65 protein-coding genes (1 of these 65 running past the window's edge) are annotated in these 57,671 nt (G+C 25.2%); 61 read left to right on the plus strand and 4 right to left on the minus strand.

Features of this window, described 5'->3' with window-relative positions; all coding sequences use genetic code 11:
• The first annotated feature begins 48 nt into the window (after positions 1-48).
• The 21 genes from ACTG46_RS19445 to ACTG46_RS19545 all read left to right on the plus strand — a co-directional run bounded on the left by ACTG46_RS19445 (position 49) and on the right by ACTG46_RS19545 (position 19,405).
• Positions 49-1,407, plus strand: a complete 1,359-nt coding sequence (locus tag ACTG46_RS19445) for a replication initiation protein (RefSeq protein ID WP_479924083.1) — start codon at positions 49-51, stop codon at positions 1,405-1,407.
• Between the two features lie 427 nt (positions 1,408-1,834).
• Positions 1,835-2,038 carry a hypothetical protein gene (locus tag ACTG46_RS19450; RefSeq protein ID WP_479924084.1) on the plus strand — a complete coding sequence of 68 codons (204 nt, stop codon included), beginning with the start codon at positions 1,835-1,837 and terminating at the stop codon, positions 2,036-2,038.
• Positions 2,039-2,622: 584 nt separating this feature from the next.
• Positions 2,623-3,549 carry a hypothetical protein gene (locus ACTG46_RS19455; protein ID WP_479924085.1) on the plus strand — a complete coding sequence of 309 codons (927 nt, stop codon included), beginning with the start codon at positions 2,623-2,625 and terminating at the stop codon, positions 3,547-3,549.
• Positions 3,550-3,567: 18 nt separating this feature from the next.
• Positions 3,568-3,972: a hypothetical protein gene (locus tag ACTG46_RS19460; RefSeq protein WP_479924086.1), complete on the plus strand. Its 405-nt coding sequence runs from the start codon at positions 3,568-3,570 to the stop codon at positions 3,970-3,972.
• Positions 3,973-3,987: 15 nt separating this feature from the next.
• On the plus strand, positions 3,988-4,962 hold the full coding sequence (locus tag ACTG46_RS19465) for an AAA family ATPase (RefSeq protein WP_479924087.1): 975 nt from the start codon (positions 3,988-3,990) through the stop codon (positions 4,960-4,962).
• Positions 4,963-5,077: 115 nt separating this feature from the next.
• A complete protein-coding gene (locus ACTG46_RS19470) occupies positions 5,078-5,668 on the plus strand; it encodes a hypothetical protein (protein WP_479924088.1) in 591 nt (196 codons plus the stop codon).
• A gap of 73 nt (positions 5,669-5,741) precedes the next feature.
• Positions 5,742-7,235 (plus strand): ATPase, T2SS/T4P/T4SS family, encoded by a 1,494-nt coding sequence (locus tag ACTG46_RS19475; RefSeq protein WP_479924089.1) that lies wholly within the window; start codon positions 5,742-5,744, stop codon positions 7,233-7,235.
• Between the two features lie 101 nt (positions 7,236-7,336).
• Positions 7,337-8,302 carry a hypothetical protein gene (locus ACTG46_RS19480; protein ID WP_479924090.1) on the plus strand — a complete coding sequence of 322 codons (966 nt, stop codon included), beginning with the start codon at positions 7,337-7,339 and terminating at the stop codon, positions 8,300-8,302.
• 15 nt (positions 8,303-8,317) lie between these two features.
• A complete protein-coding gene (locus ACTG46_RS19485) occupies positions 8,318-9,256 on the plus strand; it encodes a hypothetical protein (protein ID WP_479924091.1) in 939 nt (312 codons plus the stop codon).
• A 29-nt stretch (positions 9,257-9,285) separates the two neighbouring features.
• Positions 9,286-9,519, plus strand: coding sequence for a hypothetical protein (locus ACTG46_RS19490; RefSeq protein ID WP_479924092.1), 234 nt, complete (start codon positions 9,286-9,288; stop codon positions 9,517-9,519).
• A gap of 60 nt (positions 9,520-9,579) precedes the next feature.
• Positions 9,580-9,801, plus strand: coding sequence for a hypothetical protein (locus tag ACTG46_RS19495; protein WP_479924093.1), 222 nt, complete (start codon positions 9,580-9,582; stop codon positions 9,799-9,801).
• A gap of 58 nt (positions 9,802-9,859) precedes the next feature.
• Positions 9,860-10,354, plus strand: a complete 495-nt coding sequence (locus ACTG46_RS19500; RefSeq protein WP_479924094.1) for a hypothetical protein — start codon at positions 9,860-9,862, stop codon at positions 10,352-10,354.
• Between the two features lie 15 nt (positions 10,355-10,369).
• Positions 10,370-11,632 carry a hypothetical protein gene (locus tag ACTG46_RS19505; protein WP_479924095.1) on the plus strand — a complete coding sequence of 421 codons (1,263 nt, stop codon included), beginning with the start codon at positions 10,370-10,372 and terminating at the stop codon, positions 11,630-11,632.
• Positions 11,633-11,825: 193 nt separating this feature from the next.
• Positions 11,826-12,446 (plus strand): hypothetical protein, encoded by a 621-nt coding sequence (locus ACTG46_RS19510; protein ID WP_479924096.1) that lies wholly within the window; start codon positions 11,826-11,828, stop codon positions 12,444-12,446.
• Positions 12,447-12,512: 66 nt separating this feature from the next.
• The gene (locus ACTG46_RS19515) at positions 12,513-13,682 is read left to right on the plus strand and encodes an Alp7A family actin-like protein (RefSeq protein WP_479924097.1); all 1,170 of its coding nucleotides are present in this window, start codon (positions 12,513-12,515) and stop codon (positions 13,680-13,682) included.
• A 127-nt stretch (positions 13,683-13,809) separates the two neighbouring features.
• Positions 13,810-15,378, plus strand: a complete 1,569-nt coding sequence (locus ACTG46_RS19520) for a zinc ribbon domain-containing protein (RefSeq protein WP_479924098.1) — start codon at positions 13,810-13,812, stop codon at positions 15,376-15,378.
• 212 nt (positions 15,379-15,590) lie between these two features.
• Positions 15,591-16,160, plus strand: a complete 570-nt coding sequence (locus ACTG46_RS19525) for a hypothetical protein (protein WP_479924099.1) — start codon at positions 15,591-15,593, stop codon at positions 16,158-16,160.
• A gap of 18 nt (positions 16,161-16,178) precedes the next feature.
• Positions 16,179-16,727, plus strand: coding sequence for a hypothetical protein (locus ACTG46_RS19530; RefSeq protein WP_479924100.1), 549 nt, complete (start codon positions 16,179-16,181; stop codon positions 16,725-16,727).
• Positions 16,728-16,797: 70 nt separating this feature from the next.
• Positions 16,798-17,412 (plus strand): hypothetical protein, encoded by a 615-nt coding sequence (locus ACTG46_RS19535; RefSeq protein WP_479924101.1) that lies wholly within the window; start codon positions 16,798-16,800, stop codon positions 17,410-17,412.
• Between the two features lie 26 nt (positions 17,413-17,438).
• On the plus strand, positions 17,439-18,020 hold the full coding sequence (locus ACTG46_RS19540) for a hypothetical protein (RefSeq protein ID WP_479924102.1): 582 nt from the start codon (positions 17,439-17,441) through the stop codon (positions 18,018-18,020).
• 218 nt (positions 18,021-18,238) lie between these two features.
• The gene (locus tag ACTG46_RS19545) at positions 18,239-19,405 is read left to right on the plus strand and encodes a tyrosine-type recombinase/integrase (RefSeq protein ID WP_479924103.1); all 1,167 of its coding nucleotides are present in this window, start codon (positions 18,239-18,241) and stop codon (positions 19,403-19,405) included.
• A 125-nt stretch (positions 19,406-19,530) separates the two neighbouring features.
• On the opposite strand, the gene ACTG46_RS19550 is transcribed toward ACTG46_RS19545, so the two are convergent.
• Positions 19,531-19,929 (minus strand): transposase family protein, encoded by a 399-nt coding sequence (locus ACTG46_RS19550; RefSeq protein WP_479924104.1) that lies wholly within the window; start codon positions 19,927-19,929, stop codon positions 19,531-19,533.
• Positions 19,930-20,153: 224 nt separating this feature from the next.
• Between ACTG46_RS19550 and ACTG46_RS19555 the strand changes: the two genes are divergently transcribed.
• The 33 genes from ACTG46_RS19555 (at position 20,154) to iscB (ending at position 46,060) form a co-directional block, all read left to right on the plus strand.
• Positions 20,154-20,522 carry a hypothetical protein gene (locus ACTG46_RS19555; RefSeq protein ID WP_479924105.1) on the plus strand — a complete coding sequence of 123 codons (369 nt, stop codon included), beginning with the start codon at positions 20,154-20,156 and terminating at the stop codon, positions 20,520-20,522.
• 54 nt (positions 20,523-20,576) lie between these two features.
• The gene (locus ACTG46_RS19560; RefSeq protein WP_479924106.1) at positions 20,577-20,885 is read left to right on the plus strand and encodes a hypothetical protein; all 309 of its coding nucleotides are present in this window, start codon (positions 20,577-20,579) and stop codon (positions 20,883-20,885) included.
• A 23-nt stretch (positions 20,886-20,908) separates the two neighbouring features.
• Positions 20,909-21,121 (plus strand): hypothetical protein, encoded by a 213-nt coding sequence (locus tag ACTG46_RS19565; RefSeq protein WP_479924107.1) that lies wholly within the window; start codon positions 20,909-20,911, stop codon positions 21,119-21,121.
• Positions 21,122-21,339: 218 nt separating this feature from the next.
• Positions 21,340-22,290 carry a hypothetical protein gene (locus ACTG46_RS19570; protein ID WP_479924108.1) on the plus strand — a complete coding sequence of 317 codons (951 nt, stop codon included), beginning with the start codon at positions 21,340-21,342 and terminating at the stop codon, positions 22,288-22,290.
• A gap of 100 nt (positions 22,291-22,390) precedes the next feature.
• Complete coding sequence (locus ACTG46_RS19575) at positions 22,391-22,978, plus strand: hypothetical protein (protein ID WP_479924109.1); 588 nt, start codon at positions 22,391-22,393, stop codon at positions 22,976-22,978.
• Positions 22,979-23,090: 112 nt separating this feature from the next.
• The gene (locus ACTG46_RS19580; protein ID WP_479924110.1) at positions 23,091-23,438 is read left to right on the plus strand and encodes a hypothetical protein; all 348 of its coding nucleotides are present in this window, start codon (positions 23,091-23,093) and stop codon (positions 23,436-23,438) included.
• A 10-nt stretch (positions 23,439-23,448) separates the two neighbouring features.
• Positions 23,449-23,679 (plus strand): hypothetical protein, encoded by a 231-nt coding sequence (locus tag ACTG46_RS19585; protein WP_479924111.1) that lies wholly within the window; start codon positions 23,449-23,451, stop codon positions 23,677-23,679.
• Positions 23,680-23,724: 45 nt separating this feature from the next.
• Positions 23,725-23,937 carry a hypothetical protein gene (locus ACTG46_RS19590; RefSeq protein ID WP_479924112.1) on the plus strand — a complete coding sequence of 71 codons (213 nt, stop codon included), beginning with the start codon at positions 23,725-23,727 and terminating at the stop codon, positions 23,935-23,937.
• Positions 23,938-23,969: 32 nt separating this feature from the next.
• Complete coding sequence (locus ACTG46_RS19595) at positions 23,970-24,875, plus strand: hypothetical protein (RefSeq protein WP_479924113.1); 906 nt, start codon at positions 23,970-23,972, stop codon at positions 24,873-24,875.
• Between the two features lie 176 nt (positions 24,876-25,051).
• Positions 25,052-26,050: a nucleoid-associated protein gene (locus ACTG46_RS19600; protein ID WP_479924114.1), complete on the plus strand. Its 999-nt coding sequence runs from the start codon at positions 25,052-25,054 to the stop codon at positions 26,048-26,050.
• 88 nt (positions 26,051-26,138) lie between these two features.
• Positions 26,139-26,552, plus strand: a complete 414-nt coding sequence (locus ACTG46_RS19605) for a hypothetical protein (protein WP_479924115.1) — start codon at positions 26,139-26,141, stop codon at positions 26,550-26,552.
• A gap of 10 nt (positions 26,553-26,562) precedes the next feature.
• Positions 26,563-27,003: a hypothetical protein gene (locus ACTG46_RS19610; protein WP_479924116.1), complete on the plus strand. Its 441-nt coding sequence runs from the start codon at positions 26,563-26,565 to the stop codon at positions 27,001-27,003.
• Between the two features lie 9 nt (positions 27,004-27,012).
• Entirely contained in the window at positions 27,013-27,462 is a 450-nt protein-coding gene (locus ACTG46_RS19615; RefSeq protein ID WP_479924117.1) for a hypothetical protein, read from the plus strand.
• 50 nt (positions 27,463-27,512) lie between these two features.
• Entirely contained in the window at positions 27,513-27,872 is a 360-nt protein-coding gene (locus ACTG46_RS19620) for a hypothetical protein (protein ID WP_479924118.1), read from the plus strand.
• Positions 27,873-27,893: 21 nt separating this feature from the next.
• Positions 27,894-28,337: a hypothetical protein gene (locus tag ACTG46_RS19625; protein ID WP_479924119.1), complete on the plus strand. Its 444-nt coding sequence runs from the start codon at positions 27,894-27,896 to the stop codon at positions 28,335-28,337.
• A gap of 5 nt (positions 28,338-28,342) precedes the next feature.
• The gene (locus tag ACTG46_RS19630) at positions 28,343-29,233 is read left to right on the plus strand and encodes a radical SAM protein (RefSeq protein ID WP_479924120.1); all 891 of its coding nucleotides are present in this window, start codon (positions 28,343-28,345) and stop codon (positions 29,231-29,233) included.
• A 4-nt stretch (positions 29,234-29,237) separates the two neighbouring features.
• Positions 29,238-29,468, plus strand: coding sequence for a hypothetical protein (locus ACTG46_RS19635; RefSeq protein ID WP_479924121.1), 231 nt, complete (start codon positions 29,238-29,240; stop codon positions 29,466-29,468).
• Between the two features lie 16 nt (positions 29,469-29,484).
• A complete protein-coding gene (locus ACTG46_RS19640; protein WP_479924122.1) occupies positions 29,485-30,249 on the plus strand; it encodes a VWA domain-containing protein in 765 nt (254 codons plus the stop codon).
• A 92-nt stretch (positions 30,250-30,341) separates the two neighbouring features.
• A complete protein-coding gene (locus ACTG46_RS19645; protein WP_479924123.1) occupies positions 30,342-30,518 on the plus strand; it encodes a hypothetical protein in 177 nt (58 codons plus the stop codon).
• A 36-nt stretch (positions 30,519-30,554) separates the two neighbouring features.
• Positions 30,555-30,815: a hypothetical protein gene (locus ACTG46_RS19650; protein WP_479924124.1), complete on the plus strand. Its 261-nt coding sequence runs from the start codon at positions 30,555-30,557 to the stop codon at positions 30,813-30,815.
• Positions 30,816-30,863: 48 nt separating this feature from the next.
• Positions 30,864-31,016, plus strand: a complete 153-nt coding sequence (locus tag ACTG46_RS19655) for a hypothetical protein (RefSeq protein WP_479924125.1) — start codon at positions 30,864-30,866, stop codon at positions 31,014-31,016.
• Positions 31,017-31,162: 146 nt separating this feature from the next.
• On the plus strand, positions 31,163-31,369 hold the full coding sequence (locus ACTG46_RS19660; protein WP_479924126.1) for a hypothetical protein: 207 nt from the start codon (positions 31,163-31,165) through the stop codon (positions 31,367-31,369).
• Between the two features lie 73 nt (positions 31,370-31,442).
• The gene (locus ACTG46_RS19665) at positions 31,443-31,694 is read left to right on the plus strand and encodes a hypothetical protein (protein ID WP_479924127.1); all 252 of its coding nucleotides are present in this window, start codon (positions 31,443-31,445) and stop codon (positions 31,692-31,694) included.
• Positions 31,687-31,827 (plus strand): hypothetical protein, encoded by a 141-nt coding sequence (locus ACTG46_RS19670; protein ID WP_479924128.1) that lies wholly within the window; start codon positions 31,687-31,689, stop codon positions 31,825-31,827. Before ACTG46_RS19665 ends, ACTG46_RS19670 begins: the two co-directional genes overlap by 8 nt.
• A 48-nt stretch (positions 31,828-31,875) precedes the next feature.
• Complete coding sequence (locus ACTG46_RS19675) at positions 31,876-32,118, plus strand: hypothetical protein (RefSeq protein WP_479924129.1); 243 nt, start codon at positions 31,876-31,878, stop codon at positions 32,116-32,118.
• A gap of 233 nt (positions 32,119-32,351) precedes the next feature.
• Positions 32,352-32,798 carry a hypothetical protein gene (locus tag ACTG46_RS19680; protein WP_479924130.1) on the plus strand — a complete coding sequence of 149 codons (447 nt, stop codon included), beginning with the start codon at positions 32,352-32,354 and terminating at the stop codon, positions 32,796-32,798.
• Between the two features lie 174 nt (positions 32,799-32,972).
• On the plus strand, positions 32,973-33,515 hold the full coding sequence (locus ACTG46_RS19685; RefSeq protein ID WP_479924131.1) for a DUF1653 domain-containing protein: 543 nt from the start codon (positions 32,973-32,975) through the stop codon (positions 33,513-33,515).
• A gap of 10 nt (positions 33,516-33,525) precedes the next feature.
• Positions 33,526-33,744, plus strand: a complete 219-nt coding sequence (locus ACTG46_RS19690) for a DUF6877 family protein (RefSeq protein ID WP_479924132.1) — start codon at positions 33,526-33,528, stop codon at positions 33,742-33,744.
• Positions 33,745-33,758: 14 nt separating this feature from the next.
• Positions 33,759-34,565 (plus strand): DNA adenine methylase, encoded by an 807-nt coding sequence (locus ACTG46_RS19695; RefSeq protein WP_479924133.1) that lies wholly within the window; start codon positions 33,759-33,761, stop codon positions 34,563-34,565.
• Positions 34,566-34,666: 101 nt separating this feature from the next.
• A complete protein-coding gene (locus ACTG46_RS19700; protein ID WP_479924134.1) occupies positions 34,667-36,223 on the plus strand; it encodes a flotillin family protein in 1,557 nt (518 codons plus the stop codon).
• A 377-nt stretch (positions 36,224-36,600) separates the two neighbouring features.
• Positions 36,601-37,155: a hypothetical protein gene (locus tag ACTG46_RS19705; RefSeq protein ID WP_479924135.1), complete on the plus strand. Its 555-nt coding sequence runs from the start codon at positions 36,601-36,603 to the stop codon at positions 37,153-37,155.
• Positions 37,156-39,221: 2,066 nt separating this feature from the next.
• Positions 39,222-44,354: a hypothetical protein gene (locus tag ACTG46_RS19710; RefSeq protein WP_479924136.1), complete on the plus strand. Its 5,133-nt coding sequence runs from the start codon at positions 39,222-39,224 to the stop codon at positions 44,352-44,354.
• 353 nt (positions 44,355-44,707) lie between these two features.
• The gene (gene iscB, locus ACTG46_RS19715; protein ID WP_479924137.1) at positions 44,708-46,060 is read left to right on the plus strand and encodes an RNA-guided endonuclease IscB; all 1,353 of its coding nucleotides are present in this window, start codon (positions 44,708-44,710) and stop codon (positions 46,058-46,060) included.
• Positions 46,061-46,748: 688 nt separating this feature from the next.
• Here the strand turns inward: iscB and ACTG46_RS19720 are convergent.
• Entirely contained in the window at positions 46,749-48,668 is a 1,920-nt protein-coding gene (locus tag ACTG46_RS19720; RefSeq protein WP_479924138.1) for a cell wall-binding repeat-containing protein, read from the minus strand.
• Between the two features lie 172 nt (positions 48,669-48,840).
• Complete coding sequence (locus ACTG46_RS19725; protein ID WP_479924139.1) at positions 48,841-49,485, minus strand: helix-turn-helix domain-containing protein; 645 nt, start codon at positions 49,483-49,485, stop codon at positions 48,841-48,843.
• A 991-nt stretch (positions 49,486-50,476) separates the two neighbouring features.
• On the opposite strand from ACTG46_RS19725, the gene ACTG46_RS19730 reads away from it, so the two are divergent.
• The 7 genes from ACTG46_RS19730 (at position 50,477) to dcm (ending at position 56,886) form a co-directional block, all read left to right on the plus strand.
• A complete protein-coding gene (locus ACTG46_RS19730) occupies positions 50,477-51,124 on the plus strand; it encodes a hypothetical protein (RefSeq protein ID WP_479924140.1) in 648 nt (215 codons plus the stop codon).
• A 689-nt stretch (positions 51,125-51,813) separates the two neighbouring features.
• Positions 51,814-53,337, plus strand: a complete 1,524-nt coding sequence (locus tag ACTG46_RS19735) for a hypothetical protein (protein ID WP_479924141.1) — start codon at positions 51,814-51,816, stop codon at positions 53,335-53,337.
• Between the two features lie 13 nt (positions 53,338-53,350).
• A complete protein-coding gene (locus tag ACTG46_RS19740) occupies positions 53,351-53,761 on the plus strand; it encodes a hypothetical protein (RefSeq protein ID WP_479924142.1) in 411 nt (136 codons plus the stop codon).
• Positions 53,762-53,957: 196 nt separating this feature from the next.
• A complete protein-coding gene (locus ACTG46_RS19745) occupies positions 53,958-54,719 on the plus strand; it encodes a DNA-methyltransferase (protein WP_479924143.1) in 762 nt (253 codons plus the stop codon).
• Positions 54,720-54,901: 182 nt separating this feature from the next.
• Positions 54,902-55,204: a hypothetical protein gene (locus ACTG46_RS19750; RefSeq protein WP_479924144.1), complete on the plus strand. Its 303-nt coding sequence runs from the start codon at positions 54,902-54,904 to the stop codon at positions 55,202-55,204.
• A gap of 49 nt (positions 55,205-55,253) precedes the next feature.
• Positions 55,254-55,379, plus strand: coding sequence for a hypothetical protein (locus ACTG46_RS19755; RefSeq protein WP_479924145.1), 126 nt, complete (start codon positions 55,254-55,256; stop codon positions 55,377-55,379).
• A 523-nt stretch (positions 55,380-55,902) separates the two neighbouring features.
• On the plus strand, positions 55,903-56,886 hold the full coding sequence (gene dcm, locus ACTG46_RS19760; RefSeq protein WP_479924281.1) for a DNA (cytosine-5-)-methyltransferase: 984 nt from the start codon (positions 55,903-55,905) through the stop codon (positions 56,884-56,886).
• Positions 56,887-57,041: 155 nt separating this feature from the next.
• Here dcm and ACTG46_RS19765 read toward each other — a convergent pair whose 3' ends face one another.
• On the minus strand, positions 57,042-57,671 hold the 3' portion of the coding sequence (locus tag ACTG46_RS19765) for a hypothetical protein (protein WP_479924146.1). 93 nt of this gene lie beyond the right edge of the window; 630 of the gene's 723 nt are visible here — the last part of the coding sequence; its start codon lies off the right edge, out of view — the gene reads right to left on this strand; the stop codon is at positions 57,042-57,044.

Below are 57,671 nucleotides of genomic sequence, written 5' to 3' on the forward strand. Positions count from 1 at the left end.
ATGAATAACACATCTAATTTACTTAGTAAAACGAGCCCAAGAGTTTTAATGAAAAATAATGCACTAATACGAGCTAAATATAGTTTAACATTAAATGAAAATAGGATATATTTACTGATACTTTATAAACTTCAAAAATCATGTGATGGAACAATGAGATGTTATATTACTAAAAGTGAAATTAAACAAATTATAAAAAAAACTAATGACCGAACAACTAAGAATATAACAGAACTATTATCAAGTCTTAGGGTTAAGCCAATTCATTATATTCAAAGAAAAAAATCTAATAAATTGGCATGGGGAGAATGTTCTATAATATCTGATTTCAAATATGATGAAGATATTCAAGCTTTTATTATAGAGAGCTCAAGCACAATTTATGATTTACTAAACAAGTACTTAGAAACTGGATATACACCAGCTAATCTAGCTGTTTTATTTAGTCTTAGTAATTACTATGCACAGAGACTCTATGATTTAATAAGATTATGGAGTAATAAAAAAAATGTAATTACTTATAAAATAGAAGAGTTGAAAGAATATTTAATGCTAGAAGATAGCTATCCTCAGTATGGTAATTTTAAAAGGAGAATAATTGTACCAGCAATAGATGCATTAAATAAAACAGGTCTTTTTGAAATAGATTTTAAAGAAAGAAAAGAAGGAAAAAAAGTAGTATCAATAGATTTTATTGTAAAAGATTTGGACAAAAGAACATATGAATTCAATAAAGATATAATAGAGAACATGAATTTAATAGAACTTGAAAGGGCTATAGAAGAAAAAGAGTCTATTGAAACAATACCTGAAGAAGAATTTATTAAATTAAATAAAGAACTTTTAGATAAAGATTCTGAAAGAAAAAATGTATACTTAGATAAATTTAAAGAAGATGAATATATAATAAAAGATGTTGAGTTCACTGAAATTAAAGAAGAAGATAATGAAAAAGTAGTTAAAAAGCATAAAACAAAAAATAAAAAAGCTAATTCTAAAGTGAAAGAAGAATTCTTTGTTCCAGAACCTGATATATTTACAAAAGGGACAATAAGATTATTTAAAAAGGATTTTGCAGATTTTGATTTTAAAGAAAAAAAATATGCAGATATTTTAGATAAAGCAATAGCTATAGTATTGGAAAAAGATGATACAGATATTATAGCTACACAATCATACGAATATTTCAAATCAACACTTTATAACTTGCTCAGTGATTATATAGTTAAAGAAGAAGAAGAACTAAAGCATAAAAAAGAAATGGAAAAGTATTGGAATACTGATATTGATATTAAGACAAATAATAGAGAGATTGATTTAACTAGGGAACCAGTTATAAATGAAAATCTAAAAAAGCGTTTATTTGATAGTGGCTTTGTAGATGAAAATGGATACTACTATAAGTAAAAATACAATGTATAAAATAATATATTTTAAAGATATATAAAATTAAATAATAATAAGAGAGAGAATCTGAAATAGATTCTCTTTTTTATTGTTATTTAATAAATGATATATATAGATAATATACAAATATATAAATATATATTGTATCTATAAATATAAAATATATTATATATTTATAAGAAAGGAGAATATGAAATTTTGATTAAAATAAATAAATTAGATAATAAATATGAATTATATATAAAAGTTATTAATATCATAGAAATTTTATATTTAATTTTGATATTTATATACTCAATATATATAGGTATTATGGGTAAAAGTTCAATTTTGAGTTTGTATTTATTTATAATAACTATATATATAATTTCTATAATATATATTTGTAAACATAGTTTGAAAAATAAAATAAATAAGAGGGATAAAAATGAGATATAGGGAAAGAAAAATAGAATGTGCCAATAAAGAACTTAAAAATTCGGTATTATTAATTATTATCAATATACTATCATTGATATTATTACATAATGTAATAGATAATTATAATCTAATTGATTTTGAAAAAGAAATAATGAGCTTATTTGAATTAATTTATTTTTTATGTATGACTATTTTAATTTTAAAAGAATAAAAATAGCTATTTGTAGAATGGAGGATATTTATGTATTATAGAAAACTTATGATTTTAATAACATTTGCATTAATAGTTCAAGTACTGTTATATCTATATGTAATTGCAATTATGGTACTTTGAATCTTTAGGTATAAGCAAAAGATGTCCCAGTAGATATAATTTGATTTAAAAATAATTAAAAAAAGATACTAAATTCGACATTATAAACTAAAAAGTACATAGAATGAATACAATGAAAAAGATAGTAAATATTTATAAGTTTACTATTTTTTTCATTGTATAAAAATATAATTTTGAAATAAATTATGATTTCATATAAAAATATTATATGAATATATAATATATATTTCCATATGACTAATATAAATAAATATATATATTAAATATAAATATATATATTATAAATAAAATATACTAATGAAATATATAAATTAAACAATAAACTATTAAGGGAGAATATATATTTCATTATAAAATATACTTATTTTATAAATGGTTATTTTTTATAATATAAAAATAAATAGAGAGGAGAAAGTGAGAATTATAAAAAATATTATGTAAATAACATAGGAGGGAAAGAAGTGAAATTAAAAGTAAGTATAGATAAGGTTAAGGAACTAAATAGTAATAGTAGTAAAAATGCGAAGAAAATATTTTTCTTAATAGCTTTATGTATATTAATAATAGGCTCAAATATAATTTCTAATGCATTACTTAATAAAACAGTTGATATTGTGACCTTTAAAACAGCTTTACCTCAAGATGCAAGAGTTACTGAAAGTAACATGGTTAAAACAAAAATGGTAAAAGCTGAGTATGAAAAGCAAGGAATAATGAAGTTTAGCGATGGAAGTAAAAAAAGAACTATTGTTTTATGGGAAGACAGAAATAAAATTAAAAATGCATATGCATCTTATTATATTAGACAAAACACACCAGTTCATTGGGATTCTTTAAGTAAAGACACTCCAAAGCAATTAGCTTATTTATACAAAATGGATGGAGAATTATTAAAACTAGATATAAAAGCAGACCAATTTGGAGAAATGTTAGTCCCTGGTGACAAAATAAATGTTCGAGCTGCATATACAGACCAAGTATATACTTTACCAAGTGAAGAAGCTTATAAAATGCAACAAGAAGCTGGTATTCAACCAAATACTGCTATCCAAAGAAAAGTAAAATTATTTAATAATGCAGTTGTCATAGATATCTTAAATAGCGATGGTGCAAGTATATTTGATATTTACTACAAATTATTAGCTTTACCAAAAACAAAACAACAGGAAATAATAGCCACTGAAGATTTCAAAACTAGTGTTAAACCAGTCCAGATTTTATTAAATGTAACAGAAGAAGAAGCAGATAATTACATGGATATAGAAGCAAAAGGAGCAAATTATATGATGACTCTTCTTCCTCGAACAAATGGAAATATTATAACAGATGCTCTTAATAATTTACAAACAGGTTTTACAAGAGAAAGTAGTTCAAGTGATAAAAAATAAAAAGTATAGGTGAATGTAATGTTAATAAAGTTAGATATTACAGAAAAACAATTAAAAGAAGTATTGCTTCCTGGAGATAAAATAAAAGTTAGTATATTAAGTAAAAATAAGGTAACAAAAACATGTGATAGTGCAATAGTTATAGATATTTTAAATGACAATGGGACAAGTATATTTGATGTTTATTATGAACTATTTACACTTTCAAGAAAAAAACAGGAAGAGCTATTTTTAAATAATGATTTTCAAAAAAATATTGTACCATCAAATATATTATTGAAAGTAAACAAATTAGGTTATCTTGACTACAATAACATAAAAAAAGAGGAATTAAGTTATGAAATAACATTGTTAAATGAGATAGAAGAAAATATTGTATTAAAAGCTCTTAATGATTTGAAAAAAAGATTTTCTGATAAGTAATGAAGGAGAGATATAATGAGTAATTTAAGCAAATTGATAGGTATAATGTCAGGTGGAGGAAATAATAATATTTCAGAAAAATTACTATTCAATAAAGTGATTGGTTTTAAAGGTATGGTTCCAGGGACAGGTACATCTACTATAGTACAAAATGTAGCTATAGCTCTATCAAAAAAAACAACATTGAATATTTGTGTATTAGATATGAATATGCAGTATCCAACTCAATATTCATACTTGATGAAAGATGGTAATAAAACAACATCACAAAAAGATATACTTGATTATTCAGGTGATATAGCAGAAGTTACTTCACAAACAAAATATAAAAATATATATTTAATAGATTTTAGAGAACGAACAATAGCTGATATGTTTTCATCTAGAGATAGTGATGTTATTTTAGCAGAAATGATTGATACATGTAAGACATCTTTTGATGTAATTTTGATTGATTTATCATCTTATGAATTAACTAATATGAATACTAGAGCTGCTATAAAATGCAATAAAATAATTAGTGTAGCAGACCAAAGTATAAAATGTTTATCTAATTTAAAAAAATCATTAAATATACAAGCTACTTTAGCAATACCTTTTTTAAAAGCTAATAAGGTTGTATTAAATAAAGTTTCAGAAGAAGTTTTAGCATTTACTCAAAAAGCTTTTAAAGACATTGAAATGACAATATTAGGTCAAATATATTTTTCTGAAGAGATATTAAAAGCAGGAATCAATGGAAATAAAATATGGGAAGAAAACCCTAGAGAAAATTTTAAAAACTTTTCAGATGTAATAAATAATATTATAGATGAAATTCTAGATATAACACCTAAAAATAACCAATTACTTATAGATAAGGATAAATTAGAGGAAAAAGAAATAAATGAAACTGAGGTAAAAGAAAGCTTTGAAAAAATTAAAAGTCATGGAAAAAATAAGGATAATGAGGATTTAAATACTTTTGAAGATAAAATTATAGAAATTTAAGAAGAAAGGTTAAATAATGGCAGGGAAAATTATACTTATTATTAGTATTATTTGTGCTCTAATTTTAATTTATATTATTCAAAAACTATATAAATATTTTAGAAGTAAAAGCATAGTGAAGGATAAGAAAGATATAGTAGAAATAGAACAACAAATAGATAACAGACAAGAATGGTTTGAAGTAGAAGACAATCAGGAAGCTTTAAGAGAAATAAAAACAAAATTTCCTGCATTTAATAGAGAAGAATTAGAAAATGAATTATCATCATTTATATTTTTATATTTAAAGTATATAAATAACGATAATAATGAGCTATTTAAGTGTGTTAAGTGTACTAGTAATGTAGAAAATTATATAGAGCATAAGAAAATAAATTTAAATAGACATATTTATTTTAATAAATTAACATTTTTAAGTATGGGAATTAGAGGTTTTGTATGTTTTGATGATTGCTCAATAATAAAAATAAAATTAGTGTTATCAAGTGAAGATAATGAATCAGTAAAAATATATAATACTCAAATACCAATAGTTCAAAAACATATTTATGAAATAGATTATAAGATTCTAACAAAAGAATATTCATTTAGATGTAGTAAGTGCAATTTAATTACAATTAATAAAGAAAAATGTGTATGTGGAGGTGATATAAAGAAATATAATAAAAAAGTTATTAGTAACTTTAAAAATTTAAAAGAAATATAAGTATGTTGATAGATAAAGAAGTGTTGATAGATAAGGATGTGTTGCTTAAAGTTGCAAATAGCGAGGTGATACTTTGTTATCTGCTAAAAGTATATTTAAGCTTCAGAGCGATTTTGGAGTATATAAAAAAGATGATACTGATTTCTCAAAAAATGATGGAATTGCATTTGAGGAATATTTAAGTCAATGTAGGACTGTAATTTCTAGACAATTAACAAAAGAATACTATGAATCATCAGATGAAAAAAAATATAAAATTATGATACAGAAAATAAATGATTATGTTAATGAACATCAAATAAATGTGAAAGGATACATAGAAAATGGGAGATTAAATACACATTTATTATTAGAGGATGTATCAGCAGCAATATCTGGAGAATCAGTATTAAAAAAGGCTTTAGAAGATGAGTCTATTGATGAAATTGAAATATTAGATTATTTAACTATAAATGTTCAAAGAAAAGGATTATGGTATCCATATTTAGATGAACATGGTAGAAGAATAACTTTTCCATCGCCTCAAGAAGTTAAAATGACCATTTTAAGATTGATAGATGATGGAACAGGAACAGTGCCTCAATTTACAGATGGATATCCTATATTAAATGCTAAAACAAAAAAAGATAAATATCGTGTGAATGCTGTACACAGCTCTTTAAATGCTAGAGGAACTGGTAAATATGATTTTCCAATTGAAACTATATCTATTCGTAAATTTAAAAAAATAAAAATGAGTATTGAAGATATAGTGAAAAGTGGAGCTTGTAGTGACGAAATGGCTGAATTTATAAAGTTAATTGGACGAGCAGGAAACATGAGATGTTTTTGTATAGGAAAAACAAACTCAGGAAAAACAACATTACTTAATAGTTTAGCAAAAGAAATCCCTAAAGATAAGAAAAAGATTTTTATACAAAATCCTACAGAAGTGTTTATGACTGAAAGAGATGAAGAAGGTATAAATCAAAATAGAGTTGTTCACTGGGAAGTAAATTCAACTGCAATAGATGATGATTCTGAAACAGTTGGAACAATGGCTAATTTAGTTTCAAATTCTTTACGTGCTTCACCAGATGCCATTCTTCCAGGCGAATGTAGAACACCGAAAGAGTTTTTTCAAATATACAGAGCTTGTTTAACTGGACATATAGTTATGAGCTCATTCCATTCAGGTAGTGCTAGAGAAGCTATGTTTAGAATGGCATCAGAGATATCAAAAGAAACCAAATGTTCTCAAAAAGATAGCTTGATAGATGTGGCAAATGTAATAGATTTCTTTATAACTCAGACTATATATGATAGTACTGGTGAAAGAAAGATACTTGGAATTACAGAGGTTTGTGGAGTAGACGAAAATGGAAATCCAATATTAAATGATATATTTACATTTAAAGAAGATGAAGTAGTAACAGATGAAAATGGAAATAAGAAAATGCTAGGAAACTTTATTCAAACAGGATATATAACAGATAAAGTAAAAACAAACTTTATCAGGGGAGGAATATCAAAAAGAGAATTAGAGAAATTTGTTAAACCTTCAGATGATACAACTAAAGTTTCATAAAGTATAGAACTTTATAGTAGATAATAAATGTTATCCAATAAATAGCTTTATTAAAAACTTAATTAAAACAGGAGAGTTAAGACTATAAAGAAGGTGGAAGAATGTTTGAGATAATATTTAAATTAAGTATGTCATGTATAGTAATTACAGTATTTGGGTTTTGTGTAATGTACAATAAAAAATTAATAAACCTATTGGAAAAATCAAAGATATCGACAAATAAAATATTCCAAGAAAAGTTTGGAGAGAAATTAAGACAACTAAGTAGAGATACAGAGAGAAAAGCTAATATAAATAAAAATACATTAAATTATAAACTGTATACTTATTTTAAAGATATAATAGAAAATTTAGATATGGAAAAAGATAATGTAACTCCTTCTGGATTAGTAATATTTATAGCAAGTCTTTCTTTTGTATTTTCAACGATATTTTCAGTACTAGTAAATTCAGTTAACCTTACACTACCTATGTTTTGTGCATTCTTTTATTTAATTTTAGTTGTATTTAAGTTTATGTCATTGACTAGATATGAAAAGAAAGAAGCTCAAATAATGGATATGACAGATTTATTAGTATCTGATGTAAGGGGAGGGGTATTTAATGCTATAAGAAGATATAAAAATTCTTTTCATCCTAATTTACAAATATATGTAAATGAATTTTTAGATGATATAGATAATAAATCTTATAGTTTTGAGAAAGCAATTAAAAAACTAAATGATAAGCTTGGACATAATTTTACAGAGTTTTGTATAATTGCTATTTCCTATGAAAGTAAGGCAGATGAGCACTCTGAATCAGAATTTTCTATTGTCATGGAAACTAATGCAGAAGTTAGAAAAACTAGAGAAGAAAATAATAAAATATTTAATGAAAGAAAAATACAAATTATAGCATCAATGATTTTAATAGGTGCATATTGTGTGTTTAGTATTTATGAAGACCGTTTTATGATGAATTTCTTCTTAAATAATACTTTTGGAAAACTGTCTCTGGTTGTTGATGTTGGATTGGTTGCTTGGTCTTTAGCATATTTAACATCTGTTAAATCACAGTCATTGTAAGGGAGGTTATAATAGTTGATAAATTCAATAATTATTAAAAATCTTATCTTATATTCTTTCTTAGTGGTGACAATTTGGGGAATTTTGAAAGAAAACAATCTAATAGGTGTGACTAAAGGAACTAAAAAAGCTAGAAAAGATGTTAATAAAATTAAATATGATGTTTATAAAAGAAAAATAATAGTTAATTTTTTAAACTTTTGCGACTGGATAACTGATAATATAGGACAAGTCCCTTCAGACTATAATATAAAAGAAATGAAATATAGAGTAGATAGAGCAAAGCTTTATATAGATACAAATAAAAGAAATATAAAACCAACAGAATTAATAGGTCTGTTTAGAGGATTATTCCTTTTAGGTTTATTATTAACTGGTTTAAGTTTAATTTTAACTACAGGTCCTAAAGGATATTTATTTTTAATACTATGTTTCTCAAAACAAATTTTCCTATTATTTGTTGATAGCATGATAGAAAATGAGGACAAAAACTTGGAAGAAAAATTTCCAAATCTGTATTTAAAATTATATAGTAAGTTAGTAAAAAGACAACATGCAAATCTAGCACCAGCATTAGATGAGTATATAAAGTCTTTGGAATTTGTACCAAATAAAGAAAATTATAAAGCAATAAAAAACTTTGCGATTGTTTATCGTAACAATATAGAACTATACTCTGATGAAAGTATGGCTACAGCTAAATTAAAAGATTTATATAAATCTTCTACAGTAGTGAATTATTGTAATGTAGCTCAACAGTCATTAAGGGGTGTTGATAATAGGGTAAAGTTAGGAGAATTAAAAACAGAACAATCTATGAAAAGAAGAAGCTCTGTTAAAAAAAATGGTCAGAGATTGGCAAATAAAGGTGCAAGAGCTTTGATAGTGATTTATATAATACTGGCTAAATTTGTTATACTTTCATGGGTAGCAAAAGTAGCTATGATTAGATAAGAGTAAGTTATATAAAAGCAGGTGTTTTTATGAAAAAAGCATTAATAACTATTTTTATAGTAGTTGCAATTCTTGTTTTCGCAGCTAAAAGCTTTAATTTTGGGTTTGGTAAAAATGGATTATTAGAAACAGGTATAAATGCAGTTGGAGGAACAGTGAATTCGGTATGGCAGAAAATAGCTGGTTCTAGTAATGGTAAGATAGTTAATGAATATAAAGGTGAAGATAATACAGGTCTTGATGATGCTACATCAGGTTGGTAGAATTCAATTTAATATGAGGAAGGTACAAGTTTATACTTGTACCTTTAAGGAGTGATGAACTTGATAGTAATATCATTAAAAGAAGCTTTTATGTGGGTCTTTATGTTAACAATGTCAGTATTATTATTTACTTTTGTAATTGAAAGCAAACCCTTAATGTGGAAAGAGATAGAAAAAGCAACACAAAATTCATGGTCTATGAGTACTATGCATGATGGAAAGGATATAGACCTAGAACTGGGGAAAATATTAGAAGATACTGCTGATTTAACAACAAAATAAAGAGCATATAAGCTTTTTAACTAGTAAAAAATTATTAAGTTAGGAAGTGATTATAAAAGTGTTTTCCTATAAACCAGTATGGCTTGTATTTAAAGTATTAGCTTTTTCAATGGTGCTAATGACCTTATTAAATATAGGTATAGTTTTTGTAGATACTTTATCTGTGTACACGAAATTAGAGCCTTTGGCAGTTGTGATGCAAAATGAAGTATCAAGAAATAATTGTGTACCCAAGGCTATAACACCACTTTTTGAAAGGCAACTAAATGCAGTTGTAGAACAATCAAGTGTGGCAACAAAGATAGTTTCTAACATAAAAAATAATGTAATAATAGAAAACAAACAATACCCAGCGATAGATGAAGAGCATGTTAAGGATTATGGAGATATACAAACATTAGCTATATCAGTTACAATGCAACCAGCAGGAATAAGTATGGTAGAACATGGTGGAGCTGACAATAATGATGGTTCTCTTCTATTTAAACGTAACGATTTTGAATATCCATTAAATTTTATATATCAGGTTCCTTGTTTGAGATATTTAAAATAGAAAGAGGTATTAAAAATGTTTAAGGCAAAAAATTTATTGGTTATTTTTATTATAAATTATTTGTTAATAATAATAGTCTCTTCAATAATTGATTTATGGTATGCTAATCAATATTCAAAAGAGCTACAAATAATAGTTAAAACTGCTGCTGATATGGCATTAGAACAAACTCAAGCAACTGATGATTTTTTTATAGATTCAAGTACAAATACAAATTTAAAAGCTTATAAAATGAAATTCCCTTCAAATGATGGAAATTTCAAGGAATTAACAGTTTATGATGGTATTTATAATAAAAAAGAAAATATTGAGGGAAATCGTAATGAAATATTTTTAGAGTTATATGATAATGAAGATTTTAAAAATTTTACTAAAAAGTGTGGGAATATAAGAACCTCTATACACTATTGGAATACCAATAAAACAGGTATGTTATGGTATACAATGCCTAGAATAGCACAAATAGGTACAAATTTATTACCTGCTAGTGTAAGCAGCACAGGCATAAAATATGAAAATTCATATGTAAATACAGATGTTGAAGAGAATTTGTATAAAGAATATGGTTTTGATAGACATAGAAAAGAAAATGGATTATCTGAATATTATACTACACCAATCAGTCTTGGTATTACATATTTGAATAAAGAGTTTTTAGGAACACTATTTATGAATAACATGGATTTATTGATGAGAACAAAATATGATAAAGCTAATTGGAATCTAAATATAGAAAAAGGTGGAAATGGGGTACTAAAAGGTGAATATTACAAAGATACAATAACAAATGATTTAGAAAGTGAAAATCCTATTAATAATGGTGTTTTTACATTAATCAGAGGAAAGGAATCTACAAAAGGAAATTCAACAGTAAAAACTTTTCCAGGGATTACTCCTAAGATACAATATAAAGTAATTGATATGTATGATAAACAAAATGATGTTTTGTTAACATATTTATTTGGTGCTAAAAAAACTACAGAAGAAGGTAGATATTTTGAATCAAAAGCAGATTATTTAAAAGAATTAGATAAGGAAGTATTAGACCCTATGACTGGTTTACCTTATAAAAGTAAACCAATCGTAATTGCAAAGGTAACTTTTTATGCTGATGTTATAATTCAATATACATCTATAACATCAAAAGGGATGAGAAGTTCTTATGGAGATAAAGAAAGCAACTTTTTAGATATAGTTAGGAAGAATACTACTGGTATTAAAGGAAAATCAGGAAGTGATTTATTTAGTTATACAAGATATTTTGCAGTAACTCCATAATATATAAGCTACTATATTTAAAAAACTATAGTAGCTTATTATATTTATAAAAAATAATAAGTATTATATAGAATACATTTAGATAAAAATTATACTTATATTATTAATACATATATATTAACAATATAAGTATATATTATAAAATTCAAACTAAATATAGATTTATATTATAGTGTATAAGAAAGGAGATTATATGTCTGATAAGAATTTAATTTTATTAACAGAAGATGGAATAGTATCTACAGCTTATTTTATTAAAAATAATGTGTATCCAAGAATGGTATTTTTTGATATTATGGATTTGATAGATAGAATGCCATATTTAACACAAAATGACCATGTATTAATAGTAATAAAAGGTTTATGTGATTTTACAAAAGAAGAAGTACACTTGTTATGTAAATATTTTGATAAAATTAAAAACAATATAGGAAGTTTTGTTATACTTAGTAATATTGAATTAGATATAAATGAATATTATTTCTATCAAGGCGACTTGTTTTATGGTAAAATAAAAGAAGTTAAAAATAGAATGTCATATATATCAAACAAAAACATTAAAGTATCTGAAAAAATAATGAAATTTATGATAAATAAAAGAAATAAAGAAAAAATAGATATGATAAAAGAGGATATAGAAGACAATATATATAATATCAATAATATATTAAAAGGATATTTAGTATTTAATAATAAAGTTGATATAGATATATTTGAAAAACAAAATAAAACTATTTTTTTGGATACAGATATAGAAAAAGAAGAGAATAATAAATATTGTTCAGAAATTTTTAAAATAAATTTATTTAAATAATATAATAATGTAGTATAATAATATATAGAAAACTAAAATAAAGAAAAAAATAATGGAGGATTTAGAATGAGATTTGAAAAAATAGGAATATGTATTGATGCAGGAAATTCTGAATCAAGAATAACAGTTTTTTATGATAATGACACAAAAGAGGAAATTATTAGATTTAGAAATAGTTTTGCTTGGGTGCCAAAAGATTATGTTATACCAGGAACCTATAAAAATAATGAATCAACAGTTTTAACAATTGAAAATGAAGAATATGCTAATGGTTTATTGGCAATTAGTGAATTTGAAGATGTTTTAGAAAGACCTTTAACACTTCATCCAAAACATAACCAAGACTCAACTTTAAGAACATTGAGTTTATCTTTTATTAAAGCGATAATGTTTGTAGCAAATTATTACAAGGTTGGAATAGATGAATTAGATGTAAGTATTGATGTATCCATTTTATTACCACCACTTGAAATGTATTATGAAGATTCATTAAAAACATTAATATCTGGGATAAATGCTGTAAGTCTAGTGTTACCATATAAAATGGATAAGCAATTTAAAATAGAAAATATATCTGTTTTTCCTGAAGGATTAGCTGCTTGTATTGGAGTTCTATATTATGAAGACGAAAAAGATGGAAAAGTTCTTGAAGTAGTTGCGAACAAAAAGTTTTTAACAGGTATATTAATGATATTAGACATAGGTGGAGGGTCAACAGATGTTTCAATTTTAAGAAATGGTAAAGTTATAGATAAGAGTCATAACACATTTAGAATTGGTGGAAATACAGTAAAATCTATGGTAGCTAAAGTTGTAAGTATGAAACATAACTATAGTATGACGGAAGAAGAAAAGGAAGCTGTGCTAAAAAATGGTTACTTAGTTATTGGAGATAATAAAAAGATAGATTTACTTGAAGATATAAAAATAGCTAAAAAGAAATATGCAGATATGCTTATAAAAAGCTTAAATGAACATCTTGAAGGAATAAATATAAAAATAGAGTCTTTAAAAGGAGTTTTAATAGTAGGTGGAGGAGCTTTAGATATTGAAGAAACTGTTAATGAAAATGGAGTTCCAAGCAAAAAAGTATTGAGTGAATCAATGGCAAAACCTGTAGTTGACCATTTAAAAAAATATAATGATTCAATTTCTGAGGTTAGCTTAAATGGAATAGATGCTAGACTTGTAAATCTTAAAGGTCTAGGGTTAATTCATAAACATAAATTATTATAAATAAATTTAATAAAAAGATATATATAATATAAATTTAATAAAAAGAGAGATATATATAAATATAATATATACTCTCTTTTTTTATATATAAATATATATCTATAATTTTTATAAAGGTGGTGTTTATGTGATATTAATAGCTGGTACAGAATTAGGTAAAGAAAATTTACCATTTTCAGATTTAATTAATTATTCTTTAGAGAATGATTTAGATATTTTAATTATAAAATTAAATACAATTGCAAGGACTGGTAGTTATATCAAGATATATTTAAATGAAAAGTTCAAAGAAGATACTAAACATATAAATATTGATGAAAACAAATTATTGTTTTTTAAAAATGATATTGAATTATTAGATTTATTGAGCTTTTCACAAGAAAATGAGGAAAAAGAAGAATTATTCAAAGATATAGATATAGATAATTCAGAAGAAGAAATAAAAGAGATAGAATATGATGAAATAGACATTAATGACAATATAAGCCTACCAGATTTTGGTGGAGATATAGATGCATTAAAAGTTAAAGTAAGGGGCTTAGAAAGGACTATAGAGGATAAAGAAGAATTATTAAAAGAAAAAAATTTAAAAATAGAAGAAATATCTGATTCTAATAATAAAATGATAAAAAAAATGAATCTAGAAATAGAAAAGCAGAAAAAAGAATTAATTGAAAAAGAAAAAAACATAAATAATGAAATTGATGGACTGAAAAAAGAAATAGATTCAAAGAGTAAATTGATATCTGAATTATCTCAGAAAGAAAAACAAGTAGAAATAGAAAAAAATAAAGAAATAAATGAGTTAAAAAAAGGCATAGAAGAATTAAATAATTTAATAGAAATTAAGCAAAAGGATATGGATATTCTTGTAGAAGCACATAAAGAAAAGATAGTTGAGATAGTTAATGAAAACAAAGATAAAATAGATAAAGCAAATGAAAATATAACTATCCTTCTAAATAAGTTAGAAAAAGAAAGACATAAATATACTCAGACACAGTTAAATTTCCTAAAGTACTATAGAATGGCTGATACATATAATGCTTCCTCTAAAGTAGAATTTGATGAGGATGAAAAAAAGGTATTATTAGGCATGAAATCAAAGTTACATATATTTGTTGCAGGAACAGATAATAGTTTAGTTGATTTAATTGAGGAATTTATAGGATTAATGGATAAAAAGAACCTCTTAGTAGTAGATTTTACAAATATACTTTATTTTAGAAATGCAGTTTTTAAAGCAAATGGTAAGAAGCATTCATTGTTATTGAATACTAAAGATATTAAAGTAGAAGAGCTAATTAAACCAATTGGGAAAAGTGAATATATAACAACCAGCATTTTTAATGATATAACATTTTTGACTATGGATTGGTTTAAAATTATAAAGAAATTAATGGACTATAGTGATGGAAAAGATATTGTATTTTTATTTAATAATATTTCTAGTTTTTCAGTTAGACATACTATATCTAAATTAGCTTCAGCTGGAGAATTAGATATATTTATAAAATGTAATCCCATTTACTTATCTAATATGTTAGGATTATTAAAATTTATTCCTAGTGAAAGAATTAAATTAATTGTAATGCAATATATAGATGTTACTAAGACACTAGTAGATATGTTAAAGAAAGAATATAAGCTTTTTGCATTTAGCCAAGAAATTATATGGAATGACTTGAACTTGTAAAAAGAAGAATAACATATGTCTAATTGTATTAATGACATAAACTTATAATTATGATAAAAGAGAGAATGTGTGTAATCAAAGATTATACACATTTTTTTTAATAAATCTAGTTATTAATTTACTATGGTATTTCAAGAGCATCATGGACCTGTAAAAATTATGATATTATATACTCAAAATTTTAAAGAGCTTTTAACTTAAGGAGGGTATGCATGAATACGAAACAAAAAAATATGATTATAAACATTACTGTTCCTATTTTTGCAATATTTATAATTTTATTTATCTATTTTATGTTGTTTATAAGTTTGAAAAATTATTCAAATTCTTCAATAGCCTATGAAGAAAAAGCTAGTTTAGATAGATATAGATTAGATTTTAAATTAGAAGATAAAATTATATCATGTATTGAGTCTAAAAAAAGTTTAAATTTAGAAGCAATGTTAGAATCTGATTTTTATGAATTAGAAGTTTATTCTTCTTATCATTTGTTAGAGAATGTTAATTCCACTTATCACATGCTAGAAAATATTAAATCTAAACTGGACCTTAAAAATTTACTTTATAGAATTAAGGCAGTAAATGGAGGAATACCAAGGGAAGATTTCAATTATTTTGTATTCTATGATAGAAATCATAATGTTGTTAAAGTGATGGCCTTAAATAAAAAATATGATTTTTTAGATGGAGGAAACTATAGTAGTTATTTATTAGAAGATACTGTTTTTAACTTTGAAGAGATACAAGATTCTGATGAAACTGTTTATAAATTAAATAATTAACTTTAAGGAGATATAATGATGGGAAAAAAGAATATAAGTGTCTATAGTTTTAATCTTATAATAATTATTATTTTATCGATTTTTTTTATATTTACTTGTGTAGTAGTAGGCAAAGCTGCTAGCTCAAATAAAGCTGCTAAAAATAAAAATAACATTTCAAGAGAAGTATATTTAAGAGAGAGAAATTTTAATATAGATTTGCAACTAGAAGAAAAAATAGTATCAGATATTAAAAAAAATAAAAAAATGAATTTATCAAAACTAAATTTTGATTTTGATAAATTATGTATCTATTATTCATATTCTATGCTAGAGCGTTTTAGTCAAATAGCTACAATAAGCCGTTCAAGGGTTGTAAAAATATATGACGAAGAAATTCCAAGAAAAGGTTTTAGCTTTATAGTATTTGTAGATAAGGACTATAACCCAGTTAAAAGTATAACCCTAAATAAAAAATATGATATATCAGAAAATAGAAGTTATAAAGAAATTCTAAGAAAAGATGCAATATTCGAATTTGAAAAAGTTGGCGATAAAAGCAATGAAAAGTACAAATTGAAAAAATAAAGGGATGAGGTTGTGAAGCCACATATAAGTACCATACTATTATAATGATAAAAATGAAAGGGGATATTATATGAGATTTAAAGAGGAAAAAAAAGAAAATAGCAATAATAATAAAGATTTTTTTAATCTTACAGTATCAGAGTATATGGAGGATTTAAAAAATGATAGTTATCATAAGAGGAAACGTTTGTTTCTTTATGACTATATGAACAGAACTTTTTTACCTTGGCTTGGGGCTATTGTTCTTTTTCTTATACTCTTCTTATATGGATTATTAAATATGGGAAAAATGAGTGATTTAGAGTCAAATAATTTTATAATATCAAGTAAATTGGACTATAAATTAGAGGATACTATTATAAAAAAAATAAAAAACAAAGAGTCTATTAATCTTGGTGACTTGGTTGATATAAGTTTTGATAAAATATCCATTTGTCCATTTAATAGTGAGATGATAGATAAAACATATAAACTATCTATGCCAGATAATAACATATTAGAAGATAACTTTAATTGTATATTATTCAAGGATGAAGATGGTAAAGTTGTTAAAGTATCTCTTTTAAATAAGAAATATAATATTTTAGATGATAGAAGCTTTAAAGAGTTTACAAAAGAAAATGCTATTTTTAAATTAAAGAAAATCCAAAATGATAATGAAAAATATGAATTGGATAAACAATAATATTATAGATAATAGGGAGATAAAGTATGATTAATTATAATTCTAAAAAAGTAATAGATTGTAATGAAAGTGAACGAAGTATAATTTATGAAGTAGCAATAAATGAAGGCATTGAAAAAGCATATAAAGATATGGATAAAAAGTTTAAAATAATAGCAACTATTATGTCAATTTTAATAATATCATTTTCAATATTTAACTTTTATTATCATGTTAAAAAATTAGAATTAGAATCGAAGTTAAATGAAGAAATTAGAAATATAGATTTTGAATTGGAAAATAAAATTATAAATGATATAGAAAATATAGGTGTAGTTGATATGTCAAAGCTAGTTAATTCAAACTTTGATAAAATATCTATATATCCATATAATCCACAAAAAACAAAGGATAATAAAGATTTAGAAGGTAATAAAATAGAAGCCAACTTTAGTTACATGTTTTTTATAGATAAAGATAATCATATTTTAAAAAAGGTCTTATTAAATAAGAAATATGATATTTTAGGTGATAGAAGTTATAAAGAATTTTCAAAGAAGGATTCAATATTTCACTTTAAAAAGGTTATAAATAAAAATGACATACAATATGAATTAATTTATAAGTAAATGATTAAGTTATTAAAATATACATAAGAGATTACTACTAAAAATAAATTTTTTGTTTCTAATAACTAACTTAATGACACAGTTAAGTATCTAGTTTTGATAAAAAATATATTTCTAGTATTAAAGATATTGAAAAATAATGATTAACTATTATATATGTTATAATAAAAATATAAATATTTTAGTTAATAAACAATAAAATTGGGAGAGATATTAAAATGTTGGTAAATGCTTTTGTAAGAAAAAGAAATAAGAATTTTATAGTTTATTTAGAATATCCAGATAATCTAGGAAAAAGAAAGCAAAAAAATATGGGTTCTTTTTCTAAAAAAAGAGATGCAAATAAAAAGTTAAATGAAATTAAGGAAAAGATATATAATAAAGATTTTTCAATTGTAAATGAAATTAATAACTCTAAAAAAGATAAGACTTTATATTCTAATGATATTACTTTTGGAGAATTTGTTTTAGATTTTTTAGAAAGTCATAAAAAAAATATCTGTATAAGTACATATGATAGTTATTCAAGAATATGTAATAATCATATTATAAAACATCTTGGAGAATATAAATTAAGTGAGCTGGCTGCGATACATATACAAGATTATATTGATTTATTATCTGATGATTTAAATCCTAAAACTATACGTGTGCATATAAATATACTTAAACTTGTAATTAAAAGAGCATACAAGCTTAAGTTAATAGATGAAAATCTTATAGATGATATAGAAGCTCCTCGTGCAAAAAAATATAAAAACAATATATATGATAAAGAGCAGATGCTTAATTTAATAGAATCATGTAATAATGCCAATATCGAAATGAAAATAGCAATAAATTTAGCACTAGGATTAGGTTTTAGACTTTCTGAAATATTAGGAATTACTTGGGATAATGTTGATTTTGAGGAGAATACAATACTTATAGATAAAATAACAAGTAGAACAAAAGGTAAGGTTTTATTAAAAGAGCCAAAGACAGAGAGTTCTACAAGAATGGTTTCAGCTCCAAAAGAAATCATGGACCTGTTGAAAGAATGTAAATTGAAACAGATGAAAAATACATTAAAAAAAGGTAGTATTAAAAATAAATATAACCTAGTATTTTTTGATAAAGAAGGTAAACCAATAGCAGAAGATGTTATAAGTAAGAAATTTAATAGATTTTTAAAAAATAATAATTTACCTCATATTAGATTTCATGATTTAAGACATTCACATGTTACTTTACTTATAATGTCAAAAATTCCTATAAATGTAATATCTCAAAGAGTAGGTCATGCTGATATAAGTACAACATTAAATATATATTCACATGTTCTAAAAGAAATGGATAAAGGAGCTTCAGATAAAATTGCTAAAGTTTTATATAAAGCGAATTAAGAGATTTATTTAATATGAGAACAAATGTGCGAAGAAAACAAGCTTTTAAATAAGCATTAGAGAGCTTTCAAATACTTCTTTAATAACCAAGTATCTGAAAGCTTTTTTGTGCCTTAAAATAGATTTTATAGCTTCCTTATGTTTTTTATTGTGCATGTTGAAAGGTTCAGCTCTTTTGAAAGTGTTGCATTTTGTTTTTTTTGTATTGTTAAAGCTTTTGATTTTATATATGTAATTAATCTTATAGTAACCTTATCCCTATAGTGTATAGAATTAAACTGTTGTGTAAAAACATTATTGCACTCTAAGCATCTAAATCTAAAAGCTTTTATTATAATCATAACATTTTTATTTGAAATGTTTATATCTCTAGCTCTTCTTTCAATTCTAGCATGTTTTGTTAAAGCTCCACCACAAACAGGGCATGAATAAGGATAATACTTGGGGATTACATAAAATATTATCTTATCTAAAGTTTCTACTTTATCCATAACAGTAAATTCTGGTAAATTTAATTCATCCATAGTAAAATATATTCCTTTCAAATATTTGTAACATCATATATATCTGTACAATTATATAAATATATATGTTAATAAATATATATTATTAGATATCATATATTAATTAACATATATATAATTAATATATTTATATACTAATAATAATGAGCCTATAAAATAATATTGTTTTTATAGGTTTATTTTTATTTTCAAAAATACAAATATAACAAAATGAGGTGGTTTAAATGAGGATGTTATCATTTGAATGGTCATTAAGTAATGCAGTTAGATTAAGGGAAGACATAACTGATGAAGCAGTAAAAAAACAAATGGAAACATTAAAGCAAATGGTAGTTATATTAAATAAAAAGATAAAATATGAGTTAAATAATGTAGAAATAGTTAAATGTAAGGTAAAGAATTGTAGTGGTCTTAATAGTAATTTTCTTAATAATAATGTATCAAAGAAAGGTAATATATCAAGGTATCAGGTTAAACATATTTTATTTATATATATAGCTAAAAAAGGAAGAAAAAGTACTTGGAAAGAAGTTTGTGAAATTGTTAATTCTATTCAAAAAACAGAATTTAATTTTGTAAAGATAGATAAATAAATCAAGTGAAAGGAGCTACACTTTATAATATGTTGATAAGGTGTAAAGAGTAAAATGTGTAAAAATGATTTAGTAAGTATAAAAATACCAGACTGGAGAAAGAAAGAAGATTTATTTTACCAGGGAAGAGTACAGCTTTTATCACATAAAAAATTGTATCGTGTAATGGGTAAGAAAAAACAATATTATTTAATAGAATTACATACAAATCATAAAAAAGAATATAGAATTGCATATTTTGATATTCAAGAAGGGAAGAGAGGAATTGTAAAAATTAAAAAATGTAACTCTCTAACAGAAGCTATTAATTGTTTTGAATTATGTGTTAAAGAAAAAAAGGATAAAGGATATTGTAGAGGATAAAGTAGAAAGGAAGTATTTAAGATATGAAAAGTATAATCTTAGTGGATAATATAAAATGCTATTGGAATAATATAAGCCCCAAATATTTTTCTTCTGATGAATGCAAATATAAAATAAAAAAGCTCAAAGAATCAGGAAAATATATGGATGTGAAGAGAGGTTCAAGTAAAGTTGTATCAAATCAAAGATATTATAGAATACAAGTTCTTATCAAAGTTCCGTTTTCAACTAATTAAATAATGATAAAAAAAGACATTCTTAATTTAAGAATGTCTTTTTTTGTTTATAAGCTTCCCTTGACAATTTTGACCAAAGATAATATCATAATCAATATAGCTGGAAGTTGATATTAAATTCCGTAAGTATATATTTAATTATATGATTAAATATATACTTACGGAATTAAAGAAGAAATTTTGAATACAGTATTTTATAAATTTTAGGGGGGAATAAGATGTTAAACTTAGTTAATTTTATGAAAAATGGTAAAGATGGATTTTTTGAGGAAATTGACAATGGAGTAAACACAAAATATATTTGTAAGATTGCATCAAAGAATGATTACGTAAAATATTTATATTTTTCAGATGAATCTAGCTCTAAAAAAATGTATTTTGCAGGTATTTATGATTGTAAAAACGATAGTTTTTACTATAGTAGTGGATATGCACCAACAGATTACTTTAAATTTTTAGCAATGGAAGATGTTAGAAGATATAAGATATGTGAATATAAGCTACTTTTTACAGATTCAGTTTTAAATCGTATTATAGAAAAAATAAAATTTGATGAGAAAAATTTAAATTTAAGTGAAGAAGATAAAAGTTCAATTTTAAAAACAAATAATCATTTAATTAGAGATGAAATTTGCAGACAAAAATCAGAAAGATTATTTTTAAAAGATAAAGAACCAGATGTTAATAATATACTTTTAAATTATGATTTATACAATATAAGTAAAGTTGATTTAACTAAAATATATAATGCTATTGTGGATTTTAATGATGAAGTAGAAAAAGAAGCAACGATATGTATTGAAAATAATAAGAAAAAATTGTATATAAATCTAATATTTATAGAAAAAATAAAAAAACAGCTAGATATATTTAATAAGGATAGTAATGCAATAGAATTAAGAAATATATCTAGAATAATATCAGATAAGACAAGAAAAACACTTAATATAAAAATAAATAAAAATGGGAAAATATTTGATATAAAAATAAAGAATGATATAGATTTTATGTATTTTAATGCATATATAGATTATACAAATATATATAATAAAGAAAAAAGAAAAGAATTTTTAAATGAAGTAAGAAAAGGTGATATATATAAAGAAGATATATATTTCAAAGAAATAATAGAAATATCATTTAATAGAAATATATTATATAAAAGATAAAAATAATATATTTCTATATATATCATTAATATATTGTATTTGAAGTTAAAGATATCATTTAATAGAGAATATATTATATAAATCTTAGGGGGAGTTTATTGTGATTAAATATTGTAGAGAGAAATGTAACAGTATTTATCATGCTATACTTGAGAGTTTTGAGATAGCAGGATATTTAAGTGAAGAAGAACTTAACAATTATATATCTGAGCTTGTAAGAATTGATTTTAAAAAAAAAGAAAATAAAGAAGAATATCATAACTTTATTCTAAATAAAGTAAAAAAAAATAAACTTTATCTTGAGTTTATAAGTAACAATGTAAAGATTTGTCCTTATTGTGGTTTTGTAAAGCCTATTTCAAGCTTCTACTTGTCAGCATCTAAAAATACACATTCTTCAACATGTAAGATTTGTAGTCTTAAAATAACTAAAAAATATCGAGAAGAAAATAAAGAACAGTATAAAAAGAAACAAAAAGAAAGATACAGAAATCTGAATTACGAAGATAAAAAGAGGCTTTTAGATACAAATAGAAGTTATAAAGCAAAATACTATATATCAAAGAAAATTAAAAGAGAATTAACTGAAAATGAAATATCAAGAATAAGAGAATTAACTATTCATAAGAATATGACCCCAAATTCCATATTAGAATCTGGAATTATAAAAGTATTTAATAAGATATAAATAATAAATAAGATATTTGATAAATATTCATATTTATTATATCAAATATAAATTTATATATATGTATATATAATAAATATTTATATAAATAAATATATGATAGGAGAAGAATATGTTTGATTCAGGTATACCATTTAAAGTTGGAGCAATAAATAAAAATATATTAACAAATAATAGTTTTTATACAGTTAGAAATAAAGAAGATTTTAATAAAAATACTATAGAGATAAAAGTAATTAAAGGCTATATAGGAAATGAATATCTAAAGATAACAGAGGATATACAAGCTACACAGATAAAGATATTTTATAGAAGTATTATTAATGGAGAATATTTTGTTAGGTCTAAAGAAATTACTTTGTATAAAGGTAATTTCTATAAAGAAGATGGGAAAGTGAGAAAAAGATTATCAAAAGAAATACTAAGTGCATTAAAAGAATTTAATACTGTTAATTGCTAGAGGTATAAATATGAATAATAAATTAGAAAAAGGACAAGTTGTATGTTTGAAATGTAGTAAATATAATCACGAACTTAAAAAGAGCTATGTCATTGGAACTATAGTAAATAAAACAGATGAATATATTGAGATTAGTATTGAAGAGATTAAAAGTATTTGTAGGTTTTACAGTGATACATTAGAGGAAATAAGTATGGTTAATCCTCGATATTATATATGTATATCTGCAGAAGTTATTTAGACTTAGTGAAAATAGGTTAAATTTAAAAATCTGGGGGGAGAAAAAATGAGTAAAGTAAATGAATTACAAGCTATTAAAAAGTTTGATGAAATACTAAAATCATGGGATGGATTACCTGAGCATGTATACAGTAGAGACTACAGAAGAGCCTTTATTATTTGGATAGAAAAGCATAAAAATAGAACATTACATAATTATCACATAGTAGAAATCATGAATAATGAAAAGAATTTTGAAACTGCTCCATTTTGGAATTAAATATTTATAGTAATAAAAAGAGGAGGGAAAGTATGGAGGGTTATTCGTATAAAATAAATAAAAATTTGTTTAGCTTCAGCTTTATAAATAATACAAATGAAAAGTCTAGTGATAAGGAAATTTTCAATTTATCACATTATATTCTTCTAGAGAAAGTATTGAACTTTATGAAAAAAAGAGGATTTAATATTTCTAATAATAACAATGTAAAATTTAATAGTTTCTATAAATCTAAAAAAGATATTGTTCTTAGACATTTATCCAATTCAAATAACAGATATTGGACTTTTATAGACCATAATCTAAAAAATGAAGAAGATTTTTTACATTCTATGATTTCAGAATATAGTGAAGAAGATAGAGGAGGAGTATATGGTATAAAAGAAAACTTAGAGTTTATTTCAACTGTATTCAAACATGGATTTTTAATTCAATTTTTTCAAAGCAATAATTTAAATAATAAACTAGATAGTTATTATTTTGAATTTGATAGAGCTTCTTATTTAACAAGACTTATGTACATAAATGAAACAAAAAAGATAGCTGAATTTATAGAAAATCTAGTTCCTGAAGCTAGACATATTGTAGACATAGATTTTAAATTGGCTATTAACAAAATTAAATATGATTATGTTATGTCAAAACATCATTCTCAAAATGATATATGTTTTGATTTAGGAGAACTTGATGGAACTACATGTGATAATAGTTTAAATAATGTTGATAGAGACAATAAAACTATTTTTAATGGGGATATAAAATACTTTAGATACAATGGAAGGCTTCAAAGAGTAAAAGTTTATCATAATATAAACAGTCTTTGGTGGGGGATTTTAAATAATACTGAATGTGTAAATGTCCTGGCTTCTGAGTTATTCAATCCTACAAAAGAGGAATTTAAGTGCAGAAGATATATATGTGGAAATTCTAAATTATGAATTATACCCCATTAGTATAAAGAGAAAATAATAGAATACATAATAATTATTAGTAGGGATGTAATATACCCTAGAGCTTATAGACGCTTAATAAAAATGTTACAAAAGACAGTTGAAGTTGATTAGTTCAATATAAATGTAATAGTAAATTTAAAATAAAAGGATGGTGTTACCAAATGGTAATAGAAAAATTCATAATACATGTTTTAGATAAAAATAGTGATGTCCCAGTACTGAATGATTTTGAGGGACAAATAAATCAAGATATGGAAATATTTTTTACAAAAGCAATAAAGAAGGTTTTAAAAGATGATAGTTTGAGAAAAGGATTGTTTAAAGAATATAATGATAATTTAATAAAAAAATGTTGTGAACAAATTATATATAATAAAGAATCTTTTATAGATAATTCAAAAGAAATTGCATCATATCTATTTGATATTATGTCAGTGTCTTCAGATATAAATTCTTGTGATTTAGCAATTTGCTTGTATTCAACAAAGAATGAAACAAATATAGCTATATTAAAGCTAGAGTATAAAAAATTGTATAATCATTCAATAAATTATATTGATGATAAATTCAATATTCAAATGTCTCCAAATGAGGTTGCCATTTCAGCTGTAGTAAGTCATAAACAAGCAGCAATAATAGGAGTAAGTGGGATAAATGATGAATATCATCTAATGCTTTTAGATAAGGATGCTGAAAAAGAAGATAAAGAATCAAAATTTGTTACTGATTTTCTATGTGCTGACAGAGTTTATGATGATAAATATAAAACAAAAATGTTTAAAAATGAAGTTGAAAATTGGATAACTAATTCTTTGAAGGAAGATATAAAACAAGCAGAAGATTTTAGAAGTTTATTAAATTATGAGTTAAAAGAAAAAAATAGTATAGATGTTAATGAATTCATTGAAACTCATATAGAGGATGATGAATTAAAAGAAAATCTAAAAGAACGTTTAGAAGAAAAAAATGTAGATAAAAGCTTTGAAATTGATAAAAAATGGATAGAAAAAAAGCTTAAAAAGAGAAATGTAAAAACAGATAATGGCTTTGAAATAAAAGGAAATTTATCAGATTTTGAAAACCCAATGAAATATGGAATAAGTAAAAATCCTGATGGTAGTGTAAATATAGTTCTTAAGAATGTAAGTTTTATTTCATAATTATATGAAGCCAAAAGAATCATACAAAATATAAGTTTGATTCTTTTGGGAGATATCAAGTATTTAAATTAATTATAGGAGAAATTAAATGATAAAATGTCCTTTTACTTATAAAGATAATAAGAATAATGATGTCTATAAAACTATTGGAATAAGTATCCCAACTAAACAATATAAGTTACAAAAAATTTATGATAAAACTTTAAAAAAGAAACTATGTAAATATGGATTTACTTCAAATATGGAAATATATAAAGATATAAAAAATAATTATTATCATGATAAAGAAGAAAGTTCAAGTAAATTAGTTATATACACAAAGGAAGCTGATTCTAATTATATATTAGCAATGGATTTAAATAAATTCACTTCTATTATTAGAGAAAAAACAAATTACATAGAATCTTTACATGAGATTCTAGCTTCTACCTGGACGATAGCAAAATTGATGTTTTTATTTTTAATACTTTACATTATATGGATAATAACATTTGGAATATAGGAGTTATAATATGAAAAATATGGTGAGGAACTGTTTTATTTATCAAAATGTTAATAATGGAAATAAATGTGTAACCGTAGGAACAAGCATTCCTGTTGATAAATTTAAATTACAAAGTATATATGATGAAAATATGAAAAATGAAATTTATAAATATAGCTCTTTTTATATTAAATATGAATCAAATTTTTCTAAGCATAATATATACAAAGATATTAAAGGTGAATTGTACCATGATAAGGAACAAAATCCTGAACAATTAGTTATATATAAAAATCTACATGATTCTTCAGGAGCATTTGCTACATCAATAAAGGAATTTATTTCAGTAAATCAAGAGTTTATTCAAGGAAAAAATATAGAAGTTTTGAAGCTTTTATTTGCTTCACTATTTCTTATTACTGTTATGGTAGTTTCTATTATTATAATGATTATTAAGTATCAAATATAAGGAGGTAAAATGAGTGATATAGTAAAAACTGACTACATATATAAAGATAAAACATATAAAGATTATAGAGTGGTAGGAATAAGCTTACCAGTTGAAAACGGTAAATTACAAGATATTTATAATGAAAATATGAAACAAACAATAAATAAAGATAGAAAATTTAAGGTTTTAGATAAATCAAATGGATTGTACACATTAATATATACGGATAAAGAAGATAATTATTATCATGGTAAAGAACAAGGTCCTGAAAAATTAATTATATATGAAGAATGTGGAAGTAATAATTCTATGTTATTTCTAACATCAATAGATGATTTTCTTTCAGACAAACAAGAATACATGCCAACTAAAAAGTCTGAGATTATAGGAATAGTATGTTTTGGGATGATTTTATTATTTTTTCTATTAGCTCCTATATATTTATACTTACAATTTAAAAATGCAATAGGAAGATAAAGAGTAATATTGAAGTCAACATTATGTGAAATTAGGAAAGGGATATCATCATGTTTTTCTCAAAGTGTAAAGTATGGGATGAAGATAAAAAAACTATGTATTGTTATTCAGAGATACCTCTTAAAATACTTTTAGAAGATGAAATTAACATAAAAGATATATTGTTTTATACAGATAGATATGACTCTCAAGGTAAGGATGCATGTATGGGTGACATATTAAAAAATAAGTATGTAGGACTTGGAATAATTGAATTTGGAGAATATCATCAACCCTGTGGAAATAAACATATTGGCTTTTATGTCAGACCTCTAGATAGTGAATATATAAGAAAAGATTTAATTTATTGGCTTGATAAAAGTGAAATTATAGGAAATAAGTATGAAAATAGAAACTTACTAAAAAGATAAATCATAATATGAGGAGATTTTATGTACAAATATACATTAATTGTATCTAGATATTATTATTCTTGTCATACATTTATTGTTAGATTTGAGGAGAATGATTTTATAGAAAATTATTTAAATTTTGCTAAAGAATTATATACATATATGAAAGGAGAGGATGATATAAAAAAATTAGACTTAAGTGTTTTTAATGGTAATCGTCCAAAACGAAAATATATAGTAAAAGATATTCATTCAGAGTTATACATTATTAGTTCTCCATATATAGACTATTTCAAAGGAATAGCAAAAGAATATGAGAAAAAAGCATTAGTATTAAAGAGATTTGCAGTTAGTGAAAAAATTAAAAATATAGCTTCTAATAATCATTCTTACAATAGAATAGAAGAAATAGTTAATAAATATTTTACTATTAGGTACAAATATGATGGAAACAATATATATAAAATTTTAAAGGAGAATTGATTGTATTGAAGGTTGGACTAATTGATGTTGATGGGCATAACTTTCCAAATTTAGTGTTAATGAAAATAGCAGCCTGGCATAAGGAACAAGGGGACAGTGTAGAATGGTATGAACCACTATTCTCAACAAACCTAGACAGAGTGTATATGAGTAAAGTATTTACAAATTCTAAAGATTATTTTTGGAATATAAAAGCTAGAGAAATTATAAAAGGTGGGACAGGCTATTATTATCCATCAGGTGGAGAACCTTTGAATGATAAAATAGAACATCAATATCCTGACTATAGTTTGTATGATATAAAAAATATGTCTTATGGATTTTTAACAAGGGGATGTCCTAGAAAATGTTCATTTTGTATTGTTTCAGAAAAAGAGGGTATAAGAGCGATAAAAGTTGCAAACATAGAAGAATTTTGGAAAGGACAAAGAAAAATTAAGTTACTAGATGCTAATTTATTAGCTGCTAAAGAGCATCTTGAATTGTTGGACCAGTTAATTTATACAAAAGCATACATAGATTTTTCGCAGGGTCTAGATGCACGACTATTAACTAAAGAGAATATAGAAAAAATAAAAAGAATTAAGATAGATAGAATTCACTTCGCTTGGGATTTTATGGGTGAGACTGACAAAATAATACCTAAATTGGAATGGTTTAAAAAAGAAACAAATTTGGGATATGAAAAACTTAAGGTTTATGTCTTAGTTAATTATGATACTACAATGGAAGAAAACCTATATAGAGTATATAAGCTAAAGGAGCTAGGCTATGACCCATTTATAATGGTATATGATAGGGATAATTCTAGTAGAGAAATCAGAAGATTACAGAGATGGGTTAATAATAAAATAATTTTTAGAAGTTGTTCAAAATTTGAACAATATAAAGGGTGAATCTATGAATCAAATTAATGTTAATTTAGCTTTAAAAAAATTTGATGAACTATTAAGCAGTTATGATAATTTACCTAATTATGTTTATACAGCTGAATATAAGTATAAATTTTATTACTGGATAAGAGAGCTTTATGAAAAGGATTGTTTAAAAAGTAGTTTAATAATTGAGCTTTTGAATTTAGAAGAAGATATAAAAATGAAATCAATAAATCCTAATAAAAGCTTTAATTAAAACCAAGGAGATTGCTATGAAAAACATATTTAATTTTAGAAATAAGAAAAATTGTAATGAATCTAATAAAAATTTAGATACAGATTTAGAATCAGCAAAAACTAAAGTTGATTTAAGAAAAAAAGCTATAAGCAATATCTGTTTAACAAAACAAGAGTTCAAGGGAATAAATAATGTTAAATTTAATGTTATTGTCGTAATTGCTGCTTCTGGTTCAACTTCAAACTTGTATATAAATGGCACAATTCAAAATGTTATTAATAGATTACTACCAATGGCTCTTAAATTTGATGATGATGGGGAGTTAAAACTTTATTTGTTTAATCATAAATTTTTCAAAGAAAAAAATGTGACTATGGATAATTTTTTTAATTATGTTAAAGAAAATGATTTATATAACAAGTATGTATATGGAGGAACTAATTATTCTTCAATAATGAAAGCCATTATTAATCTTACAATGAATATTGAAAAGAATAATAATCCAACATATGTAATTTTTATTACAGATGGAGATAACTCAGATAAAGAGGAAGCTAAAAAAGTAATAATAGAAGCTTCTGATAAACCTATCTTTTGGCAATTTGTAGGTGTTGGCAATGAAAGGTTTAAATTTCTAGAGTTACTAGATAATATACCAGGGAGAGTAATAGACAATGCTAATTTTTTCTCTTTGAAAGATATAAATGAAATATCAGATACAGAATTATATGAAAAGATTATGAAAGAGTTACCTACTTGGTTCAAAGAAGCCAAAGATAAGAAAATACTAACATTATAGTCAACTGCCAGCTACCCTAAAGGGGAAGTGGCTTGTAAAAAGCTATATGGTATATGTATTTTACACATTGACTTATAAAGGAGACTAAAAGTATGTATGTTAAAGGTAATAAGATTACGTTAGCTTGTATTAACTGTGAAGGTATAGAAGAACAAGAGTTTATAGAATATTTTTATGTTAATGAAGAAAATAGAACAAAAGAAAGATGGAAGTGTTGTAATTGTGGTGAAATTAATGATATTTATCAATTAAAAGATATAAAAAAATAAAATTTTAGTTTTAACACCTAAAAGGAGGTAAAGAGTATGCGATTTGAAATAGGAAAAACATATGTATTTGATAAACAAAGATTTTTTGATAGACAAAAAAATATATATACTATTTTGGGAATCAATTCTCTTAAGAATATGAAAAATTATTGGATGGAGTCAGTTATTGGAATTGAATTTACAATAAGTAAAGATGACTTAGATAAAAGGAGCTATAGCTTTAAAGAATTTGAAGATGGTTATCCATATTCTGTTTCTCCAAATTGGTGTATAGAAATAAATAAAATAACAATTTAATTATTGTGGGATATAGGGAATAAAGCTTTTTAATATATGGAGGGTACTATGGGAATTCCATTGAGTAATTATAAATTAAAAAGAGCAAAAGAGATTTATGATATGGGAGAAAATATTTTTATTGCAATTGATAAGGCTAATAAAGAATTTGAATCTATGAATAAGTACACTAATAAAAAGACAGAGAAGAATAAAAAATGACTAATTATAAATGACAGATGAGGAATATTATAGGTCGCATTTAAGTGTATATATGCAACTAATAGATGCATTATATCAGAAGATTCTAGAGTTAAAATATTGGACTTATAAGAACTTGAAAATTGATTGAATAGTGGGGTAATAGTATGGTGAATTGTTCAAGAGTCAATTACATAGTTGGAAGGTCAAGATTACTTTATAACAATAAAGAAAGCATAAATAATTCTATAAAAAGAGCTGAAGGAGAATATGAAGATATCTTGAATGGTAAAATTGATTTTTTATTTAAAATGAATGAGATAGATTTTGTTGAATGGATAAAAATTATAGGAATGGATATAAAGCAGCAATAAAAAAATCTTACAAATCATATTAAATGAGAATGTATTAAGATACTGAACAGTTACTTATTAGGAGGGAATATAAATGATTTTAAATATGGCAGTTAACAAATCAAATGATTTATCTAAAGAAAAGTTAAATGTACTTAAATATAGTGCAAACTTTATGGATGAGTTTAATCTAGAAGATGAAAAAGAAAAAGAAGAATTTATAGAAATTGGACTAAGAATATGTCAATCAGTTTTTAAAGTTTTAAAAACACAAGGTCTAGAAAAAGACATACAAAATGCTATGAATAGAGATAATTATAATTTAAAGGATGATAGATTTGAATAGATTAATAAATAGGTTAAAAAAAATAAAAGAGCTTTTAGTTTCAAAGAAAAAAATAGATGGATATGACTTAGTTCATAAATATATATCTGAAGATGATTATAAATATTTATTAGAAAGAATGAAAAATAAATAAAGATGACTTTAAGATTAAAAAAGGATAATAACTTTATTTGTAAAGTAGGTGAGAAATATCAGTGAAAATATTGATTTAATTAGTCCAATTGATTTAATTAGTCCATTTGTTGAAAAATTAGACACCAGCGAAAATGTAAAAAGTATATTAAAAAAATTATTATCTCTTGATGGAGAAAGTCAGGAAATAGTAAGAGATTTTATTGTTATGAGTGGCATGGCAAATGATGAAATAAAAATATGTATTGATTCTATTTTAAAACTTGATAAAGGATGTAAAAATGAGGAATAAAGAAGTTAAAAATTTGTTATTCAGGAGTTATATTAAATTTAAAACAGGGTGTGATAAGAGTGGGAAAAAGAGTAAAAAAAACAATAGATTCTGAAAAAAAGATTATACTTGGTGAATCAGTATTAGAATTTATTGAATTAGTTTGGGGTTTTGTTAAGGGATACCTTTTACAGTAGAAAAATATAGATTAAAGAAACTATTGAGATTTAAATTTAAAAAAGGACGTGATTATAGTGTATAAGGAATTAAAAGAAAGAATAGATTTTAGAAAAAGTATTATTTGGGGTAGAGTAATATCAGGTATGACATGGATTTTTTTAGGGCTTTCATTTAAATATTATATTTTTAATATTCCTTTTGTAATTTTTCTATTATTAGAAATGCCTTTTATATTTAAAAGAACAAAAGATTCAGAGGAGATTGAAGATGAATTTTTCGAGGATTTAAGACAAGCAGATAGTGTTACATTTGACCTATTAAAGTTAACATTAGCAATTTCTCTTTTAGTTTTTGCAGTATTAAAGATGTTTGGAACATTGAAAGTATCTTTAGTAGATATGGAAATGATTATTGCTGTTTTGTTAGGATGTATTAATATATTTCATATACTTATTCTTAAGTGTGAAGAATATAAATGTGCTTCTGAAGAAGAATGTAAATGTGTTTCTGAAGAGGAATAGTATTATCAAATAGAAATATTCACCTTAACTACTTTCAAATATCACTGAAGGTAGTTAAGGGTTTTAAATAAATGGCCAATATAAGTTTGTTAATAAAGTTATCAGTTTATAGACTTATTTTGAACTACAAAAAGAATCTTCCACTATGAAAGAATATGTTAGGAGTTGATTAAAGTGGGCTTATTGGTTCAATGTGATTTATGTGAAAAAATGATTAAAGAATTTAAAGTCTTTGGAATATGTAAACTTGGTGAAAAAGAACAAAGAATAAAGTACTTGTGTGAAGAGTGTTATAACAAAACTTTTATAGAGAAAATTAATAATGATGAAATTCTTAAAAAAAGAAAATTCAAATATCCTTGTATCTATAAACATTTCAAAGGAAAGTACTATGCAACAATGGGTATTAGTAAGCCTATCTCACGTTCAGATTTTTATGATGTATTATTATTATCTAAACAAAACTCATTAACAGCAAAAGATAAATTTAAGTCTATATATACTGAGAAGGATAGTTTAATTGTTATATATAAAGATTTTTATGGAAATTTTTATCATGATGAAGAAGAAAATCGCAAGGAATTAGCAATTTATCAATCTTTATATGATGATAGTTGGCCATATGCAAGACCATTAGAGCTATTTTTATCTAAAGTTGATAAAGAAAAATATCCAAATTTTATACAAGAATATAGATTTGAGGAATTTGAAAAGTAGGTTGATTCTAATGTTAGATACTAAGAATAAAGTAGAGATAAATGATATAGAACAGTTAAATGCAATACTAGGAAAATATAATCTAGGCATAGAAGTCTTACAAGATATAGATAAAAGAATTTCAAACTGGTTGGCCAGTGGCAGAAATATTGATGATAATTATATATGGCAACAGTGTAAATATGTTGAGAATATCATAAATATATGTAATATAAGTAAAACTAATTAAAGAGAGGATATAAAATGGAAAAAGTTCTAAATTGGCCTGGAGCAAAATGGAGTATGGTTACTAATATAATAAAGATACTTCCAAAGCATAAAATATATTTAGAACCCTTTTTTGGAAGTGGAGCAGTATTCTTTAGTAAAAAAGTATGTAACACAGAGATACTAAATGATGCAGATGGACAGATTGTAAATTTATTTAAATATATAAGAGATAATCCAAAAGAATTAGCAAATGCTATGTATTTTACCCCATATGCTCGAGATGAATACATGAATTGTAATATTGTAGAAACTGATAATAATATAGAAAAAGCTAGAAAATTTATAATAAGAACAAACATGGCTAGAGGAGGAGTCCAAAAACATAAACCTGGGTGGCGACACACAGGGCCTGAATTAAGTACTCAATGTTTTCAAAAGACTATAGGTAAGTGGAACAAGCTTCCAAAAAATATTTTAGATATAGCGATAAGATTAAAAGATGCAGAAATAGAAAATAGGGATGCACTAGAGTTAATAAAAAAATATGATAGGAGTGATTGCTTAGTATATGTAGACCCTCCATACTTATTGCAAACAAGAACAAAAAGGATATATAATATCGAGATGGAAACAGAAGAAGAACATAAAGAATTACTAAAGGTGCTTCTAAAGTTCAGTGGTTATGTAATTTTAAGTGGATATGATTCCGATTTGTATAATGAGGTACTTAATGGGTGGAATAAATTAGGTTTTAAATCATTTGCAGAGTCTGGAAAAATAAGAAAAGAGATTTTATGGTGTAACTTTGAAATTAATAAACAGCTTAGTTTATTTGATTAAATAGAAGAGAAATTTTTAAATTAAATTAGATAGAATTATATAGATAAAGAATAGCTTTTGAAGAATAAAATCTAATATTAAAAACAAAAGGGGATTAAGATATGTTTAATATGTTAGCAAACAATGTGGGAGTAATAATAAGTGGATTAAGTGTAGTAACATTAGGTTTTATAGTGGCAACTGGATATGTAAAAGCTCCAACTGATAAAGCATACATAATTTCAGGAATAAAAAAAGAACCAAGGATAGTTATTGGTAAAGCAACAATAAAAATACCATTTTTAGAAAGAAAAGATGAATTAATACTTCAATTAATACCAATTGATGTTAAAACAGCAAGTACAGTTCCAACTGGAGACTATATAAATGTAAGAGTAGATTCTAATGTCAATATAAAAGTAAGTACAGATGAAAAATTAATACAATTAGCAGCACAAAACTTTTTGGGAAAAGAAAGTGCTTATATAGCAAAAATAGCAAGAGAGGTGCTAGAAGGTAATGTTAGAGAAATAGTTGGAAAAATGGAGTTACAGGAAATGGTTAAAGATAGACAAAAATTTGCTGGACTAGTTAAAGAAAATGCAGAACCAGATTTAAATGCTATGGGATTAGAAATAATAAGTTTCAATGTCCAAAATTTTGTTGATGATAGTGGTGTAATAGAAAACCTAGGTATAGACAATATAGTTTCTATAAAAAAGAACGCAGAAATATCTAAGGCTAATTCAGAAAAAGAAATATCAAAAGCTAAATCAATTGCAAAAAAAGAGGCTAATGATGCTTATGTAGAATCTGAACAAAGTATACTTACTAGGAATAATGAATTAGAAATAAAGAAATCTGATTTAAGGAAAGAAGAAGCAGCTAAAAAAGCTGAAGCAGATATGTCTTATAAAATACATGAAGAAAAACAAAGAAAAACATTAGAAACAGTACAAGCAGATGCAACTATAACAAAACAAGAAAAAGAAATTGAAATAAAACAAAAAGAAGCTCTAATAAAAGAAAATGAACTTGAAGCAACAGTAAAGAAGCAAGCAGATGCAGAATATTATAAGAAACAAAAAGAAGCTGAAGCTGAAGTTTATGAAAAACAAAAATTAGCAGATGCAGAACAATATAAAGCTAAAAAAGAATATGAAATATTAAAAGATAAAGCTGAGGCTGAATTAGTTGCTAAAAAAAATGAAGCAGAAGGAATAACATCAGTAGGTGAAGCAGAAGCAGCAGCTATAAAGGCCAAATTATTGGCAGAAGCAGAGGGTCTTAGTAAGAAAGCAGACGCAATGGCTAAGATGCAACAAGCAGCAATAGTTGAAATGATAGTTGATAGACTTCCTGAAATAGTCAAAAATGCTGCAACTCCATTAGCAAAGGTAGAAAGCATAACAATGTATGGAGAAGGAAATTCTGCTAAGTTAGTTGAGGATGTTATGATGACATCAGGTAAAGTAATAGAAGGAATACAAGCATCAACAGGACTTGATATAAAGTCTTTGCTTGCAGGAGCATTGGGTGGAAAGTTACTTTCTACTAATAAATATGAAATAGATAAAATCGATGAAGTAGTAGATAATAAACTAAATGAAACTACAGATATATTAGAAGAAGAAATAGATAATGGAGTAATTGAGACTACAGATACATTAGGTGACTAATAGGAAAAAAGTAATGAAAGAAGTTTTATTATATAGAATTATAGATAGCTTTTGGATTATAAAAAAGGAATTTAATATTAAATTCCTTTTTTATTTGTTGTTAGATTGAGTATCTAATTTACCTAAAATCCAAAGAGTTATAATAAAAATAACAGATGAATTAATCTTAAAAATACAGATAGCTTAAATAAAAAGTAATTCACCCACATGTGGCTTAAGAACACTTATATATGTATGGAGTGATAACTTCAGAAATCTTTAGAGAACGATACCATATTTTAAGTTGTAGACCATAAACTCTTAATAGAAAATACTATTGAATATAAACGTGGTATAATATAATTAATATAAGAAAAACTAATAGAGAGGTAATTTTAATGAGTGATATAATATTAAATGAAATATATAAAACAAGAGAGAAAATGCTCATATTATCCATTAAGGAATATGAGTCTAGTATTAATAATCTATTTGATAAATTAAATTATCTAAAAATATCAGAAGAACAAAAGGACACTATAAATAAAATAATAGATGAATTAGAAAATATAAAAAATGCTATTGAAGATATAGATATATCATCTATTCCTGAAGAAATAGAAGATACATTTCAAAACTATATATCTGGAAAAATACCAATTGCAATAAAAATAAAAGGTAAAAGATTTAACGTGAAAACTTGGCAAGATTTATTTGAAGTAGTTGTTAATTATTTTGCTGAATTAGATAAAGATAAGTTTTTAGAATCAGTAGAAAATTATCCATATATTTTGAGTAATAAAAATGAAAATTTTAGATATATTCAATCAGTTGATTTATACTTAAAAGTAAAAGATGTAGGATATGTAAAGATTAAAAGATTCCTAAATCTGTTAACTAGTAAATTTGACTTTGATATGGAAAATGATATTAAGTTGATATTTAAATCATAACAAAGACTAATATTAAAATAATGCCATTTTAAGATGTTAAATCAATTGTATTAAAAGAAATAAATAACGGTTCTTAATGGCATTTAAGGCCTTGTTCAAAATAGAAAATATGTTTGGTAAAAAAAACACTTTGTTATAAAGTGTTTTTTTATTTTGTATGTAAATATGTGAATTTATAAATAAAATTGTAAAAGATATCTAGATATAAATATATATAATAAAGATAGAAATATTCAATATATAATTATATAAATTGGTAAATGAATAATAAAATATAATATAAAAATATATGCATATATATAGTATAAAAATAAAAAGTGATAAGATGTATATATATGAAAACTTGAAAAAAATAAAAAAATATATTATAATTAATATAGCTAAAAATTTATTAAAACTTATATGATACACTAAAAAGTTTTAAGTATTGAAAGGGACTAATTAATATGTTCCTTTATTTTTTTGTATATAAATATATTGATTTATTTTGTATAAAATATTATAATAAGATAAATAAAAGAAAAAAGCGTATACTTTTTAGAAATAAAAATAAATATAAATGTTCCCCTATAACAAGAGATTATCTAAGAAAATCTCTTTTTTTTTATATATATTTATTGAAAATATATATTAAATATGTTATATAATATATAGGCTCATTTTAAATTCTTTGGTATGATAATATGAAATATAATATTTTATGTTGTCTGTATATAATTATAAAATAATAATTATTTTTGATTATTTTAGATTGTATATAAGTTTGTCTAGACTCTTAAATAAAAAAGAACTATATATATATAGTTCTTTTTTATATATAAAATAAATAAGTATATATAATACTTGATTATATATATTGGATATACTATAATAAATATAGACAAGTTTTATATTCCCAAATATTTTATTGTTTTGTATTTAGTGTATAGGAAATTATGAAAAAATAAAATTCTTCCTCATAATTTCTGTTTTCAATGTAAATATAAAAAGAGGGCTATATAGTCCTCTTTTTATATTTATATTAAGAAAGAAATGATATAGAATATATATCATTTTTAATATAACAAATAAAAGACTTGAAATAATATAAGTGAAGAAGTATAATAAATATAGGAACAAGTCTTCTGCATGTATATATGATAATATGGAAAAAGAAACTATAATGTATAAATATATTATAGTTTCTTTTTGTTTTAGATGTATATATAACTTGAAATAATACAGTGAAAGAAGTATAATAAATATAGACATAAATTTATAGCAAATATGTAATAAAACTCCTTATGTTTTATCTGATATGATAAAGTAAAGAAACTATAATATATAAATATATTATAGTTTCTTTTTATTTTAAATATATAACAAAATACTTGAAATAATATAACAAAAGAACTATAATAAGTATAAATAATCATTTTGTTTTGATAAAGTTAGATAATCTACTATGAATAAGATGTTATATAATTACTATGATATAATTTATCATAGACTCCTGTTTTATATTCTATATTTAAAAGATGAATCACGATAAAAGAACTATAGTATATACTATAGTTCTTATATTATTAATTAAAAATGTTGATATAAATATATATTTGTATTATAATTTAGTTAGAAATAAGTTATCACTCATATATAATAGAAAAAGGACTATATTTATAAATAGTCCTTTTTCTATTATATAAATAATTGTATATAATGAATTATATATATAACATTATTGAAATAAAAAAACATATATGATATTATGTATATATACTTTTTTTCTTTTGAGTTGTGATTTTTAAGATATGCTTCCTATTTTTATAAGGATAAATAAAGACTATAGTTAAAACTATGGTCTTTATTTATGTATTGAAAAAGATAATATAAAATGAAATGAAGATAAAGGCTACATTGATAATGTAGTCTTTATTTTTATGAATATATAATATATATAATATAAAAGTATATATATTATTACTAAATAATATATAGAAGAATATATATTATTTATATTGTAATATATAAGAACTATTAATATATATTCTTATATAAATCAATTTGGAAGTGAGGTGATTAAATTGGTGAAAAATAAGATTGTAACAGCTATGTTAGTCATAATGCTAACAAGTACATCTATAGTAAGTTCTTATGCAGATAATGGAGGAGGAGCTTTTGTTGATAATAATGTTAAAACTGAATTAAAAGATGATGGCAAAGGAAATATAGTTGATAATGAAGGAAATATAATAGGAAGCACAGATGTAGATGAAGAAGACACTAATAAGGATGATGCTAATAAAGATGATGCTAACAATGAAAACAATTCTAATCCACCAATTAATAGTAGTGATGTAAATGAAAATACTACATCTAAAAATATAATTGTAAATGATGGAATGTATTTAAGTGTAGAAGTAAGTACAAATCAATCTGAAATTGGATATATACCTTCTTTTGAAATAGAATTACAGGACTCTAAAGGTAATTATATTGATAAAGTAAATGTAACTGAAAAAGATTTTAATAAAAAGGAAAATAGCTATTTAGTAAAATTTAATAATGTTAAAAGTTATAAATTAGGAGATAAATTTAAATTCTGTTTAAGAGGAAAAACTGACAATGTAATTAAGTCAATTTTAATGTTAGATAATGATGGAAAATCATTATATGTAAATAGAGAGAAAATGATTGAAAAAACAATTGGAGAAGAGTTTAGTACTTTAAAAAATGTAGATAAAAGTTTACCAGAAGGTGCTAAAAATGCCCCTATAAGGACTAAATTAATAACTGATACAAATCTAGTTGCTATAAAAGTTTTGGATTTAAAAGACAACCCTGTGAAAAACTTTAAAATAGACATTGAAAGAACATACAATAATTCTAAATATAGAGTTACTACAAATGACAAAGGGTTAGTGTGGCTAACTAGAGATAAAGTAGAGCCAAGGATAATATTAAATTCTGTAGATAAAAAATTTGAATTTGATACAGGTAATGGGCAAGATGAAATAGTGTACCCAGTCATTTCTAGTAAAACACATTTAGATAGCTTCATGTCTAATGTGGTGAAAATTAGAAATGCTGAGATTTCAAGTTCATCTAATCAGCAGCTAAATAGAATTAACCTAGATTTTAAAATAAATGGAAATACTGATTTGAGTGAGAATTGGACACAGTTAAGTATCTCCTTGAAAAATAAAAAAACTGGTATAGAATCTAAATTTGATATTAGTTCTAAAGATAAATATATAGAGAATATTCCAAATGGAGATTATTCAGTAAATATTGAATCTAAGTATGCAAGTGTAAAACATAATAAGAATATACATGTTTCAAATGGGCAAGGAAACTTAAGTTTGAGTGTGTTTCCAAGAAACAAATTTCAAGTTTATAAGGAGCTTGATGGTAAGAGATTAGATTATAATTTTTCAGTAATTAATGTTGAAAATGTAAAAAATAAAGAATACAAAGGTAAAGAGCCAATAAACTTCTCTGTTATGTCAGGAGAAACATTTATGGTTCAAGACAATGAAACTGGAGAAGTATTCACTGTTGATATACCAGATAAGGCAGGTGTAACAACATTAATATTGGGTGAAGGTAAGATATTAAATAAAGAGGGAATAATATCACCTCATACACAAGATATGCTACCAGTACAAATAGGTATTTTATCGGTGGTAGGTATATTATTAATATTAACAATTCTTAGAATGTTACATTCAGATAAGAAAAATGGAAAAAATCATTTTCTAATGTTTATGTTAATTAGTAGTGTTTTATTGAGCACACCAATAAAAACATTTGCTGATAGTGGTGGTAGCTCAGGTGGAGGTTCAGGAGGGGGCTCAGGTATTACTTCTGACCAATTAATCGTTAATGGTTATGCATATAACGCAAATTACTGGACCTTAAATGGACAAAATGTAAATCAGGTAATAATGTTTGGATTTGTGCCAAATACAGGCAGCGTAAAAAATGGCCAAGCAACAGATGGAAGTGTAACCTTATTAACTGAAGATGCTACTGAAAATGATATTGTAAAATCATATAAGTTTTCATCAGAGTACATGAAATATTGTTTATTCATGCCAGTTAATAAGTCAACTGAAACAGATTTTAAAAATTCTGGGATATTAGGAACTTATTCAGATGCAACATATTATTTGATTGCTGGAAAAGATAGAATTTTTAATCAAAATAATCCTGATTCTTTAAATAGTTCTGAAATGACAAAAAGAATTGTTGGAACTCCATCAGCAGTTAAAGCAAATTCAAACAAAGTATTATCAACTATGGGAAATGCACTATATACTTCTGAAACCGATTCAAAAGGTGTTTACAAAGTTAATTACGGTGATAGTGTTGGAAATACTATAAGAAGCAAAGATGATGCCTGGAAACAACAATTTTTCCAAGATTATATAAGTTTAATGAAATCAAAAGGTGTTTCACAAAAGGACATAGATTATATTCAAGGCAAATATCAATCAGGAGAAGTTACATTCTTAATACAAACAATGCCTAGAATACATCTTCATAGTAAAGGAAAGCAAAATGGAATGTATATGCCAACATCATATATTTCCATGGCACTAGGATTAGCAGATTCAAAAAAAGTCACTGGTAATGATGAACAACAAAGAAGTGTATATTTTAGAGAATACAAATACCTTTATAGTCGAGGTGGAACAACAAGTAGCCCTAAAGCTGGTTATTGTACAAAGACTGGATGTTCTAGTTGGTGTAAAAGATTAGGTCATATTTCATCCTCTGGTTGGAAACCCATGCAAGGTGGATATGTAAATACCATTCAAGCTATAAATTCAGGAGGACCTGTTAAAAAGAATGTTTTTGGTGGATGGGGTTATCATCACTGGAAAGCTGGACAAGAGGCAAGTAAGAAACCAAAATTGTTTATACAAACTAAAATTGATTTATATAATTCAAATGGTACAAAAATTGGAGATATAACTAAACCTGCTAAAGGCTGGGATTTAGGTAAAGAGCTTATGGAATGTAAAAATATAAAAGAAATAGATTTAGTTGATAGTACAATAGAAAGTAATGGAAAAACGTACAAGATAGAAAAAGAAGCTAAAAATAAAATCAATTTAATTGATAAGAAAGATAAAGAGGGTCTTTTTAAAGAAAATTTAAAAGTTAAAAATCCATCTGTAATCTCTAGAGAAGAAGTTTTAAACTATGATAATACTGTAACTAAAATGTTAACTGATTTACTAAAACCAAATCAAGCTGACCAGTACAATACTTATTTAGGTGGAGCTAAAAATGCTGATAATGATTTTGGAGTAAATGAAGATTTCGATGATATGTCTGTAGATGATAAATATAAAGACAAAAAGGATGATAAAGGGGAGAAAGCTTTTTCAGATGCAGAAATGACTGTATATTTGAAAGCAAAAGAAATAGACTCAGTTGTTGATGATACTACTGGAAAAGATGTAAAAGAAGTCCCAGAATGGAGATTGTCAAAGTATTGGGACGATTTATCTAGTAAACTTGCATATGCAATTTACAAGGTATCTCATAGCTCAGATAGTACTTCTCATGTGAGTTCATCTTTAAATCCTTCAGGTTGGACAAATTTATCATTAAGAAATGTTGATTTAAAAAATAGTCCTTGGTTGAAGATTGAACCTAAATGGAAAGCTAGTCCACATGGCACAAATGTTAATCATGGTGGAACAACTTTCTCACAAGCTGTAGGTGGTACATTAGTAGCAACAAGAACAACTAAAGATATAGATACACTTAAATTTGCAAATTGGAAAAACAATGGATATACAAATGAAATAGCTTCAGCAGATAAAGGTGACACAAATTATAAATATAAAAATAAGAAAACAATGAATAGTAATATTGAAATTTACATGTTAGACCCAGTTTCAAGTTATATTCATAAAAAAGCTAATTATAGACACTCAACAGATAGTGAAGGCAATAGTGTTTGCAGATGTTACACATCTAGTGAAACGGCAAAACAAGCATATACACCAGCCACATACAAATTAGCTGTATCATATTATAGATACCATACAGGAACTGTTAATACAAAAGTACCTGGAGAATCTAAGGATATGAAAGAATCTTATAGTTATGAAACAAAGAAAACTACACCACTTAAAGTATATCCAGAAATATTCATGGCTCATTCTGATTTATCTGGGAATACAGCTATAGATATTGTTTCTGGAGAAAGACAAAGAACAATAACTCCACTTTCTTATAGCTACTTGAGATTAGATGCTAAAATCAATTCAAAAGTAGTTGGGACAAGTATAGCAACAGATAAAAAAGCTAAATCATTAGCAAGTAAAGTAGCAAGTGGTACAAAGGTAGGAAACTCCCAAGTAATCCATAAAGGAAGTGCTGTAAACCTATCTTATGTATTAGGTGGAACTGGAAAAGTAGATTGGGGAGACAAACCAACTTTAACAGCTAAAACTTATGCTTTAGATATAGGAAATACTGCTATTAAAAATTCTTGGGGAAATAGCAGCTATAGTACTGACAAAGTAAGAGATACTTATATGAATAAATTTGGAACAAAAACTGGTGATGGTTGGAAGTTCAAATTAAAAATGCTACCAAGCATGAATATAGGTGGAAAAGATTACAATGGTAAAGAAGTAACTAAAGATATAACTGGTAAGAATAAAACAACTGAAGAGTATCGTTTAGTAGTAAGAAGTGGGAAATTGACACTTGTTAATGGTAAAGGTATTAGTAGTGTTAATGATATTACAAAGGATATATTAAGTAAAATGAAGCTTAATACACAAGATACTGTATTAGATGTGTTTGAAAAATCAAAAGGTAAAGCTTTAAGTGAAGCAAATGTTGCTAACTTAATAAATGCTGTTAGAGGTACAAATGATGTTAAAGTTGGTACAGGTTGGTATAATGAAGATACAACTGTATTAATTATAAGAGAGTATACAACAGTATTTGAGTTGCCTAAAGCATATATGTATACTGACAAAGTTGCTATGAATATACCAGGAATAGAGTCCCCTATAGCTAAATCAGATTTCTATACAAAGGGACTTAAAGGACATACAAAATTAAAACTTACTGTAGATAAATCAGATTGCTATATACTATATGATGATACAGCTAAAAAAACTTGGAATGACAAAGAAATGAAATTCACTGTTCCAAATGTTTCTGTTTTAGATACAACAAAGTAATATTAAAAATAAAAGTACCTGAATTTTTCAGGTACTTTTTCATAGTTGACTAGTATGACAAAGAAACGGTATTATATATATAAAGAAACGAATTTGTATCATTAAGACGTCAACTGCCAACTACTTTAAAGGGTAGTAGCTTGTAAAAAGCTAGTTGAATAGCCTAAGTTTACACTACGTTATGTAAGAATATATAGGTACTTCAAGATACTTCTCTAGTCCTGAACTCTACGATATATTATTAAACATCACTGATGGTAGGTGAAGTGTGATATATTTAAAACCTTTCATAACATTGGCGAAGAGAGTCTACCACCATAAGGTGAGGTTAAATTATCTAAGAGGATTATATTATGGTATATGTGATTAGTTTTGAAGGAAAATCGTTAATGCCGACTAATAATGCAAAGGCTAGAAAATTATTAAAACAAAAGAAAGCTACTGTTAAAAGAGTTAATCCATTTACTATACAATTATTATATAAGACAGATACTGAATATATTCAAACTATAACATTAGGGATAGATAGTGGATATTTAAGTATAGGATTTTCAGCTATAGCAGAGAGTAAAGAATTAATAGTTGGAGAAGTAAAATTGCTTCAAGGTATGAAAGATAGAATATTAGAAAAAAGTCAGTATAGAAGAATTAGGAGACAAAGATTAAGATATAGAAAACCTAGATGGAATAATAGAAAAATAAAACAAGGATGGTTAGCACCAAGTTTACAACATAAATTGAATACTCATGTTAAACTTATAGATTATCTTAATACTATATTGCCTATCAGAAATATAGTATTAGAGGTTGCTAACTTTGATATACAAAAAATCAAGAACCCTGATATATCTGGTGTAGAATATCAGCAGGGAGAACAAATGGGTTTCTGGAATGTTAGAGAATATGTACTTCATAGAGACGGACATAAATGTCAAAATCCTAATTGTAAAAATAAGAGTAAAGAACAGATATTAGAAATACATCATATTAAGTACAAGAGTGAAGGAGGTTCTGATGCTCCTAGTAATTTAATAACTTTATGTAATAAGTGTCATACCTCTCCTAATCATAAAAAAGGGAAATTTCTATATGATTGGTGTGAAAACGGTAAAAAAGTTAGAGGTTTTAAAGATTCTACATTTATGTCAATGATAAGATGGTATTTATTAGAGCAGTTGAAAGAAAAATATACTAATATTAGGGCAACTTATGGTTATTTGACTAAAAATCATAGAATTGAACATGGTATAGAGAAAAGTCATTTTAATGATGCTTTTGCTATAGCTAAGGGTGTTAATCAAGTTAGAAATTCAGAAATATTTAAAGTTGAACAATCAAGATTAAATAATAGAAGTCTTGAAAAATTCTATGATGCAAAATATATAGACAGTAGAACTGGTGAAAAAGCTTCTGCAAGTGAACTTAATTGTGGAAGAAGAACTAGAAATAAAAATTTAAATTCTGAAAATCTTAGGGTGTTTAGAGGTCAAAAAATATCTAATGGCCAAAGAAGAATAAGAAAACAGAAATCATTATATCAGCCTAATGACTTGATTAAATATGATGGGAAGGTTTATACAGTTAAAGGTAGTCAAAATGAGGGTAAATACATAGCTTTAAAAGAAATCAAAAAGGTACCGAGCGTAAAACTAATTAAACCATATATCTTTAAGAAGGGATTAAATTGGAGTTATGGATTATGTTAGTAGAAATCATTCTAAGTATTTGTTATTAGTACATCTGATATTTAGAATTATGAATAGGCTTACATTCACTAACCTAAAGGTATAGTGGTAGTAGGGTGTCTGTTCATAAATAAGCTAAGTGTTAATTAGAGGAAGAATCACCTGAAGTGCTATTCGGGTGATTCTTAATTTTTTGCAATATTTTCTTTTTTGTTTACATTAGAATCAAATAATCATCATATTTGTCAAAATGGTAAGTTGTGGTATAATCTGTTTAGAGACTACATAGAAAACTATTAGGGTGAATATTTATTTACATAGACCTCCCATGTCACATCAAGAGGGGAGGTGATATCATGAAATATTTAATTTGTTTGTTAACGATAATAACATTTCTAACAACCATAACAATCAGTTTGATTAAATTGGTTCAGAATTTGAATAGACTCCTTAAAGAAATAGATGAGTTTAAAAAAACGTTACAAAAAATTAAGAATCACCCGAACGGCCATTCAGGTGATTCTTCAAACTAATGAGTAAGTCTTATTAAATGAAGAGACACCCTACCGTAAATAGTTGTAGTCTCTTTTTTTTATGTCCTAAAGATACAAATTCGTATCTTTATATATATTATACATTTTCTATCTTATATTAGTCAACTAGCTTCTAATTTTATACTACTCCACATAAAGAAATGGATTAGTACATTTTATTGCCATAAATAATCTATATTATATGCTGGAGCAGCTAAAACACACATTTTAAAGATATTATCATTCTTCTTAAATTTATCTGGCATTGCTCCATTAATCCACCAATAGTTTCCACTTAACATACAAAAATCAGCATGGCTTCTGTCACCAATTATTGCTCCATTTGCACCACATAAATCACTTATCATAAGATACACTTGAGCACTTGCATCACAATCAGATTTCTGTCTAAATAGAACATCATATGCAGAAGCTGGAGAAGCATCCAAAGGGTCTGTTGTTTGAGGTAGATTTCTTACAGCATGACCAACTGCACTTTTATATATGATTAATTGTTCTACATCTTCTTTAGACATAATCCCCTTATCAATAGCATAAAGCAAATATTTATTTTCTACTGTCCAGGCTTCATAAGTCTCACCTAAATTTACTGAATTTAATGTATTATCTACATAATCATTATCTGGGATGTTTCCAATCTTATAATATTTTGACCAGTAAACCCAATCTGGACATTTATTTAAATCTAATGTACTCATCACATTTAGTCCCCAGTTTAATACTTTATCATATTCCTCTTGAGTAGTACATCCATATCCATGAGCACCTCTAATTGGGTCACCATATTTAACCTTTATTTGACCTTTTATCTCTGTACCTATTATATAAGTACCACCTTTAGGATAGTTTCTAGTTATTGTCATGTCTTTTTGTGGAGCTATAGCTACCTTGTTGCCATTAACTTTTATCCCAGGAACATTTTGGTTATTTTGAGTATTTGAGTCATTTCTATTAAATGCATCTATTGCATCAGAATAAGTTTTATCATTTTCACCATTATTTACTTTTGTAATTTTATCAGGATTAACTTTCTTCAATACATCTTTTTGCTTATCTGATAATCCATTATTTCCAAGAATAACAACTGAATCATCTTTAGCAGCTAAATTAGATATAACAAGTGCATCCATAAGCTGATTTTCATTGTTTGAACCATCCTTAGTTATAAAAGCATTATTAACTTTTCCATAAAATTCACTTATAACTCTAGCATTTGTATCTTTTCTATTATCTCCAGAGAGTCTAGTTGCATTTAAATGCTTTACTATAGCATCATCAACTGTAGAAGCTCCACCAATAACATAATTCTTTTGTGAATTTTTATCAATAAATTGCTTTGTATCATCTTTCATATTTTTATCTATAAATAAGATAGCCATATTATTTTTGGCAGCAGGAGCAGAAATACTACTTGCATCTACTAATCCCTTATATCCATCAGTTATAGCAACTTTATCTATTTTATTTGTATCATTAAGCTTCTTAGCTATCTTTAAAGAAGTATCTTGTCTATCATTCCCACCAATTCTATCTACAGTTAATCCTTTTGCCTTTAGAGTATTTAAAACATTATCAGAAATAGAACTTGTGCCACCAATTAAAATAACGTTTTTTATACCAAGTCTATTTATCTCATCCATAGTATTACTTGGTATAGAATCTTGATTTGTAACTAGTATTGGAGCATTTAAAGCTTTAGCAAGAGGTGTGACAGATAGAGAATCAGCTAAACCATTATCTTTAACTAGTATTATATTTGTTGCAGATGTCCAGCCTTTTTGTGATACTTTTATAGCAGTATCAATATTATTTGATGCTTGAATAGAATAGTTATCAACTTCTTTTCTATTACCTAATGTTGTTTCCTTACTTACTTTTAAGTTGTTATTTCCATCATCAGCATAAACAACACTATCTAAAGATGAAAAACCAAGAAGTGTTGAACTAATAAGTAAACCACTTATAATAAAGCTGCACTTCTTTTTTATATTTAGTTTTTTATTATTCCTTTTATAGATTGTACTTAGATGTATTTGTGTACTTTCTATATCCTTGAATCTTTTTTTAAAAGCCATTTGGAATTACCCCCCCACAGTAATATACTACAAAAATAGTTTATTTAATTTAATTATAAAGCATTATTTAGATTTTTTCCAACATAATCCAAAAGATGATTAGTGATTAAATATAGAATATTGTAGAATTTCATATAGTGCTTAAAAAACCCACACCTTTGGTGTGGGAGTATCAGTCATTGACAATGACGCTAGGTTTACCATATAGCTTCAACATAGCATCTTCTGTTATAAGCCAATTACTTCCACTTTTTCGATAGTCGATACCTTCAATAAGATTATTTTGTCTTATAACACTTCTTAGTGTACTTTCACCTAGCCCCCATAGAGTAGTTGCTTCTTTGAAAGTAAACACTTTATATTGCATTAGCTCATCAATTTTATCTATTTCTCGTTCAATTCTAAAATATTTATTTTTTACAATATATACATAATAATCTTGTTCTAAATAATCTTGTATTTCTTTAATAGATAACCATTCCCCTTCTAACTTACTATAGTTATTCCTTGAAGCGAAGTAGTCAGAAATACTACAGGCATCAGACATGTTTTTAGCTTTTCTTAAAATCACTAAAAACTCCTCTTTGTTTTCTTTTATAAAGTTTAAATAATCATTGTAAGTATTAACAAATATACTAATGTCATCATTTCCAGTAAAAACAGATTTTTCAATATATTTTACGTATGCTTTATTTAAACCTTTTATAGAATATTTTTTCAAGTCATCATCTTCATCAAGATAATCAAAAGCTTTAAAATAACTTGCAAAATTATCTAATAAGTATTTTGCATCTTCTAAATTAAGTTCTTTAAACATATACATGCACCCCTTTATCAACGGTTACGTTGTTGTTATATTTATATAATAACACTCAACGTTTACGTTGTCAACGTAAATGTTGTTAATATGTTTTCTACATAAAATAAACTGGACAATATAAGTACAACAGTTTCTCAAAAATCTTATAGTTATTAAACAAAAAAACAACACAACACTAGAGATTATTAAGTGAAGAAAAAGTAGGTTGGAGGGATGATATTATGATTTCTTGCAACTATAGTTATAAGTTTTACCAAGCTTATTAAACGAATGCTAGTTCAGATGATTTTTAAATTTAATTTACAATATTTATTTTAAAAGTATATATAATATATTACTAAAGGATATATAGATATATATAATATATTATTAAATAATATATTAATATATATATTATTTTAGCTGACAAAAAATGAAATTTGTTGTTTTAAATGTATCTTATTCTAATTCTACAAAATAATATTAGAGGAATAAGAGAGTATATTATGTAATTATGTATGGAGGGAATTTTCCCTCTTATTTTTTAATTAAAATTTTATTTAGTATTTGGCAGAAATAAGCAAATGGGGTGACGTATTGTGGTAAGAGAGGTAACTAACTTTAGTTGATAGCCTCCCATGTTTATAAAGAGCATGGAAGTATAAACATATTTTAATTTGTTTATACAAAATCCTTTGAATTGCTGGAACTCCCTAAAGCTAGTTAAACTAAAACATAATCATGAAAAATGGATAGGTGTGAATGTCACGAAAGTAGAAAAAATTAACTGGATGGTGCATGGTTAAATCCTAAACACTGTTTTTAATGGGTAATCAGCAGGGAAGTCCTGAATAGGGAAACCTTCAACGACTATTCTTATCATAGAAGTACACTCAAGTGAGTGGAAGCGGAGGACACCAATTAGGTGATGATATAGTCTACACTTATATGAAAATATAAGAAGTTCATAAGAGAACTGGCTAGGATTAACGAACTTAGTTGAATGTAAATGGTAAAAGATGTAATAGGTGAATATAGTATAGAAATTTTATTAAAAAAATATAGGCAAAATATTACTGATGAATGGGCATGTACTACCAAATTTGGAATTATACATTCTTCAGATTGGTCATACATTATACTTTGTTATGCTACTCAGAAGGGGAATAGAAGCTTTAGACTAGTAAGATACTCAAATTCAATATCATACTCAATAAGAAAGTACATTTTAGGATATGATTTTAAGCAAAAAGCTGAAAGAAATCAAAAGACACGATTAAGATTACTGTTAGAATATGAAAAAGCATATAGTAGTCGAGGTCTAAATAACTTTACAAGAATTATTTTAAATGAGCATGATTTAAGAATAAATGGGATATTTGAAAGCCATAATTTATCTGTTAAAAATACAAAATACAAAAATAATAATCATGCACTATTAATTGGATATAATCGAAAATATATAAAATTGATTTTTAGAGTAAATCCTAATAGTTGTGTTATGGCCATATATACTTTTATGAGTGAAAGTGTTTTGTATATAATAGATAATTTTCTAGGGGATAATTTTAAAGGAAATATAGATAGAGTAAAAAATGAGAAAATTAAATTATTGGTAAATGTAATAAAGTGTTTAAATAATTCAGAACTAAGATAAATTATATAAAACAAGACAAGAAAAGAATATAAATATAAAAATAATATATACATATAGTTTTAGAATATATAATGTTATATAAATAATTAGAATATATATTATATATATATAGAAAATATATAATATATAAGTTTAGATATAATATTTATTATTATAAATATAAAAATAAGAAGTTGAAATATATTTTTACTACTTATAAATAATATATATACTCATATATTATTTAATTTATTTATAAGTATATATAAATTCAGCTTCTAATCAAAATAATAAAACTTCAATAGTTAGTGAAATGAAAAATAAATTAAAGAGAGCTTTCAAGAAAATATGAAAGATTGGAATGAAAATATAAAGAAAGGAGTAGCTACTCGTCAAAATATCCAAAGTAGATAGTCAAAATATAAAAATATCATTAAATATTAAATGGTATTAGAACTTATTACCTATATAGCTATTGAAGAGTTTAAAGTTTCTAATATGTGAAAAATAAGATATAGATTTGAATGCAAATATTAATTAATTTAAAATTAAAAACATTTATATATTCAAAAGACTAACTTTGGAATTTAATCTTGTACTGGACCAGAAAAAATGAGGTTCTGAGAAACAAGAAAAATTTCTATGGGTATATTTGAACATATTTTGAGTAGCAATATGTCAAAGTAAGTTTTTGGCATCGTATTTTAGACATGTTAAATTCTAAAGGGAAGTTTATAGCACTAGGTCTAAGTGCAACATTAGCAGCTGGTGCATTATTGACTTGGGATGGTAGTGGAATAATTGAACAAGCTAAAACAAAGCTAACAAAAATGCAAGAAGGAGTTACCTTATTAAAAGAAGGCGAAAAAGAATTAATAGCAAAAGCAAAAGAAATAAAAGGTCAGATAAGTACTTTAGAATCAGAAATAGCTAAATTAGAAAATAATGGTAGGACAAGCTCTATGGCATATAGAAAGGCTACAGGTGAATTAGCAAAGGCAAAGGAAGAACTAAATAAAGCTAATAGTGATGCAAATAGGATACAAGAAGCTTTATCTAAATATACTCCAGTTAAAGAACATATTGCAGGTTATGCTGAAGCTATGAATGATGGTTATGTTCTACCAGAATTCGGAAGTGAAAATTATGCAAGAAAACTAAAAGGAATAGATGATATAAGTGCAGTAAAAGGAAGTTGTTTACTGAAAGATAATAACATGTTATTAGTATTAAATAAATTTAATAATAGTACAAAGGCTGGAAAGACTATATTTCAAAAGGTGAATCTTAATGGAACAGAGGTTTGGCATAAAGAGTTAAGTAATACTAGTGTAAGCAATGTAAATCTATGTAAAGCAACAAAAGATGGTGGAGCTTTAATACTTGTTACTTCTCAAGATAAAAGCTTAACAAGCTCACTAGGAAAATTAACAACAAATACAACACACATAATAAAATTAGATTCCCAAGGTGAAATAGAGTTCACAACACAATTTGATAGTGGAGATACAATGGTTGAGACAATTGAAAATATTATAGAACTTAAAAATGGGAACTATCTATGTGTTGGTAGTATGTCAGCTGGTGCTTATTCAAGAGTTATATGTATTGATAGTGTGGGTAATAAGCAATGGGAGTCTAAAATAAATGGTAATGGTGGAAATGTTAATATTGGAAATGCAATAGAAATGTCAAACGGAGATATAATTGTGGTAGGTTATGCAAATAAAACTTATGATGGTATAACTTCTAGTGCAGCTTTCCCTTTTGCTACAAAGTATACAAAAGATGGGACAAAGTCATGGACAATTAAAATAAGTGATGATTACACTTATTATAATGGAAATAGTTCAAGACCAACGTGTGTAGTTGAAGAAAAAGATGGGAAATGTGTAATTTATGCAGTAAAAACAATCAGTACAATAACTACAGATGGAACAATAGAAAGTACAATCCAAACTGAAGATTTAATAGGAAATAAGTATGACATTGCATTAAACAATGGTGATATATTAGTATCTAATTATTTTAGTAGCATAATGGTAATATCTTCAGATGGTACTTTAAAGAAAACCATAAAACCTCAAGATGATTTAAAAATAACAAATATGTCTTTATTAGCTGGGAATAAAGTGGCTTTTACTGGAATGACAGGCACTAATGATGATAGTTATACTGGATATATGGGAATATTTGATTTGGATGATGATAATTTCCCTGCATTAACAGATTAGGAGGAAAAGTATTATGAAAAATCTTAAAAAGCTAGCTGCATTAGGCATAGCAACAGTATCTGTTTCTGTAATTGCAATGACTTATACAGGTGGCGATACAGCCAATAATATTATAAATACACTACAAGGTCTAGACAATGATGCGAAACTACTATCAGAGGGAGAAACAAAATTGATAGCAGAAGTAAATCGTTTGAAAGAAGAGAGAACTAGATTAACTGAACGATACAATGAATTAAAAGGAAACTCTGGTAGCGAAGATGACTCTACAGATATTACTACTATAAATGAGGAAATAAGTAAAGCTAATGATGATTTAGCTTCAGTACAAAATATATTAGATGGAATAACAACAGGAACTACACATGCAGAAGGTTATGATGAGATAATAATTGAAAATACAGACAGTACTGTAACAAAATAAAATATAAAAATAGTTAATAATTGAATTATATTGATAATTTTAGATAAAATTATATTTGACAGAAAATTGAATATATTAAAACCCAAAGAGATTTGTATATAAGGTCTTTGAAGGGGGGTGGTAAAGTATAATTATATTCGTTTACATACATGTATAGTAAAAATGACATCTATTACATTATTAGGAGGATTTTAAGATGATTAAAGACATAGAACAATATAAACTATACAATGACGATTGCTTAAAAGTAATGAGAGATGAAATAGAAGATAAAAAAATCGACTTAATACTTTGCGACCTCCCTTATAATGTTACAAATTGTAAGTGGGATGAAATGATAGATTTAGATGAGCTTTGGAAACAATACAACAGAATAATTAAACCTAATGGAGCAATTGTTCTCTTTTCAGCACAACCATTTACAACAGAATTAATTTACTCAAACAAAAAAAATTATAAATATTCTTGGTACTGGGTAAAAAATACTTCAACAGGACATATTTTTTCTAAGTATCAGCCCATGAGAAAAGTTGAAGATATTAATGTATTTTATAAAAAAATGCCAATGTATACTCCTCAAGGAATAGTAAAATTAGATAAGCCAATTAAAATGACTAAAGGAAAACCGAAAAAAGAAGGTATATACCATAATGGTATATATGAAAAAGAATTTTCAGTTGAGTATACTAATTATCCAACAAATGTACTTTATTTTAATAAAGAAGTTAATTGTATTCATCCATGTCAAAAGCCATTGGAATTAATACAATACTTAATAAAAACATATACCCAAGAGGGTGACATTGTACTTGATAATTGTTATGGTTCAGGTCAAACAGGTGTAGGATGTGCCAATACCAATAGACGTTTTATTGGCATTGAGTTAGGAAAAGAGCACTTTGAAAATGGAAAGAATAGAATAATGAAGGCATATTATGATGCAAATAAAAACGAGTAAATTTGTACTATAAAAATATATAGATAAATTTTTTACATATAGCAGGACGAATATAATTAACAAGGATTAAGCTTTATATCATTACAAACAGATTGATTTTGTATTGATAAAGTTTAAATATATAAATAATAAATTATGAGAGATAACTTATTTTAATAATACATTAAAATAGGAGGAATATAATGAAATGGCTTAAGATGTATGCTATTACAGTAATTTTTATCTGTGTAATGATATGTTCAATTACAGTAATAACTTCACAGAAAGCTAAAATAATAACTACACAAACTGCATTTGATTTAGTAGATAGTAAAGTTCCAAGTGAAGCTAAATACGAAGGTTATAAAAAAGACCAAGTCAGAGGAACTACTGTTTTATACTATAGCTATAATAATGCATGTCATGTAGTAAAACTAGTTCATCAAAAAGATGATTTTACTAGAGAAATTGAATGGAATAAAGTTTCAGACATTAAATTTGATTAGGTGAAGAGGCAATAAGCTATTGCCTCTTTTAATGAGAGGAGTAATTTATATGAAAAAATTAAGAGTAATAGAAGCATTTAGTGGGTATGGTAGTCAATCAATAGCATTAAGAAATATAAATTTGGATTATGAGGTTGTTGCGATAAGTGAGATAGACAAATATGCGATACAGTAAAAGAGAGTCTATAATTATACATATAAACTTGTACTGCTTATGTAGAGTAATTTGCATAAGAAACAGATTTAATTGCAGGTAAAGCCTAAAGCTAGAATAACTACAAAGTAATTTGAAAAAATAAGCTTGAATGTGACGAAAGTAAAAAAAATATTCTAGATAATATATGGTTAAATCCTAAGTATTAAAAAAATGGCTGTTCTGCAAGGAAGTTCCTAAGTCTTTTTACAGATATGGAAAACCTTCAACGACTATCTTAAAGAGTAAAGCCACAAGTTATGGGTGGAAGAAACGGTCTGCTCCTATATTAGTTAGGATGGTGAAATAGTCTTTACACTTTTGAAAAAAAGTGGCTATTAGAGTAATCGAAATAGCATTTATAGAGTAGCGTCTATAAATAAAAAGTATAGGCTTTATATTTTCAAAATTTATTTTTTCTATAAAGTTATATTCCTATATCAAATTTAATCTTTTACATATTAATGAAATATCATGAAGTTTATACAATTAGGCATATGAAGCAATACATGGCAAAACAAATAATCTAGGTGATATAAGTCAGATAGATGTAGAAGATATTCCTGAACATGATTTATTCACATATTCATTTCCTTGTACTGATATATCTGTAGCTGGTAGAATGCTAGGATTAAGTAAAGGAAGTGGGACTAGAAGTGGATTATTATGGGAGTGTCAAAGGATAATAGAATATTGTAAGCCAAAATATTTGCTTATGGAAAATGTCAAAAACTTAGTTGGGAAAAAGTTTAAACCTGAGTTTGACTCTTGGGAGGCGTGGTTAAGAGAACAAGGATATTCTAATTATTGGAAAGTACTAAATGCTAAAGATTACAATATTCCACAAAATAGAGAACGTGTATTCATGGTAAGTATTTTAGGAGAACATAAAAAATATGAATTTCCAGAAGGAGTTCCATTAAAAACTAACATAAATGATATATTAGAGGAAAATGTCCCTGATAAATGTTATCTTTCAGATGTTCTTTTAAATAAATTTATACCAAATGAGACATATTTATTAAATAAAATTAGCAAAAAGTTTGATATATCAAAAATAGAAGTTGGATTTATCAAAAAGAGTGAAAATGGTAAGAAACATCAGAGTAATACTGTTATGAATGCTGAATATATTTCAAGAAGCCTAACAGCAGGTGATTATAAAGCACCTCCAATGGTTCTTTTAGAAGATAAATTATTTTGTGAATTAAGATGTGATGAAGGTATCAGATTATATAATAGCAATGTTTGTGGTACTATATGTGCTAAGAGCTATGGAGGGAAAAAAGCCATATTAGAAATGGCTCCAGGCTTTAAAATAAGACGACTTACTTCAACTGAGTGCTTTAGATTAATGGGGATGGATGATAGAGATATTCAATTAATCAAAGAAGCTGGTATAAGTGCAAGTCAACAATATAAAATGGCTGGTAATTCAATAGCAATACCAGTGTTAGAAGAAATATTTAAAAACTTATTTTTAAAATAAGAAACTAGCTATTTAACTGTGTTGAATTAATAATGATACTTTTATCATACTTTATTCATCAGATGTAAATAAAAGGACCTGAAGAAATTCAGGTCCTTTATGTATTATTGAAAAATAAGAGATACTTAGAATAATAAGTACACGCTATTTTCTTTTTATTTAAATAGTAATTCAAAAATATAACATGATAAAACATTAAGAATAACAGAGAAAATAGCAGTAATTATCAATGATATTATTGGTTTTTGTTTTATAAAATCAGTAAGACGAATATACCTAGTTTTGCGAATTTTTTTCAATTCTTTCTTAAGTGTAGTAATGTAATCAGATGGTAAATCTATTTTTTCCGAATAAGCTTCGCATTGTTGACAAAGACATGCATTTGAAGTAGAGTACACCAAATCATACTTATTCCCAAGCATATCAAAAATACAACTTCTAGTTTCATCATGTACAAACTTTGAACTATCTTTACTTAGTACATTATTTGAAAATCGATACATTGTTATTGTTTTATAAATTGTTATCAATAAATAATTGAACAAGTCAATATTTGCATCTCGTAAAATTGTTTCTGCTTCATAGAATGTTAAAACAAGACTTCTATCACTTAATCTCCTTGTGAAATAATTACCCTCAATTCTATTTTCAATAATTGCAATAATAATATCTGCTTCAGAATTAGATTTAACTAAAGAAGAAATAGTATCTTTGCTATATGACCAATAAGGTAAATCTGTGTCTGGAAGTGTTGCAATTGAGCTTGTTGATTTTATACGAAATAA

It is taken from the genome of Clostridioides sp. LIBA-7678 (genome assembly GCF_056716065.1).

Excerpts from the sequence above, each read along its gene's own strand:
- ACTG46_RS19490 (WP_479924092.1), top strand. The coding sequence starts at position 9,286 with ATGAAAAAAGCATTAATAACTATTTTTATAGTAGTTGCAATTCTTGTT.
- ACTG46_RS19605 (WP_479924115.1), top strand. The coding sequence starts at position 26,139 with ATGATAAAATGTCCTTTTACTTATAAAGATAATAAGAATAATGATGTC.
- ACTG46_RS19580 (WP_479924110.1), top strand. The coding sequence starts at position 23,091 with ATGTTTGATTCAGGTATACCATTTAAAGTTGGAGCAATAAATAAAAAT.
- ACTG46_RS19745 (WP_479924143.1), top strand. The coding sequence starts at position 53,958 with ATGATTAAAGACATAGAACAATATAAACTATACAATGACGATTGCTTA.
- ACTG46_RS19515 (WP_479924097.1), top strand. The coding sequence starts at position 12,513 with ATGAGATTTGAAAAAATAGGAATATGTATTGATGCAGGAAATTCTGAA.
- ACTG46_RS19510 (WP_479924096.1), top strand. The coding sequence starts at position 11,826 with ATGTCTGATAAGAATTTAATTTTATTAACAGAAGATGGAATAGTATCT.
- ACTG46_RS19550 (WP_479924104.1), bottom strand. The coding sequence starts at position 19,929 with ATGGATGAATTAAATTTACCAGAATTTACTGTTATGGATAAAGTAGAA.
- ACTG46_RS19645 (WP_479924123.1), top strand. The coding sequence starts at position 30,342 with ATGTATGTTAAAGGTAATAAGATTACGTTAGCTTGTATTAACTGTGAA.
- ACTG46_RS19610 (WP_479924116.1), top strand. The coding sequence starts at position 26,563 with ATGAAAAATATGGTGAGGAACTGTTTTATTTATCAAAATGTTAATAAT.
- ACTG46_RS19560 (WP_479924106.1), top strand. The coding sequence starts at position 20,577 with ATGTGTAAAAATGATTTAGTAAGTATAAAAATACCAGACTGGAGAAAG.
- ACTG46_RS19595 (WP_479924113.1), top strand. The coding sequence starts at position 23,970 with ATGGAGGGTTATTCGTATAAAATAAATAAAAATTTGTTTAGCTTCAGC.
- ACTG46_RS19585 (WP_479924111.1), top strand. The coding sequence starts at position 23,449 with ATGAATAATAAATTAGAAAAAGGACAAGTTGTATGTTTGAAATGTAGT.
- ACTG46_RS19545 (WP_479924103.1), top strand. The coding sequence starts at position 18,239 with ATGTTGGTAAATGCTTTTGTAAGAAAAAGAAATAAGAATTTTATAGTT.
- ACTG46_RS19535 (WP_479924101.1), top strand. The coding sequence starts at position 16,798 with ATGAGATTTAAAGAGGAAAAAAAAGAAAATAGCAATAATAATAAAGAT.
- ACTG46_RS19660 (WP_479924126.1), top strand. The coding sequence starts at position 31,163 with ATGGTGAATTGTTCAAGAGTCAATTACATAGTTGGAAGGTCAAGATTA.
- ACTG46_RS19590 (WP_479924112.1), top strand. The coding sequence starts at position 23,725 with ATGAGTAAAGTAAATGAATTACAAGCTATTAAAAAGTTTGATGAAATA.
- ACTG46_RS19480 (WP_479924090.1), top strand. The coding sequence starts at position 7,337 with ATGTTTGAGATAATATTTAAATTAAGTATGTCATGTATAGTAATTACA.
- ACTG46_RS19570 (WP_479924108.1), top strand. The coding sequence starts at position 21,340 with ATGTTAAACTTAGTTAATTTTATGAAAAATGGTAAAGATGGATTTTTT.
- ACTG46_RS19750 (WP_479924144.1), top strand. The coding sequence starts at position 54,902 with ATGAAATGGCTTAAGATGTATGCTATTACAGTAATTTTTATCTGTGTA.
- ACTG46_RS19730 (WP_479924140.1), top strand. The coding sequence starts at position 50,477 with ATGGTAAAAGATGTAATAGGTGAATATAGTATAGAAATTTTATTAAAA.
- ACTG46_RS19530 (WP_479924100.1), top strand. The coding sequence starts at position 16,179 with ATGGGAAAAAAGAATATAAGTGTCTATAGTTTTAATCTTATAATAATT.
- ACTG46_RS19620 (WP_479924118.1), top strand. The coding sequence starts at position 27,513 with ATGTTTTTCTCAAAGTGTAAAGTATGGGATGAAGATAAAAAAACTATG.
- ACTG46_RS19635 (WP_479924121.1), top strand. The coding sequence starts at position 29,238 with ATGAATCAAATTAATGTTAATTTAGCTTTAAAAAAATTTGATGAACTA.
- ACTG46_RS19565 (WP_479924107.1), top strand. The coding sequence starts at position 20,909 with ATGAAAAGTATAATCTTAGTGGATAATATAAAATGCTATTGGAATAAT.
- ACTG46_RS19735 (WP_479924141.1), top strand. The coding sequence starts at position 51,814 with ATGTTAAATTCTAAAGGGAAGTTTATAGCACTAGGTCTAAGTGCAACA.
- ACTG46_RS19525 (WP_479924099.1), top strand. The coding sequence starts at position 15,591 with ATGAATACGAAACAAAAAAATATGATTATAAACATTACTGTTCCTATT.
- ACTG46_RS19465 (WP_479924087.1), top strand. The coding sequence starts at position 3,988 with ATGAGTAATTTAAGCAAATTGATAGGTATAATGTCAGGTGGAGGAAAT.
- ACTG46_RS19695 (WP_479924133.1), top strand. The coding sequence starts at position 33,759 with ATGGAAAAAGTTCTAAATTGGCCTGGAGCAAAATGGAGTATGGTTACT.
- ACTG46_RS19705 (WP_479924135.1), top strand. The coding sequence starts at position 36,601 with ATGAGTGATATAATATTAAATGAAATATATAAAACAAGAGAGAAAATG.
- ACTG46_RS19615 (WP_479924117.1), top strand. The coding sequence starts at position 27,013 with ATGAGTGATATAGTAAAAACTGACTACATATATAAAGATAAAACATAT.
- ACTG46_RS19445 (WP_479924083.1), top strand. The coding sequence starts at position 49 with ATGAAAAATAATGCACTAATACGAGCTAAATATAGTTTAACATTAAAT.
- ACTG46_RS19640 (WP_479924122.1), top strand. The coding sequence starts at position 29,485 with ATGAAAAACATATTTAATTTTAGAAATAAGAAAAATTGTAATGAATCT.
- ACTG46_RS19755 (WP_479924145.1), top strand. The coding sequence starts at position 55,254 with ATGAAAAAATTAAGAGTAATAGAAGCATTTAGTGGGTATGGTAGTCAA.
- ACTG46_RS19625 (WP_479924119.1), top strand. The coding sequence starts at position 27,894 with ATGTACAAATATACATTAATTGTATCTAGATATTATTATTCTTGTCAT.
- ACTG46_RS19460 (WP_479924086.1), top strand. The coding sequence starts at position 3,568 with ATGTTAATAAAGTTAGATATTACAGAAAAACAATTAAAAGAAGTATTG.
- ACTG46_RS19600 (WP_479924114.1), top strand. The coding sequence starts at position 25,052 with ATGGTAATAGAAAAATTCATAATACATGTTTTAGATAAAAATAGTGAT.
- ACTG46_RS19720 (WP_479924138.1), bottom strand. The coding sequence starts at position 48,668 with ATGGCTTTTAAAAAAAGATTCAAGGATATAGAAAGTACACAAATACAT.
- iscB (WP_479924137.1), top strand. The coding sequence starts at position 44,708 with ATGGTATATGTGATTAGTTTTGAAGGAAAATCGTTAATGCCGACTAAT.
- ACTG46_RS19450 (WP_479924084.1), top strand. The coding sequence starts at position 1,835 with ATGAGATATAGGGAAAGAAAAATAGAATGTGCCAATAAAGAACTTAAA.
- ACTG46_RS19725 (WP_479924139.1), bottom strand. The coding sequence starts at position 49,485 with ATGTTTAAAGAACTTAATTTAGAAGATGCAAAATACTTATTAGATAAT.
- ACTG46_RS19555 (WP_479924105.1), top strand. The coding sequence starts at position 20,154 with ATGAGGATGTTATCATTTGAATGGTCATTAAGTAATGCAGTTAGATTA.
- ACTG46_RS19650 (WP_479924124.1), top strand. The coding sequence starts at position 30,555 with ATGCGATTTGAAATAGGAAAAACATATGTATTTGATAAACAAAGATTT.
- ACTG46_RS19690 (WP_479924132.1), top strand. The coding sequence starts at position 33,526 with ATGTTAGATACTAAGAATAAAGTAGAGATAAATGATATAGAACAGTTA.
- ACTG46_RS19700 (WP_479924134.1), top strand. The coding sequence starts at position 34,667 with ATGTTTAATATGTTAGCAAACAATGTGGGAGTAATAATAAGTGGATTA.
- ACTG46_RS19540 (WP_479924102.1), top strand. The coding sequence starts at position 17,439 with ATGATTAATTATAATTCTAAAAAAGTAATAGATTGTAATGAAAGTGAA.
- ACTG46_RS19740 (WP_479924142.1), top strand. The coding sequence starts at position 53,351 with ATGAAAAATCTTAAAAAGCTAGCTGCATTAGGCATAGCAACAGTATCT.
- ACTG46_RS19505 (WP_479924095.1), top strand. The coding sequence starts at position 10,370 with ATGTTTAAGGCAAAAAATTTATTGGTTATTTTTATTATAAATTATTTG.
- ACTG46_RS19665 (WP_479924127.1), top strand. The coding sequence starts at position 31,443 with ATGATTTTAAATATGGCAGTTAACAAATCAAATGATTTATCTAAAGAA.
- ACTG46_RS19655 (WP_479924125.1), top strand. The coding sequence starts at position 30,864 with ATGGGAATTCCATTGAGTAATTATAAATTAAAAAGAGCAAAAGAGATT.